Here is a 54,227-nt window from a genome sequence, read left to right as displayed (position 1 = left end):
CACCCGGAACAATGCGCAGGTTTTCGTTCGGCTTCTTCCTGCTCAGAAGCCGTTTTACCACCACTCAACACCACGAAAAAGAGTAAATCATGAACGTACTTTTTCTCTGTACCGGCAACTCCTGCCGTTCCGTGCTGGCCGAAGCCACGTTTAACCATCTGGCTCCAGCCGGATGGCGCGCCATGAGCGCAGGCAGTCACCCGGCGGGTTACGTACATCCCCGAGCACTGGCGTTGTTGGCGCGGGAAGGCATTTCAACAGAAGGCTATTTCAGCAAATCGTGGAACGATCTGCCGCAGACGCCGGATATTGTCGTGACAGTCTGTTCAAACGCTGCCGGAGAAACCTGTCCGGCCTGGCTCGGTAACGTGATGCGTACCCATTGGGGCGTTGACGATCCGGCTCATGCTACCGGTAGCGATGCCGAAATCGATGCGGCTTTTGTCACTGCTTACCAGACATTACGTGCGCGTATTGAAGCCTTTCTGGCGCTACCGCTGAATGAATTACTGCACGATCGCGCTCGTCTGAAAGTCGAACTGGATCGTATTGGCGAAATTTTTTAACGACCTATATTTCAATAGTTGATGGAGAGTCAAATGAAGACGATTCAGATTTTCGATCCCGCTTTATGTTGTTCTTCCGGCGTCTGTGGCCCGGAAACCGATCCGGCGCTGGTCGCATTCGCCGCTGATTTTGAGTGGGCCAGAACGCAGGGCGTCAATATTGAGCGTTTCAATCTGGCACAGCAACCATTGCTCTTCGCACAGAACGAAATCGTTAAAGGCTTTCTGGCCCGTTCCGGCAAAGAGGCGCTACCGCTGATTCTGGTGGATGGTGAAGTCGCACTGGCTGGTCGTTACCCTCGCAGAGAGGAACTGGCGCGCTGGATGGGGCTTACCGTCTATTCGAGTTTTACGCCAGCGACTTCCTCCTGTTGCGGTGGCGATAAGTGCTGCTGATGGACTGATTTCCCGCTTTATTTAATTTAAAGGAGTCTTTTTTATGCTGATGCTTCGGCAGGTGCCCCCCTTTTTGTTTTTTACCGGTAAAGGCGGTGTGGGTAAAACATCGCTGGCCTGCGCTACCGCGATTCATCTGACCGCTTCCGGCAAGCGCGTATTGCTGGTCAGCACCGATCCGGCGTCCAATGTCGCGCAGGTATTTGAACAGACCATCGGCCACCAGATAACCCCGATTGCAGCGGTTAACGGACTGTCCGCGCTGGAGGTCGATCCGTCCGCCGCCGCTGCGAAATACCGTGAGCGCATTGTCGGCCCGGTGCGTGGCATTCTGCCGGATGACATCGTGGCGGGTATCGAGGAGCACCTTTCCGGTGCCTGCACCACCGAAATTGCCGCCTTTGATGAATTCACCACGCTGTTGACCAATCAGCAACTGCGCGATGAGTACGACCATATTGTGTTCGACACCGCGCCGACCGGGCATACGCTGCGAATGCTGCAACTGCCCGGCGCATGGAGCGGCTATCTTGACAACAGCCAACACGGCGCGTCCTGTCTCGGACCGCTGGCCGGGCTGGAAAAACAGCGCAGCCAGTATCGCGCCGCCGTGGACGCACTGGCGAATGCAGAACTGACGCGCATGGTGCTGGTCGCCAGAGCGCAGACCGCAACGCTGAAGGAAGTATCGCGTACGTATGACGAACTGGCCGCCATCGGCCTGACGCAGCAGTATCTGGTCATTAACAGCCTGTTGCCTGAGCAGGAAACTGCGCACGATAAGCTGGCGCAGGCACTGTATCAGCGTGAACAACAGGCGCTGCAACATTTACCTGATAATCTGCGCATATTGCCCTGCGATCGCCTGCCGCTAAAACCGTTCAATATGGTGGGTCTGTCGGCATTACGTGGCCTGCTGGACGACAGCGCAACAGGCGCTCCGATGGAAACCGGAGATATCTCCCCCGTAGATCTCCCTTCATTGTCATCACTAATAGACGGATTCGCATCTCAGGGATATGGCCTGATCATGCTGATGGGCAAAGGCGGCGTGGGGAAAACCACGCTGGCTGCGGGGATTGCCGTTGAACTGGCCCGTCGCGGTCATCCGGTACATCTGTCCACATCCGATCCGGCGGCACACCTGACTAACACGCTGGACGGCTCATTCGACGGTCTGACCGTCAGCCGTATCGATCCGCAGGCCGAAACCGAGCGTTACCGGCAGCAGGTGATGGCTGAGCAGGGTAAAAACCTCGACGAACAGGGGCGCGCCGTTCTGGAAGAAGATCTGCGTTCTCCCTGCACGGAAGAAATTGCCGTGTTTCAGGCATTTTCCCGCATCATTCAGGAGGCAGGTAAACAGTTCGTCGTCATGGATACCGCACCAACCGGCCATACGCTGCTGCTGCTTGACGCTACTGGCGCTTATCATCGCGAGATTGCCCGACTGGCCGGTGAGCACGGTCAGCCCGTACTGACGCCCATGATGCGTCTACAGGACAGCGAACAGACAAAAGTTCTCATCGCCACGCTGGCGGAAACCACGCCGGTGCTGGAAGCCGCCCATTTGCAGGACGATCTGCGCCGCGCAGGGATTGAACCTTGGGGTTGGGTGATTAACAACAGCCTGATCAATACGCCGACTACATCGCCGCTGCTGCGCCAGCGCGCCGAACGTGAACGACCGCAGATTGATGCCGTCTGTACCCACCATGCCCGCCGCTGCGCGCTGGTGCCGCTACAGGCCGAAGAGCCTGTTGGTGTCGAACGTTTGCTACAACTGAGCACAACGGGAAAATAAACCCAAAGGAGTCTGCTATGTCCGCACAAACCCAGGCCGCTCCGGCCATGAACCTGTTTGAACGTTACCTGAGCGTCTGGGTTGCGCTCTGCATCGCCATCGGCATTTTGCTCGGACAGGTGGTGCCGGGCGTCTTTCGCGTTATCGGCGGTCTGGAGATCGCCCGCGTCAATTTGCCGGTCGGTTTACTTATCTGGGTAATGATTATTCCTATGCTGCTGCGCATTGATTTCGGGGCGCTGGGTCAGGTCAAAGCGCACTGGCGCGGGATCGGCGTAACGTTGTTTATCAACTGGCTGGTTAAACCCTTCTCAATGGCACTGCTTGGCTGGCTGTTTATCCGTTATTTATTCGCACCGTGGCTACCCGCCGATCAGCTTGAAAGCTACATCGCTGGGCTTATTCTGCTGGCCGCCGCGCCCTGTACGGCGATGGTGTTTGTCTGGAGCCGACTCACTAACGGCGACCCTTATTTCACGCTGTCGCAGGTAGCGCTGAACGATGCCATCATGATTTTCGCCTTTGCGCCGATTGTTGGGCTGCTACTCGGCCTGTCCTCCATTACCGTACCGTGGGCTACGTTGTTGACCTCTGTGGTACTGTACATCGTTGTGCCGGTTATTCTGGCCCAGCTCTGGCGTAAGGCTCTGCTACGCAAGGGGCAAGCGGCATTCGATAATGCGCTGACGAAAATCGGCCCGTGGTCAATGGCGGCATTACTGGCAACGCTGGTGTTACTGTTTGCGTTTCAGGGCGAAGCCATTCTGCAACAGCCGCTGGTCATTGCCCTGCTGGCGGTGCCGATTCTGATTCAGGTGCTGTTTAACTCGGCACTGGCCTATGGGTTGAATCGACTGGTGGGCGAAAAGCACAATATTGCCTGTCCATCCAGCCTGATCGGCGCATCGAACTTCTTTGAACTGGCTGTCGCAGCGGCAATCAGCCTGTTTGGTTTTCATTCCGGTGCGGCGCTGGCGACCGTGGTTGGGGTGCTCATTGAGGTGCCGGTGATGCTGCTGGTTGTGCGAGTGGTGAATCGTTCGAAAGGGTGGTATGAGAGAGCTTAGCGGAGATATTATCCCTCTCTAATTATCCGTTCGCGGCAAACATTCAGGCAGTTTCTCAAGGGGCAGGGCCGGGTAATGCTGTGTTTCAGGCGGCGTGAACTCACCATCCAGATTTTTCGCAGAGTTCGACCTGATTAACTGTTTTTTCACCGCATAAGGGCCAAAAGCCAGCTTCTTTTCTTTCCCGTCAATGCGGTACTTCATGTACCAGAGCTTTGAGCCGTTGGGTTTGATCAGCAGGTAGAGTCCTGAACTGTCGGTAATCTTGAAGGATTTATCGGTGGGTTTGATCTTGCGGATAGCGGTATCGGTTAATGCCATCGGCGGGGGCTTCATTTTCTCAACGAACCGTGAGGCCCCCGATTAAGTCCCCAAAAACCATGGATGTCAAAAAACCCGGCAAACCTTATCAGGTCAACCGGGTAAAGATAAGTTCTTGTTTTTTAAACGTCTCCGGACTCACCAGGATGTCCCGAAACTAAAATCTGGCTCCTCTGACTGGACTCGAACCAGTGACATACGGATTAACAGTCCGCCGTTCTACCGACTGAACTACAGAGGAATCGTGTGGGGTCGTATATTAGCGGCGGAAAAATTTTTGTCAAACCCCATTTAACCCCTTACAGATTCGATTGCGGGTTATCTCATCACTTTGTTGCATTTGTAGACATTTTTTCTGCAAAAAGCTTTGCAGCCTTACGATTTCTCGCTCATTATTGAAATGTGGTTTCAACTCTCTTCTTTAAGGTCCATTTTGAACGTCTCCACTGCCTTACGCCAGGTTGTCGTCCGTACGCCCTGGTATGCCAAACGCAAGAGTTACAAGGTGTTGTTCTGGCGTGAAATCACCCCACTTGCTATCCCCATTTTTCTGGAAAATACCTGTGTTTTGCTAATGGGCGTGCTCAGTACTTTTCTCGTCAGTTGGCTGGGCAAGGAAGCAATGGCGGGCGTGGGGCTTGCCGACAGTTTTAATATGGTAATTATGGCTTTTTTTGCGGCTATCGATCTTGGTACTACGGTGGTGGTCGCCTTTAGCTTGGGCAAGCGCGACAGGCGACGGGCAAGGGCGGCGGCGCGCCAGTCGCTGGTGATTATGACGCTATTTGCCGTTGTGCTGGCAGTGGTCATTCATTATTTCGGCAGTGAAATTATTAATATTGTCGCAGGCGAGGCGACGCCAGAAGTAAAGGGGCTGGCGTTAACGTACCTTGAACTGACGGTGCTGAGTTATCCGGCTGCGGCAATTGCGCTAATCGGTAGCGGCGCGCTGCGTGGGGCAGGGAATACGAAAATCCCGTTGATGATTAACGGCGGGATGAACATTCTCAATATTATCATCAGCAGCATCCTGATTTACGGGGCTTTCTCCTGGCAAGGGCTGGGTTTTGCCGGCGCGGGGCTGGGATTAACCATTTCGCGCTACATCGGCGCGGTAGCGATTATTTGGGTGCTGATGATTGGTTTTAATCCGGCGCTGCGCATTCCGCTGAAAAGCTATCTGAAGCCGCTGAATTTCGGCATTATCTGGGAAGTGATGGGTATCGGTATTCCGGCGAGCATTGAGTCAGTGCTGTTCAACGGTGGCAAGCTACTGACACAAATGTTTGTCGCCGGAATGGGCACTAACGTTATTGCGGGTAACTTTATTGCCTTTTCCGTGGCGGCGCTTATCAACCTGCCGGGTAACGCCCTTGGTTCGGCGTCGACTATTATCACTGGTAAGCGTCTTGGTACCGGGCAAATTGGTCAGGCAGAGCGTCAACTGCGCCATGTATTCTGGATGTCAACTATCGTACTTACGGCAATTGCCTGGGGGACAGCGCCGTTCGCGGGTCTGTTTGCCTCATTTTATACCCAGGAGCAGGACGTAAAAGAGGTAGTGAAAGTTCTGCTCTGGCTTAATGCCGCCTTTATGCCAATTTGGGCGGCCGCGTGGGTGTTGCCGTCGGGTTTTAAAGGCGCGCGCGATGTGCGATTTGCGATGTGGGTATCAATGCTGGGGATGTGGGGCTGTCGCGTTGTGGCAGGGTATACGCTTGGTATTGTGCTGGGTATGGGGGTTGTAGGGGTTTGGCTGGGGATGTTTCTTGACTGGGCCGTGCGCGGCGCGCTGTTTTACTGGCGTCTGGTAAGCGGGCGCTGGCTGTGGAGATACCCGCGCGTAAAGAGGGAGTAAGCGCTTTTTGCTGTGAAAATCATCAGGAAACGGTGAATTTTAACCGAAGTGTGGAATAAAACAGCAAACGAACTTTTTTTGTGAAAACAGGCTTTGACAAGCCAGGGGCACCTCGTTAATATTCGCCCCGTTCACACGATTCCTCTGTAGTTCAGTCGGTAGAACGGCGGACTGTTAATCCGTATGTCACTGGTTCGAGTCCAGTCAGAGGAGCCAAATTTTAGTTTCGGGACATCCTGGCGAGTCCGGAAACGTTTAAAAAACAAGAAATTATCTTTGCCCGGTTGACCTGAGAAGGTTTACCGGGTTTTTTGACATCCATAGTTTCTTGAGGACTTAATCGGAGGCTTCACGGTTCGTTGGAAAAATGGAGCCCCCGCCGATGGCATTAACCGATACCGCTATCCGCAAGATCAAACCCGTATCAGTATGCTGACATATAGATGTGTTCGGTTCAAACGGAGCGATCACACAAGCTTGCCAGGTGATGCCCCTGGTGGGAATCGCGACTGTCTCTTTCATCTGATTTCAGATATTTCCCGTGATCTTGATCCGTTCTTTCCCAAAAGATTGATTTCTTTCATTCGAAACAAGGCTGTATAATAAGTAAACCAAAATAGCAGCTATAGAGTTTCTAATGGATACAGTAGAAGAACTAAATGGAACATACTTCTATGCAGGAAAATCCAATCTGACTGCTGCCGAACTTCTGTTTATGATTTTTTGTGAGAATACCGCAAGCCAGTTTGGGATTGGTGTTGCAGATTTCGGGGCCGTTGTTGCTCTGGTATCAGGTCGCAATAATCTCTGGACAAGGGCGAAACCCGCTGGAGCGACTAAAGGCACATCATACGCGTCCAGGACTGCACGTGCAGTGTTTAAAAAGTCAAAATTTCCCTTTGGAATATCCCTTCCGACATGGTTAGGGCGGTTACACCCCGTGGACAGCCAGACGTGTTATGGTTCGTAACATTGCGCCGTTTGTTGGACGTTCCATTCCTTTGATCGGGGAAATTATCCTTGCCGCAGATGTGTCACAAATAACATATCGCACTATACGCGACTACAATACCATTGCTCGGGGCAATGATAAGTTATGGTAGACAATATTGAACAGCAAGTTTACGAGCTTGTACGGCCTTATGTTGGCACATATCTGTTCAACATTAAGCAAGTGGAATTAACACCAGAGATTGACCTTGATACTGATCTGAGCATTGATGAACTTGAAGCCGAAGATCTCATGAATAAATTCTTCGAGAAACTCAATGTCGAGCGAGGTAACTTCAGAATAGAAACCTATTTTCCTAATCACCCTTTTTCATGGCATCCGTTCAAGAAAACGGAGCCTGTACCCGTCCCAGATTTCACTATCAGCATGCTGATCGAGTCAGCAAAAGCCGGGAAATGGTTATATGACTAATTGTAATGAACTTAACAAATGGCTGTACCAGTACCCTTCTTTTTGAGCGATGATGGTGGCGCTAAGATAGTTCTCTTTTCTTTTTAAAGGGTTCATGTTTACTGCCGCCGCCCTTACGCTAACCCTTTTAGTTTCTTCCTTTGCTGTCATACTATCGAATGACGTGCCTCACCTGTGAACGCTAAGGAGAATAATATGGAAAATAAAGGCACAAACCTGACGCCCGAGCAGGCGCTGGATCGCCTGGAGGAGCTGTACGAGCAGTCGGTTAACGCGCTCCGTGAAGCCATCGCTGACTATGTTGATAACGGCACGCTGCCCGATCCCCATGCCAGGCTTAACGGACTGTTTGTTTATCCTTCGCTGTCTGTAAGCTGGGATGGCGCGACACCGAACCCGCCTAAAACACGCGCTTTTGGACGCTTTACTCATCCCGGCTGTTATACCACTACCGTTACGCGGCCTGCGCTATTTCGCGCTTATCTTCTGGAACAGCTTAACCTCGTTTATCATGATTATGGCGCGCATATTGCGGTGGAGGCCTCGCACCATGAGATCCCGTATCCTTACGTGATTGACGGCTCAGCTCTGACGCTGGATCGTTCTATGAGCGCCGGGCTAACGCGCCATTTTCCTACCACAGAACTGGCGCAGATTGGCGATGAGACGGCAGACGGTCTGTTCCACCCCGGCGAATTCTATCCGTTATCGCACTTCGACGCGCGTCGTGTTGACTTCTCGTTGGCCCGGTTACGGCACTATACCGGTACGCCGGTTGAACATTTTCAGCCCTTCGTTTTGTTTACCAACTACACCCGCTATGTCGATGAGTTTGTGCGCTGGGGATGCAGCCAAATTCTTGATCCTGACAGCCCCTATATCGCGCTTTCCTGTGCCGGCGGAATTTGGATCACGGCAGAAACGGAAGCGCCGGAAGAGGCTATTTCCGATCTGGCCTGGAAGAAGCATCAGATGCCCGCCTGGCACCTGGTAACGGCAGATGGGCAGGGGATTACGCTGGTAAATATTGGTGTCGGCCCTTCAAATGCTAAAACGATTTGCGACCATTTGGCCGTGTTGCGGCCTGACGTCTGGCTTATGATTGGGCACTGTGGAGGGTTACGAGAAAGTCAGGCGATTGGCGATTATGTGCTGGCCCATGCCTACTTACGCGATGATCATGTGCTGGATGCTGTTCTGCCGCCTGATATTCCTATTCCAAGCATTGCGGAAGTACAGCGTGCGCTGTACGACGCTACCAAAGCGGTTAGCGGAATGCCCGGCGAAGAGGTGAAACAGCGACTGCGCACGGGAACAGTCGTCACCACGGATGATCGTAACTGGGAGCTTCGTTATTCCGCATCGGCGCTGCGATTCAACCTTAGCCGCGCGGTTGCGATTGATATGGAGAGCGCGACGATTGCAGCCCAGGGCTATCGCTTTCGTGTGCCTTACGGCACGTTGCTTTGTGTTTCTGACAAACCTTTACACGGTGAAATTAAACTGCCCGGGCAGGCAAACCGGTTTTATGAGGGGGCTATTTCAGAACATTTGCAAATTGGTATTCGTGCTATTGATTTGCTACGCGCAGAAGGTGATCGTTTGCACTCACGTAAATTACGCACGTTTAATGAGCCACCGTTTCGCTAACGAAATGAGCTGTCGCCTGCTGTTGGACAGGAGCGGAAGAGGCGTATTTATATGATATGGAAAGTGGCTGAATGAAGCCTTAGCGGGAGGCGATTCCGCATCCCGCTAAGGCCTTATTGTGCCGCGAGCTTCATCACCATCGCCGGAGACCTGTCACCGATAATCGCCTCTACGTCAGGAAACGCGCCGGAAGGCGAAAACATTGCGCCACACTTCACGCTCCTTGAGCGCCTGACCCACAAGCCCGGATTGACAAGTAGATACAGATCGTGTGAATCGGTCAGTTTAAAGGGGTTATCAAAAGGCTTGATACTGCGGATTTTCGTGTCGGACAGGAATATAGGGTGGTCACGCCATTATCGAACTGAAATGGCCCCAAATCAGACCACCAATTTCGCCGGATACGCAGGAAAAACCAGACACACATCGGGAAAGATTTTCACGCTAACTTATTGGAACCTAACTGAATAGTGACTTATAAGTACGCCTGAAAACAGGAATTTGGCTCCTCTGACTGGACTCGAACCAGTGACATACGGATTAACAGTCCGCCGTTCTACCGACTGAACTACAGAGGAATCGTGTGAACGGGGCGCATAGTAACGATGTGTGTTCGGCTTGTCAAAGGGGGAAATAAGATTACGCGTTTGTTTGCTGACAAAAACAACAAAGCGTTGAAGTTTTGATCTAATCCCTGCTTTGCTCCGGCATGGCGCAACTTTGTCTGTAATTACACAAGTCAAATTTTCCTGAAGGATTTTTTCATCAGCCTGTTTTTTTGCGTTCGGGTCAATCCCCTGAGCCAGCTACCTTTTAGCCTCGTCACGGCATTATCTGGCATCGGCAAGCGATACAGCAGGGTAAACCCCAATGGAAAACACCTCCTGATTGCCATAATAGCGGTAGCCCAACTGCCAGTATTTCGAACCGATAGAGGCCAAACCCGTCAGTGAGCTTGACAGCCTTTTCCGCTGGTCTGGCATTTTTTACTTTAGTATCAGTCAGTGACATGACGGTTCCCTCCGCGTGCTGGTAAAACGTAAATCGAACCAGCTTTACCAGCAAAAGGGTATGGCTTCGAATGATTTTTAGTGAACGAGGGTGAACCTGAAAAAGGGGATAATCAGTTGATATAAATGCAGAAAGCAGACGTCAGTGAACGTCTGCTTCCCTAAATTTGGCTCCTCTGACTGGACTCGAACCAGTGACATACGGATTAACAGTCCGCCGTTCTACCGACTGAACTACAGAGGAATTGTTTCAACGAGGCGCATAATACTGGGCCCGCTATAAGGTGTCAACAGTAAAATTAACGCGCCAATTCAATTGGTTAATTAACCCACAAAGTGAGGAATTAATGTTCGGATTCCTCGCCGTAGTCGCCTTCGGCAGCGTTTACCCGTAAGCGCTGAGAAGGATCCTGGCGATAGAACTGGCAAAAACGCTGCCATAGCGCCGGGAAACGTGGAGCAAACAGTTCTGGCGCGCTGAAAAAATACTCTGACAACACGGCAAAACATTCTGCAGGGTCGGTGGCGGCATAGGCATCTATACTGGCAGCGCTTTCGCCAACAAGATCGATTTCATCCTGAATATTATTCATTGCCGCGTGGAGATCGTGTTCCCAGCCAGCCACATCGCGCAACGGGATGAAAGGGATGCCGCTGGCGCGATCGCCATTACGCATATCCAGTTTGTGCGCGACTTCATGAATAATGAGGTTGAAACCCGAAGCATCGAACGAGTCCTGGATATCCAGCCAGTTCAGAATGATGGGCCCTTGTTGCCAGCTTCGTCCCGACTGTACGACACGCTGGCTGTGCACCAGACCTATGTCATCTTCCCATTCATCATCTACCACAAAGGGCGCGGGATAAATGAGCACTTCATGAAAACCATCAAGCCACTCAATACCGAGCTCCAGGATCGGTAAGCAAAAAATTAACGCAATACGTGCACTTTTTAACGAGTCGAGCTCAAATCCCTGTAGCGCTACCAGTCTTTTCTGCTGCAAAAAACGTTCGGCTAGCGCAATAAGCCGAGCCTGTTCTTGCGCGGTGAGGTTTACCAGAAGAGGTATAGCCAGCGCATCATTCCACGGCCAGTCTTCGTTCTGGGTTATTTCTTGTGCTTTCCAGGGCCACTTAATCATCGTTTTGCTCGTAAACTCGTCACTTGAACAAAATTACCCGAATAGGGTCTGTTAAAATGCCAAATTACCTGGCATCATTGCAATATACGGAGAGATGCCGGAGCGGCTGAACGGACCGGTCTCGAAAACCGGAGTAGGGGCAACTCTACCGGGGGTTCAAATCCCCCTCTCTCCGCCACAATTCAAACACTTAGCTCATCTTCTTTCAGCGATCAGTCTCACACTTAGAATACACTTAGAATATTCTGTTAGAATATTACGTGAAAAACGTATCGCCATCTTATGCTTTTTCTGCCAGAAGAGGGGGCCAGGGATGGTGTTATTTTTACTTTTCGATCATAAGTCAACTCTTGGTTTTCTGCCCCGCTCTTTCGCTGTACCCCATCTGGATTAATATTGATGTCACTAGCGGCGATTTAACGCCGTCGTCCTCGGTAATCGTCGCACCCGGCCTGTTGCCCGAAATGTTCCCCTGTAGACATGGGCGCAGGGCGAAAGATTAATTGCTGTCAGGGAAACGCGCTGGCGCGTGGCGATAACTTACGCTGCGGGGCTGTCGACGCTGTACAGAAAATGTGGCCTCCAGACTGGCTTAAATATGCACACATGACAATACAACCGGAAAATTTACAAAACCCATAATTTGAACTGAGAGAGAAACTTACAAACGAAGCGACGAAGATTTAAACAGCCGTAGCGACTCCGGTATCTTGCGCGCATGTTTAAATAATACTACTGTATATAAAAACAGTATTCGAGGTATGGATTATGGAATTTTTCAGACCTACAGAGTTGCGCGAAATTATTCCTCTCCCATTTTTCAGTTACTTAGTGCCGTGTGGATTCCCCAGCCCCGCAGCGGACTACATTGAGCAGCGTATCGATCTTAATGAGTTGCTCGTTTCTCATCCCAGCTCAACATATTTTGTCAAAGCCACGGGTGATTCAATGATTGAAGCAGGCATCAGCGACGGCGACCTGCTGGTGGTGGATAGCTCACGGAACGCTGACCACGGTGACATTGTAATTGCGGCAATTGAAGGAGAGTTCACCGTAAAACGGTTGCAGTTGCGCCCGACAGTGCAGCTAATCCCCATGAACGGCGCCTATCGACCTATACCTGTCGGCAGTGAAGACACGCTCGACATATTCGGGGTGGTGACCTTTATCATTAAAGCGGTCAGTTGATTATGTTCGCGCTCTGCGATGTTAATAGCTTTTACGCCTCCTGCGAAACGGTCTTTCGTCCTGATTTATGTGGCCGACCGGTGGTGGTGTTATCAAACAATGATGGCTGCGTTATCGCGTGTAGCGCCGAGGCGAAACAGCTTGGTATCGCACCAGGTGAGCCATTCTTCAAACAGAAAGAACGCTTCCGGCGATCCGGTGTTGTTTGCTTCAGCAGTAATTACGAGCTTTACGCTGATATGTCGAACCGGGTAATGACCACACTCGAGGAGATGGCGCCGCGGGTAGAAATTTACAGCATTGATGAGGCTTTTTGTGATCTGACGGGAGTACAAAACTGCCGGGATCTGACAGATTTCGGGCACGAGATAAGAGCGACGGTCCTGAAGCGCACGCACCTGACTGTCGGTGTAGGCATTGCCCAGACGAAAACCCTTGCCAAGCTGGCTAATCATGCTGCGAAAAAGTGGCAGCGCCAGACCGGCGGGGTGGTTGACCTGTCGAACATCGATCGCCAGCGTCGGCTGCTGGCCCTGATACCCGTAGAGGATGTCTGGGGTGTCGGCAGGCGTATCAGTAAGAAGCTCAATGCCCTGGGCATCAAGACTGCTCTCGATCTCTCTGAACAAAGTACCTGGATCATCAGGAAACACTTCAATGTCGTGCTGGAGCGTACCGTGAGAGAGCTTCGCGGAGAGCCATGTCTGGAGCTTGAAGAGTTTGCGCCGGCAAAGCAGGAAATCGTTTGTAGCCGCTCTTTCGGCGAGCGGGTCACAGACTATGAGGAAATGCGCCAGGCTATTTACAGCTACGCTGCGCGCGCGGCAGAAAAACTCCGCGGCGAGCACCAGTACTGCCGTTTCATCTCAACATTCGTCAAAACATCCCCCTTTGCCCTGAACGAGCCCTACTACGGTAACAGCGCCGCGGTGACGCTTCTCACCCCCACGCAGGATTCACGCGACATTATCAATGCGGCTGTGAAATGCCTGGATAAAATCTGGCGCGACGGCCATCGCTACCAGAAAGCGGGGGTGATGCTGGGTGACTTCTTCAGTCAGGGCGTAGCGCAACTCAACCTTTTCGACGATAACGCGCCGCGCGCCGGTAGTGCGAAGTTGATGGAAGTACTGGACTATCTTAACGCAAAAGACGGGAAGGGGACACTGTACTTCGCCGGGCAGGGGATGTCGCAACAGTGGGCTATGAAGCGAGAAATGCTTTCGCCTCGGTACACCACAAGATACTCTGATCTACTGCGTGTTAAGTAACTTGTGCGATCAATGCATGAGATAGTTGCCAAATCATCCCCGTTCTCTAACCGGTTTTGGTCGCACGAGATCACAGGAACCTCTCACGATGATGCGCATGTATCCTGGTTTACGACATCAGGAAATGTGGCGCGTTTATTGCCAGGTAGGCGTTGGGAGACGTAACTTATTTACGCCAGGTTTCAGCCGTAGCGACGGGCATGGATAAAAAGAGTATGGCAATCAGCGTGATAATGCTAAAAAACAATTAATATTTTTTTAACAAAACTAAAGCTTGCTATGTGCAGTTAACCATGCGTTAATGGTTGTGCGGTTTGATACAAACTTATCTGAAGTAGTGATTGTAATATTTCTCATCATTTGTTCCTCTTGAGATCTCCTTTAGGTTTTTTTCTCTCTGATAATTTTCTTCAGGCCATTTTGCCCAAGGGCTCATTCAAAAGGTAACAATATTATGACGACGAAAATCACTGGTTTAGTAAAATGGTTTAACCCTGAAAAGGGCTTTGGTTTCATTACGCCTAAAGATGGCAGCAAAGATGTGTTTGTGCATTTTTCCGCCATTCAAAGTAATGAATTCCGCACTCTGAATGAAAATCAGGAAGTGGAGTTTTCAGTAGAGCAGGGACCAAAAGGTCCATCAGCGGTCAACGTTGTGGCGCTTTAAGGCAACTGATATTACTAATAAAATTCACTTCCGGTGTCCATGTTGCCATGGTTCACAATACAGAACATCGACATTCGATGTTACTGAGCAAAACCCATTTGGCGCGAAATGTATTTTTTGTAAGTCAACCATGATCACTTTTGATAATGTTGGATTATACATTCGCTCAGGGCAGGTTCCGCCAGATTTTAGAAAATAATTCATATTAGCTCCGTATCGGAGCTTTTTTATGCCCGATGATTATCATCTATAGACGCTGACATCCATCATCTATAGTGGCATTTACCTTTCCCCAAAGGTGTTATTTCTCTTGCAGACAGCGCCTGAAAAGAGCGACGTTGTCTTCATCTATCCGATGAAGCCAGGTCACCTGTCTTTGCGCCCTTATCCGTTATTTAATTCTTGCCCTATAATAACAAGCCCGCGCTAAGCACGGGCTTGAATAACATAAAGTGTCTTAGAACTGGTAGACCAGACCAACACCTACGATATCATCGGTTGCAATACCGTTGTTTGTGTAGAAGTCATCATCTTCGTCCAGCAGGTTGATTTTATAATCAACGTAGGTGGACATATTTTTGTTGAAGTAGTAAGTCATACCGACGTCAACATATTTAACCAGATCTTTGTCGGTGTAACGATAGTTACCATGGCTATCCATATCCTGGCCGCCTAAATCTTTGCCCTTAGACTGCAAGTAGGCGATGGACGGACGCAGACCGAAATCGAACTGATACTGTGCAACCACTTCAAAGTTCTGGGTTTTGTTAGCGATACCGCCGCCACCCAACTTACCGTCTGCAGAGTGATAGTCGCTGTCTCCATAAGAGGTCATATTGCGGGTTTCAGAGTACATGGCCGCCAGGTATACGTTATAGGCGTCATATTTGACACCTACGGTCCAGGCTTCGGCAGTTTCACCGCCGGCATCATTGTTGCCATAGTAACGATGACCATCACCATATCCATTACCTACTTGGGCATCGGTACGGTCAGAACTTGAATAAGCAGCCCCCAGGCTTAACCCGAAGTCAAAGTCATAAGAGGTAGAGAGGCCGAAACCGTCACCGTTTTCTTTATTTGTACCGCGGTTAGTTCCATTACCGGAGCCTTCCTGGCCAAATCCGTTATTGCCACTTTCGTTATTACCCTGGTATTGCAGCGCGAAGTTCCAGCCTTCCACCAGGCCGAAGAAGTCGGTGTTACGATAGGTGGCCAGGCCGTTAGCACGCTGAAGCATATATACATCTGTCTGGGTGTAAGAGTCGCCGCCGAATTCCGGCAGCACATCGGTCCAGGCTTCAACGTCGTAGATAACACCATAGTTACGGCCATAATCGAAAGAGCCGTACTCGCCGAATTTCAGACCGGCAAAGCCCAGACGAGTCCAGGACGTATCCCTGTTACCTTCAGTGCCACTCGCCTGCATGTTGTATTCCCACTGACCATAGCCGGTCAGCATATCGTTGATCTGCGTTTCGCCTTTAAAGCCAATACGGGCGTAGGACTGGTCGCCGTCGTCGCCTGCATTGTCAGAGAAGTAACGCAGACCATCAACTTTGCCGTACAGGTCGAGTTTGTTGCCATTTTTATTATAAACTTCAGCCGCATTTGCTGCGCCTGCCACTAATAACGCCGGGACAAGCAGTGCCAGAACTTTTCTGTTCATTATGTATTCCCTTATGATAATAATTTATATGAATATGTAGCCACTTCAACAAAACTACAAATTGATACTATTCTATGAAGTTCATGGAATTTAAAAAATAACATGTAACAAAGGTATTTAAAATATTTCAATTTGTTTCTATTTGGTTTTTTATAATACAGACTATATAAGTAACTAAGAATATATATTCTATAATTATCATTTTTTATCAATGGGTTATGTGTTTTGATTTGATGGTTGTTGGTGTGAATATAATTTGTTTTTTATATGTATTTGATGCTTTGATTATGAAAAAACATAAAAAAACCGGCATAAATGCCGGTAATGTGGGTAATGATAAAATAAATGATAAAAGGCTAATAACCGAATCATTCTGACACTTAATGCTAATAAAATAAAACGCTATCGCGGTGCGTAAAAATAAGTTGTTCTGGTTATGGGTTATTCTGCATCAGAGTGCGATTCAATCACCATTCCCTTATTTAACAGCAGGTTCAGCGCCAGGCGTAACATTAACTGGGAATAAACTATTTGTGGAATGAATAACCAAAACAGGTGGATAAGGTATTCTATGGTCGAAATGTGACTAATGTCACATTATAATGTAATTAATGTCATATGACTTACATCACAAAAGCGGAGTAAAGTTTGAGTACCAGGGAGGACAACGCCACCCGTAGCATGGGTGGCAAATTAGCGTTATGGGTTTTTTATACCTTTTGCGGCTACTTCATCTGGGCGATGGCGCGTTGCGTGTGGCTGATGTCCGCCATACAAACCGAGCCGGTTCTCGGCCCAATCAGCACTCCTGGCAGCGCAACGGAAAAATGGCTTAACGCGCTTTCGCTGGGCGTCGTCTGGCTTATTCTGGGGAGTATTGCCTGGTATACCCGGCCTCGCAAAAACAGGGCTTATCCCGCCGACACTAAGCCAGAAACGCGCAAGTAAGCAGGGATGTAAAGTGGTGGCGGATATGTCAGGATAGCGAACCCTGTGCTCAGGCATGTAATAAAAATGGTCTGCTATAAAGAGAGGGCGTATGGACTCAGGATACTGGCAATCGCAGTTTGAAGACTGGCTACGTCACCACCATCAGGAACAGGATGCCGCCCATGACATCTCCCATTTTCGTCGTGTTTGGGCAACCGCGCAAACGCTGGGGGAAAACAGTCCTGTCGACTGGCTGGTGGTGCTATCGGCATGTTATTTCCATGACATCGTCAGCCTGGCGAAAAATCATCCGCAGCGGCATCGTTCTTCCATTCTGGCGGCGGCAGAAACCCGGCGTATTTTTCTGCGGGATTTTCCTGACTTTCCGGCAGAAAAACTGGCGGGCATTTGTCATGCTATCGAAGCGCATAGTTTCAGCGCAAAAATTGCGCCCACCACGCCAGAGGCAAAAATCGTGCAGGATGCAGACAGGCTGGAGGCGTTGGGCGCCATTGGTCTGGCGCGGGTCTTCGCGGTCTCCGGCGCGCTGGGCGTCGCGCTGTTTGATGCCGACGATCCCTTTGCCGACAGACGGCCTCTTAACGATAAGCAATTCGCGCTCGACCATTTTCAAACCAAGCTGCTGAAACTGCCGCTGACGATGCAGACCGAACGGGGCAAGTACCTGGCGCAGCGTAATGCGGATTTTCTGGTGTCGTACATGGCGAAACTGAGCGCTGAGCTGAAAGGCGACTATGAAACACGGGATGAGGCGGTCATCCAGATGTTTGCTACGCATCAGTAACCCCTGTCGCTGAAACGTAAACCGCGTCATTTTATGTTAGTCTGTCGGCAATTATTTTTGGCCGGTTAAATGTATGCAGGAAAATATTTCAGTAACACACGCCCGGAACCTCATCGCCGACGACGCCGGAAGCGAGATCCAGGCGATGCTGAGTCAATTGCTGGAAATCTACGATGTTAAAACGCTGGTGGCGCACCTTAACGGCCTGGGCGAACAGCACTGGAGCCCGGCCATCTTAAAGCGCGTAATGATGAACGCGGCATGGCATCGTTTGAGCGACAATGAACTCACCTGTCTTAAAACAGGGTTGCCGACGCCGCCAGCGCATCATCCACATTACGCCTTTCGTTTTATCGATCTCTTCGCGGGCATCGGCGGCATTCGCCGCGGATTTGAAGCGATAGGCGGACAGTGCGTGTTTACCAGCGAATGGAATAAGCACGCGGTACGGACATATAAAGCGAACTATTTTTGCGATCCGCTGCAACATCGCTTTAATGAAGATATCCGCGATATCACGTTGAGCCACCGGGAAGGGGTCAGCGATGATGAGGCGGCGGAACACATTCGCCAGCATATTCCGCAACATGATGTCCTGCTGGCGGGCTTTCCCTGTCAGCCATTTTCTCTGGCGGGCGTTTCCAAGAAAAATGCGCTGGGCCGCGCCCACGGCTTTGCCTGCGAGACTCAGGGGACGTTATTTTTTGATGTCGTAAGAATTATCGACGCTCGCCGCCCCGCGCTGTTTGTGCTGGAAAACGTGAAAAACCTTAAAAGTCACGACCAGGGCAACACCTTTCGCATTATTATGCAAACGCTCGATGAACTGGGATATGACGTGGCGGATGCCGCTGACAATGGCCCGGATGATCCGAAAATTATCGACGGGCAGCACTTTCTTCCTCAGCATCGGGAACGTATTGTGTTAGTGGGATTCCGTCGCGATTTAAACCTGAAAACCGATTTTACGTTACGCAATATCGCCCGCTGTTATCCACCGCGCCGTCCGACGCTGGCAGAACTGCTGGAGCCCGTCGTCGAAGCCAAATATATCCTGACGCCGGTGCTGTGGAAATATTTATATCGCTACGCGAAAAAGCACCAGGCGCGGGGAAACGGTTTTGGCTATGGCATGGTTTATCCTGATAATCCGGGAAGTGTGGCGCGCACGTTATCTGCTCGCTACTACAAAGATGGCGCCGAAATTCTGATCGATCGTGGTTGGGATATGGCGAAAGGCGAAGTTAATTTCGACGATGCTGGCAACCAACAACATCGTCCCCGCCGACTCACGCCGAGAGAGTGCGCGCGTTTAATGGGATTTGAGGCGCCGCAAACGTACCAGTTCAGGATACCTGTCTCGGATACGCAGGCCTATCGCCAGTTTGGCAACTCCGTGGTGGTGCCGGTATTTGCCGCGGTAGCAAAGCTGCTGGAACCCAAAATTCACCAGGCGGTGACGCTGCGTCAGAGAGAGACGGTAGATGGCGGACGTTCACGATAAAGCCACGCGCAGTAAAAATATGCGCGCGATAGCGACCCGCGATACGGCTATTGAAAAACGTCTTGCCGGCCTGCTAAGCGCGCAGGGGATTACGTTTCATACTCAGGACGCGACATTACCGGGCAAGCCGGACTTTGTGGTGAATGACTATGATTGTGTGATTTTTACTCACGGCTGCTTTTGGCATCATCACCACTGTTATCTGTTCAAAGTACCGGCCACGCGAACGGCTTTCTGGCTGGAAAAAATCGGTAAGAACGTTGAGCGCGATGAGCGCGATATTCAGCGTTTACAGGCGCTTGGCTGGCGGGTACTGATCGTCTGGGAGTGCGCCTTGCGCGGGCGAGCGAAATTGAGCGACGCGGCGTTGGCGGAGCGCCTGGAAGAGTGGATCTGCGGCGGCGGCGCCAGCGCGCAGATCGACACCCAGGGGATTCATCTACTGGCGTGAATCTTCCGTTTTACACGGCGTGACCACCGCCTTGACAGGAAACAGGTACTTACCCAGAGTCACCAGCACTACGGCAAACACAATCACACCCAGCGCGGCCCATTCAACGGGCGATAACCTCTCGCCGCCCAGGCCAGTGCCAAGCAACACGGCGACAACCGGATTCACATAGGCGTAGCTGGTCGCCAGCGCCGGACTGACGTTGCGAATCAGGTACATATAGGCATTAATGGCGATAATAGAACCGAACAACGCCAGGTAGCCGACGGCCATAAACCCCGATAAGCCAGGCAGCGTGGCGAGCTTTTCGCCGGAAAGAAACGCCGCGCAAAGCAATACCACGCCCGCCGCCAACATTTCAATCGCGCCCGCCATCATGCCCACAGGGAGGGCGATGCGCGAGCCGTAAACGGAACCAAATGCCCAGCTCATCGAACCTATCAGGATCAAAATCGCGCCCCACGGATTGCCGCTTAAATTGCCGCCGCTGTTCAGCAGAATAATCCCGGCAAGTCCAATGGCAATCCCCACCCATTCTAATTTGCGCGTTTTAATACCAAAAAAGTAGCTAAAGCACAGCGTAAATAGCGGGACAGTGGCGACCACGACGGCAGCAATGCCCGATGGCACGTTTTGATGCTCCGCCACCGTCACCAGACCGTTACCCACCGCCAGCAGCAGTAGACCAATCAGCGCGGCGTTGATGGTCTGGCGTAGCGGCGGAAGTTTTTCGCCGCGCAGCAGCAAAAACGCCATGAGCAACATCCCCGCCGAGAGAAAACGTACGCCTGCCATCATCAGCGGCGGCCAGCTTTCAACGCCTATGCGGATAACAAAATAGGTAGACCCCCAAATGATGTACAAGGCAAAAAGCGCGCCAAAAAGAGGTAATAACTGCCGGAAACGCATAATCACTCACGGTGAAATAAAAAGGGTGAATATAGTAAACGTCAAAATTATTATGCTGGCGAGCATTATAATTGTCCTTTTGGAATAAAAAGGCGTTGACCCGCGCCGCCGGTTTCGGCATTGCGCGTTTTGCTACATACTTAACGTCTTAGAAGAAAAGACCGAGGAAATCATTTTGGCAGGAAGTAGCTTACTGACATTACTCGACGATATCGCCACGCTGCTGGACGATATTTCGGTAATGGGCAAATTGGCCGCGAAAAAAACCGCGGGCGTACTGGGGGACGACCTGTCGCTCAATGCGCAGCAAGTGACCGGCGTTCGCGCTAATCGCGAGCTGCCAGTGGTATGGAGCGTGGCGAAAGGATCATTAATCAACAAGGTTATTCTGGTGCCGTTGGCGCTGCTGATAAGCGCATTTATCCCGTGGGCCATTACGCCTTTATTAATGTTAGGCGGCGCGTTTCTCTGCTTTGAAGGGGTAGAAAAAGTCCTGCATACCTTTGAGGCGCGAAAACACAAAGAAGACCCGGCGGAGCGGCAAAAACGTCTTGAGGCGCTGGCTGCGCAAGATCCTTTGGCCTTTGAAAAAGATAAAGTAAAAGGGGCGGTCCGTACCGATTTCATTCTGTCCGCTGAAATTGTGGCCATTACCCTGGGGATTGTCGCGCAGGCGCCGCTGCTTAATCAGGTGTTGGTGCTGGCGGGGATTGCTTTGGTTGTGACTATTGGCGTGTATGGCCTGGTGGGTATTATTGTCAAACTGGATGATATGGGGTACTGGCTGGCGGAAAAGCGTAGCGTGTTGGCGCAGGGCGTCGGTAAAGGATTACTGATTATCGCGCCCTGGTTAATGAAAGCATTATCCATTGTCGGTACGCTGGCGATGTTTCTGGTCGGCGGCGGGATTGTCGTACACGGTATTGCGCCGCTACACCATACCATTGAACATTTTGCGCAGCAGCAGGGGGCTTTCATGGCGCATACGATCCCTGCGGGGCTGAATCTGGTGCTCGGCTTTATTATCGGCGCCATTGTGGTGGCGCTGGTGAAAGGTGTGGCGAAAATTCGCGGTGTTTCGCACTGATTTTCTACAATGAATTATGCAAAATTGCCCATCCTCGTCTAAGGTGAAAACGTTTCATCTGATACAGGAGGCAGGTATGGTCTTTTCTGTCAGTGAGGAAGTTACCGTGAAAGAGGGTGGGCCCCGGATGATCGTCACCGGTTATTCCAGCGGAATGGTAGAGTGTCGCTGGTATGATGGTTTTGGCGTAAAGCGGGAGGCATTCCATGAGAATGAGCTCGTGCCAGGCAAGGAAAGGCGCGTGCGGGACGAAGCCCGATGACAAAACGCCCGGTTAATGCCGGGCGTTTTGCTGTGGAGAAAAAGAGTCGTCGCGCTGCGACATGCTGCTACCTGGTTATGCCAGGATTGAGTGGTATCCCTTGATGAGGTCTGGCTACCGTAAGCCATCAGGGGGCGTTGTATCAATAACCAGGAGTTACCAGGGTGCCGCACGAAACACTGTTAGATAATCAAGGCTGGTTTAAAAAGCTGGCGCGGCGTTTTGGTCCCGGTCATGTCGTCAACACCTGTTTTCTGATCGTAATGCTGTTCTCGACGCTACTTACCTGGCGGGAAGTGATGATACTGAAAGACGCGTATGTCGCCAGTCAGCGCAATCATCTGGGGAGCGTCGCGAATGTCCTTGACCGCCAACTGCAATTCAACATGGACAGGTTGATCTTTTTACGCAACGGTATGCATGAAGCGCTGGTGGCGCCGCTGGCTTTTTCCGCATTGCAAAGCGCGGTGACGCAGTTTGAGCAACGACGCGTCAGACATTTCTGGCAACTGGAGCTGGATAAGCGGCGGACATTGCCGTTATATGGCGTTTCCGATCAATTTGTCGCCCGGACGACGCTTCTTTCGCGGGAGAGTCGTGACCTGGCAAATGAATTAACCGCCACGCTGGAGTTAGGGTATCTGGCGCGTCTGGCGCGCTCATCCGCCATGCTGACGCTGGAGACGATGTATGTTTCTCGCTCAGGGTTTTACCTCTCAACTCTCCCTACGGCGTACGGTAGCGATATTGTCTCCCGTTACTATCAGTACGTGACCCAGCCCTGGTTTATCGAGCAAAGCCAACGGCGTAACCCACAGCGCGGCGTGCGGTGGTTTACCTCCGCACAGCCCTATGTTGCTGACGAGCAGAAAAAAGTGACAGCCAGTCTACCGCTGGATCACGATAATTACTGGTATGGCGTACTGGCAATGGATATTCCCGTCGCGTCATTACAGCGGTTCCTGCGCGATGCGGCCGAAAAGGATATTGAAGGGGAATATCAGCTATACGATAACCATCTCCGTTTGTTGACGGACTCCGCGCCGGAACAACAAACCGCGAATACGTTAAATGACCGTGAGCGCGCCTTACTGGCGCGTGAAATAGAAAAAGATACCCTGGGCGGGCTGCGTTTAGGAACGCATTATGTAAGCTGGGAGCGGCTGGATCATTTTGATGGCGTCCTGCTGCGCGTGCATACATTACGTGAAGGCATACAAGGGAATTTTGGCAGTATTAGTATCGCGCTGACGTTGTTATGGGTGCTTTTTACGGCGATGCTGTTGATCTCCTGGGGCGTTATTCGACATATGGTCAAAAACATGTTTGTTCTGCAAAATTCGCTGCAATGGCAGGCATGGCACGATCCGCTGACCCGGCTATATAACCGTGGCGCGCTGTTTGAAAAAGCGTCCAGGCTGGCAAAGCGCTACCGGGAAGCCCGCCAGCCATTTTCTGTGATACAGCTGGATTTAGATTATTTTAAAAGCGTTAACGATCGCTTTGGTCATCAGGCAGGCGATCGCGTGTTGTCCCATGCCGCTGGGCTCATTGGCAGCACCATTCGAGCGCACGACATCGCCGGACGGGTAGGGGGCGAAGAGTTTTGTATCGTGCTGCCCGGCGCGACGAAAACGCAGGCGCTGCAGATTGCCGAACGCATACGCCAGCGCATTAATGACAAAGAAATTCTGGTGACGAAAAGCACGACGCTTCGTATCAGCGCGTCAATGGGGATCAGTAGCGCGGAGGAATACGGCGACTATGATTTTGAGCAGTTGCAGTCGCTGGCCGACAAACGGCTTTATTACGCCAAACAGTCCGGACGTAACCGTATTTGCGCCAGCGACGCGACTCAGGAGCGGGAAAAGAAATAGTCCATTCCTTCGCGCCAGCCATCCGGCCCTTCGTTCTGGCTACGGTAGACGCGCTGAGGATCGTCGTTACGCAAATGTACGCCCTCCCGGTTTAGCCCTTTAACGACAACCGCATAATCCATCACATCCAGTAAGGGCGCATCATTGGGGCCGTCTCCTAGCCCCAACGTCAGAGGGCGCGTGCGCCACTGCCGACGATATGCTTCTATCAGCCAGTTGGCAGCCTGATCTTTACCGGCGGAGGCGTCCAGCACATGCCAGAAACGGGCGCCATGGACAAATTGCAGTCCCAGGTCATTTAAATGGGCGACAAACTGCGCCATGCGTTCATCGCTATCGCGCCAGATCAGCGACACCGACGCTTCATGCAGACGGGTTAGGGCAGACTGTGCCCGGTTTAGGCCCGTCCATTCGCTTATCACCTGATCGTCAACGTCATCAAACGTGGTGAACTTAAACTGTTCCTTTTCACGCAATTTATGCAGGACGAGGCGGATTTCGTTGTGAGAAATACCGGCAATCAGACGGGGATAGTTGGGATGGTCTTCCCAATGAACGTCCAGTTGGATCACCGCGCCGTTTTCCGCAATCAGCGGCAGTCCCTGTAGATTTAACGTCGTCTGGAGCTGGAGCATTTCAGCCGCGGTTTTACTGCTACAGAGGATCACGGGCACGCCGCTTTCATGCAGGCGAGTAAGCCAGGGGGCCGCGGGCTGCCACTCAAAAGTGTGGCTGTTCAGCAATGTGCCGTCCAGATCGGTAAAAATCAGCAAGGGGTCATGGATTGAGAGCATTTTTTCCTCATTTTCCGTTGCAACGGCGGGCTTATTTCCAGGAAAAGTCCTAAAGCACACCCGAAAGAAGTCGAACGCTAACTGGAACCGATCCCGTCGCTTCCAGGCAGCACATGCGTTGTCACACTTTTGCTACCGAACTATTAGCGTGCTTAATCATTCATGTAAAAAATATTTACTTGTCATGCAAAAAAATTGCAGATAAGGTAAATCTCACATCAGATTTCCTGGTGTAACGAATTTTCAAGTGCTTCTTGCATAAGCAAGTTTGATCCCGACCCGTAGGGCCGGGATTTTTTTCGGCCATTTTTAACGGTTTACTTCTGTTACACTAAAATCATGAATATCCAGCTCGAATGCTTCAGCTAATTCATGCCATGTATGATATTCCCGTCCGTCTACGCTCACCCGCTCAGGATCTTCCTGGCTACGGTGAACCTCGCTTTCGCTGATTTCATTGATGGCCGCCAGTAGCGCATCTACATCGACGCTCACTTCGCGCTTGGCCGTATCACTGTACTCTTTTGCCGTTTTCATCTTCACTACCTCACGGGTTCCTGACAGCCTAAGTATAGACCGTTGAGAAAACCAGCAAACACGCCGGCAAGGCGCTGTCAGACGCAGAAAATTGTTCTACACTGGCACAAAGCGACAGGAGGAAAATGATGAAGGTGAATGATCGGGTAACCGTTAAAACGGACGGCGGTCCCCGCCGACCGGGCGTGGTACTGGCAGTGGAAGAATTTAGTGAAGGCACAATGTACCTGGTTTCGCTGGAGGATTACCCGCTCGGCATCTGGTTCTTCAATGAGTCAGGTCACCAGGATGGTATTTTTGTCGAGAAGGCGGAGCAGGACTAATTGAGCCGGACTGGAGGTACATTGCCAGTCCGGATGTCTCAGCGCATGTTAACAAAAATGCCGTTAGTGACGTTATCTGTCAGCCGTACTACATGATAGATCACTTGTTTATTATGCGTTTTTATCTTTCTTTTTATATTCCCCTTATGGGAGGATACTGTTTTTGCTTTAATATTCATTCTGTCAGAAATCTGAATGGTTCCCTGACCTTCCATCCACATTCGCAACATGCTGGATTCAGTTCGACTTAACGATAATGTTGGTAAATTTATGGTTCCTGAAATACCCGACTCTTTTTTCAGAATATCGCCAAGAAGGGTATCCAGCGAGTCAGGTTTAATCGATTTTGAGCTAATCAATAAGTTTTTTCTTACTAATAAATATTCATCAAAATGCACATTAGCAATTGCCATAAAAACAATAAATAACGTGTCAGGATGTTGATTAATGATTTGCTTTATTTGTTGACTGTCTGAAGGCGTATGAATGAAACAGTCCTCATTAATAAACACCACCGAAGGCTGATGCGCGCCACAAGCGATAGCGAGTTCGTCAACGGTTTCGATGTCGTTGATTTCCCTTTTTTTCACCCCTCTGCTGACCAGATACCCGCTTAACCCTAGCCGGGTGTAACTGCATAAATCCATAATAATCGTTGACATGGCATACCCTCACTCAATGCGTAACGATAATTCCCCTTACCTGAATAACTCACCATAATCAGACGGAACACGAATAGTCACCTTAGACAACGCTTACGCGGTTTTTCAGGCGAACTTACTATCCCGTAAAGTTACATATAATTTGCCAGGAATCATCTTAAAGTAAAGTGAATGTTGCGTTATGTGAGTGAAGTAAAAACAAATAAGGGGCAGCGGATATATCCTGGTGAATGTTTTTTAAAATTTATTTTCGGATAAACCTTAGTAAAACAGGATAAAAATTATGGGTTATTATTTATCGGCATCTCGCTAACAATATCAGCAAGCAAATTGAAAATTTCGCTGAATAAATGTTCGCAAAACGGCGCAATTAATGGCATTAGCGCGGCCATCAGCATAATGCCGACGGTGAGGGTAAGCGGGAAACCGATAACAAATATCGAGAGCTGCGGCGCCATGCGGTTTAATAGCCCCAGCGCCAGGTTGAGCGTAAGCAGGAGGGTAATGACCGGCAATGCCAGCATCAGTCCGTTTAAGAAAATGAGTCCTCCGGCCCTGGCGAGCGCCATAAATGCATTACTGTTCACCGGGTTACTACCGATGGGCAGAGTGTGGAAGGTATCGACCAGCAGCGAAATAAGCCACAAATGGCCATTAAAGGTGAGAAACAGTAGCATGGCGAGCATATCCATAATACGCGCCAGAACCGGCATATTCAGGTGGCTGCCCGGGTCGACGAAGGTGGCAAAGGAAAGCCCCATTTGCAGACCGATAAACTCACCTGCGGTACGCACCGCCGCAAAGGCGAATTGCATGGTAAATCCCAGCGCAATACCGATCAGAATTTGTTGCATCGCCAGCCATAAGGCGGCAATAGAAAAAAGCGGCGTATCGTTTGCCGGTAGCGACGGCGCGATAACAAGGGTAATCATTATTCCCAACCCCAGTTTTACCCGCTTGGGAATAGCGCGCTCGCTGAGAATTGGCGCCGTTGAAATCAGCGCCAGTACGCGCAGCAAAGGCCAGAAATAGAGATGCAGCCAGTATAGCCATTGCTCGCTTGTAACCTGTATCATCGTTCTGTTTATCCGATGATATAAGGTAAATTGCTGAACAGAGTGCGCACGTAATCCAGCAGCAGGTTGAGCATCCACGGGCCGGCAACGATAATTGCGATGAATACCGCGACGATTTTAGGGATAAACGACAGCGTCATTTCATTAATCTGAGTCGCGGCCTGCAAGATGCTGATAATGAGGCCGGTAATCAGCGCGACGAGTAACAGCGGCGCAGCCAGGGCGAGAGCGACTTTCATCGCCTCGGTGCCCATCATCATGACGGATTCAGGAGTCATTTTGCGCCTCTAACTGTAAAAGCTTTGGGCCAGCGACCCCACAAGCAATTGCCAACCATCGACCAGCACAAACAGCATCAGCTTAAACGGCAGGGCGATTGTCGCTGGCGGCACCATCATCATCCCTAACGCCATCAATACGCTGGCGATCACCAGGTCGATAATCAAAAAAGGGATAAAAATCGTAAAACCGATCTGAAATGCCGTCTTTAATTCGCTGGTGACATAAGCGGGCAGGAGGATACGCATCGGTACTGCTTCCGGTCCCTGTAACGGACCGCTATTGGCCAGACGGGCAAACAGCGCCAGATCGGCTTCGCGGGTTTGGCGCAGCATGAACGCGCGTAACGGTTGCGCGCCTTTATCCAGCGCTTCCTGCATAGAAATTTTCTGCTCGCTAAACGGCTGGTAAGCGTCCACGTAAATCTTGTCAATGACGGGCGACATAATAAAAAAGGTCAAAAACAACGCCAGTCCGAGTAACACCTGGTTTGGCGGTGCCGAGGGCGTGCCCAGTGCGTTACGCAACAGGCCAAAAACAATGATGATACGCGTGAAGCTCGTCATCATCAGTAAAATCGCCGGCAGAAACGTCAGCGAGGTGATGAAAACCAGCGTCTGGACGGATAATGACCAGCTTTGGCCTCCGCCCGCTAATGGTTGGCTGATAAGCCCCGGCAGTTGCGCAGCGGCGGTGGGACTAAAAAGCCACAGACCCGCCAGAGAAAGGAATAACAAACGGCGCATCAGGATCTCCCGGAACGCTTGAGTAAGCTCTTCATCATGTTCTGGAAATCCGCCGGTGGGGCAACGGGTGCTTCCGTGTCATTCTCCGCGGGCGGAAGGGTGTGCAGCAGGTTGATCTGCGAGGCGGTCACGCCAAGTACCAGACGCGCATTTTCGACCTCGACAATCACCACGCGTTCGCGCGGGCCAAGCGAGGCGCTGGCTGACACCTTGAGTCCCCGGACGCTATTTCCTTTTGGCGCGAATCCCATACGCTTAATCACCCAGGCCGCCGCCAGAATGAGCGCAATAATGCCAATTAATGCGCCGCTCACCTGCATGAGCGGCGATCCGGCTGGCGCGGTGGGCTGAGAAACCGTGGCCTCTGTCTTCATCATTAACGACTCAAACGACGCATACGCTCGGATGGCGTAATAATATCGGTGATACGTACGCCGTATTTATCCGCCACGACGACCACTTCACCCTGGGCAATCAGGTAGCCATTAATCAGGATATCCAGCGGCTCGCCCGCCAGCCCGTCCAGCGCGACGACCGACCCCTGCGTCAGACGCAACAGTTCTTTAATGGTCATTCGCGTGCGGCCCAGCTCTACGGTCAGTTTGACCGGGATATCCATAATCAGATCGATATCCTGCATAGCACCGCTGACATCGCCGCCGCCAAGCTGTTGGAAAACCGCGTCGGCGGCGCTTTTATTGGTGGTCGCTTTTTGCTCGTTTAACGCGTCAGCCCACAGATCATCCAATGCGCCAGTATTCTCATCGGACGGATTATTCATGTCACTCATTTGGGCTGTTCCTCATTCAGCGAATTCAAAATTGGGTTGATCAAATGTTCTACGCGTAGCGCATACTGTCCGTTTACGGTGCCATATTGGCTGGTGAGTACCGGAACGCCGTCCACATGAGCAATAATGCGGTCGGGTTTTTCAATCGGCAGTACATCGCCGGGTTTCAGCTTCAAAATCTGGGAAAGACGTAACGGAATATCGGCAAAATTGGCTACCAGCTCCAGTTCAGAGTGCTGAACCTGGCGCACCAGGTTATCACGCCAGTTCTGATCTTCATGGCGCGAGTTTTCCAGCGGCGGATTCACCAACAGCTCACGCAGCGGCTCGATCATGCTAAATGGCAGACAGATGTTAAATTCACCGGTCAGATTGCCGATCTCCACATGAAACGGCGTATTGACGACGATATCGTTCGGCGAGGTGGTGATATTGGTAAATTTCACCTGCATTTCGGAACGCACATACTCCACTTCCAGCGGATTAATGGCTTTCCATGCGTCGCTATAGCCTTCCAGCGCCAGTTTCAGCATACGGTTGATGACACGCTGTTCCGTATGGGTAAACTCGCGGCCCTCGACTTTGGTCGGAAAACGGCCGTCGCCGCCGAACAGGTTATCGACGGCAATAAACACCAGACTCGGCGAGAACACCACCAGCCCGGTGCCGCGTAGCGGCTTCAGGTGGATCAGGTTCAGGTTGGTCGGTACCGGCAGGTTACGCGCAAATTCGTGATACGGCTGAATACGTATGGCGCCCACGGTAATATCCGGGCTGCGGCGCAGCAGGTTAAATAATCCCATCCGGAACTGGCGTGCGAAACGCTCGTTAATAATCTCCAGCGCCTGCAAGCGTTCACGCACGACGCGACGCTGGGTATTGGGATCGTAAGGGCGAATATCGCTATCGCTTGCGATACCGGGAGTGGGTTCGTCTTTGGTGTCGCTGTCGCCGTTCAACAGCGCATCGATTTCAGCCTGAGAAAGAATACTATCGCCCATATCGTTACCGCAGAATAAAAGCTGTATAAAGCACGTCAGTGACGACCTGTTTTGGTTGTCCGGCAACGAGTGGCGCGGCCAGCGTCTCTTTAATGGCGGCAATCAGTTTTTGTTTGCCAGCTTCTGTTGAGAGCTCGGCGGCATTCTGACGGGAAAACAACAACAGCAGACGGCTGCGCACTTCCGGCAGATATTCATTTAATCGCGCGCGCGTCGCTTCGTCTTTCAGACGCAGGGTCACGCCGATATACAACACGCGATCCGCATCGCCCAGATTGACGGTAAACGTATCCAGCGCAAAAAATACCGGCGCGGGCGGCGGAGCCGGTTCCGCTTTAGCGTTCGTGGTCGGTTGCTGCTGCATACGCCAGTAGCTATAACCGGCGGTCGCGCAGGCGGTGAGGGTAATCAACACCAGCAAAGGTATCCAAATCGAGCGTTTGCTCTTTTTGTTAATCGCGGAGTCAGTCATCTGATACGGGCTTCCTGTTTCGGTACTGCTTATTGGCTGATTATCCCGTGTCCTGTCCACGACAAAGCGTGGAAAAGACGCGGATAATCATGCTACCTCTGGCGTTAGGCGAAGATATCCACTGCGCCATTGCCGCGCGCGGCGGCCTGAAGCGAGGCCGGCGCCGCTAACGCTATGTCATCTTCAGCGCCAAACGCGTCCGTGTGTTGGGCGCGGGAAGACTGTTGTTGCGACGAAGACTGCTGCTGTCCGGCAAAGCTTTCGCTACTGATACTGCTTTGTCCCAACTGAATGCCGCTTTCCGCCAACTGAGTGCGTAACATGGGCAGGGCGGCTTCCAGCGCGGCGCGGACATGGCTGTGCGGCGATACCATCTGGAGCTGCGCCTGATTGTCATCCAGCTTGAGCGAAATATGCACCTGACCTAACTCTTCCGGATGCAATCGAAGCTGCGCGCTTTGCTGTCCCTGACGCGTAAATAACATGACCTGCTGACTGAACGTTTGCTGCCATTCATGGCTGCCTAACGGCGCGCTGAGTACCGGGGCTGAGGCGACAGGTAGCGGTTGCGCCGTGGCGCTGCTGAGCGTCGGCATTGCCGCGCCATGCGTTACTGGCGCGGGCGGGCTATCCACCTCCACTTTCGCGCTGGTCGCGGCGGCAGCGACCACCAGCGGCGTCAGTGATGGCCCCGTGGCGCGATCGTCGCTGGCGCGCGCAAGCGACGCCTCGGTTTTCCCTTTTTCATGCTCGCTAAAAGAGAGCGTATGTGTCTCTTCCTGCGGCGCCGATGGCATGTCGCCGCGCAACAGTGACGGCAAGGCGATGTGATTTTCAGCCGGCGTCTCTCCGGCGACAGGCGTCGCGACAGGTTGTCCGGGCAGCATGGCGAATAAGGCGCTCAGACTGGCAAGATCCTCATCGCTCAGCGCGGGCGTTTTCTCATCATGCTGCGCCGTTTTACTCAATGCGGCCAGAGCGCTGGTTTTCAACGATGGCGTTAGCGTAGACAGTAGATGCTGCGCTTGTGTCAGATCGGTAAGCGTTTCATCCGTCGCATTCGCTTTTTGCGCCAGCAGGTCGGCAAGCTTCACCGCCTGGCCCGGCTCGCCATGTTGGGTCAGTAGCTCTTTCGATAACTTGCCGCCTGCCGCCTGTAAATCGGCCAGCGTGATGCGGGCGTCTTTGCCCTGTGCGCCGTCTGCGCCTAACGCGCCCGCCAGGAGCGCCAGAAAGTCCTCGGCTGAACCGGTGGTTTTTCCTGACGTCAGACCCGCGGTCATGTCGGTATCGGTGGTGATCAGTTGGGGCAGGGTGATCATTCGGGTTTCCTCATTGCTGCACGCTGAGCAAATTCATCCATCTTTTTCTGATCCATGCGGTTTTCAGCTAACAGCGCTGCCGCGGTTTGTCGGTCCTGTAAGGTTTGCCAGGCCTGAAGTCGCTGCTTTTTCTCACGCCAGCTCTTCAGCGCCAGGTCGACTTTTTGCGTCCACTGCGTAAGCTGGAGGCGATGCTGCTCTATCGCCTTTTCCAGTGTCTGAATAAACTGCTGATAGTTGATCCAGCGATTACTGGCGATGCCGTTGCCCATATCGGTGTTCAAATTACTGCGATACTCATTCTGATAATCGATCAGCATTTTGAGCTGTTCTTCCGCCTGTTGGCAGCCGCGACGCATTTCGCCCAGTAAACGCGCCGCGTCATCTACCTCTTTTTCGGCCAGATCTTTGAGTGTTTCCAGAGCGCCATGTTGTGCCATGATCGTCGCCCTCCTGCTTTATCACACCGTCGGGAAAATTAAATCGAGCGCCTGCAGAGAGTCTTCCCAGTCGGCCCGTTCAAAAATGCCTTGCTGTAAAAACGCTTCCAGTTGCGGCCATAAGGTAATGGCTTTATCGAGCATCGGATCGCTGCCTTTGGCATAAGCGCCGACGCTGACCAGATCGCGGTTACGCTGGAAACTGGAAAGCAACTGTTTAAATAGCCGTACCCGCGCATAGTGCTGCTCGGTAATGAGCGCGGTCATCGCCCGGCTGATTGACGCCTCGATATCAATGGCCGGATAGTGCCCGGCCTCCGCCAGACGGCGGGACAAGACAATGTGCCCGTCGAGGATTGCGCGTGCTGAGTCGGCAATGGGATCTTGTTGGTCGTCCCCCTCGGTCAACACGGTATAAAACGCGGTGATAGAGCCGCCGCCATGGATACCATTACCGGCACGCTCGACCAGCGCCGGTAGCTTTGCGAACACCGAGGGCGGATAACCTTTGGTGGCTGGCGGTTCGCCGATTGCCAGCGCAATTTCACGCTGCGCCATCGCATAGCGCGTCAGCGAATCCATAATCAGTAACACATGCTGTCCGCGATCGCGAAAGTCTTCGGCGATGCGGGTGGCATAGGCGGCGCCCTGCATTCGCAGCAGCGGCGAAACATCCGCCGGGGCGGCAATCACCACCGAACGCGCGCGACCGTCGGGGCCGAGAATATTTTCGATAAAATCTTTAACTTCGCGGCCACGTTCGCCGATAAGTCCCACGACAATCACGTCCGCCCGCGTGTAGCGCGCCATCATGCCAAGCAGAACCGACTTACCGACGCCGGAACCGGCAAAGAGTCCCATACGCTGGCCGCGCCCTACGGTTAACAACGCGTTGATAGCGCGTACGCCGGTATCCAACACATGTTCGATTGGCGTTCGCTGTAGCGGGTTAAACGGCGGCGTGATTAACGCGCCGGTTTCCAGCGTATCCGGCGCAGGCAGTCCGTCGAGCGGTTTACCGCCGCCATCCAGCACCCGACCAAGCAGAGCCGGGCCGAGCGGTAACTGTTTGCCGCTTTGCAGACCGTCGCCATGCCCGTTACGGGCGTAAACGCGGGCACCGGGCAGAATGCCTTCGACCTCTTCCAGCGGCATTAAAAACAGACGCTGGCCGTTAAAACCGACGACTTCCGATTCCACCTCTTTGGTTTCAGGGCCGTCCTGGCGCTCAATAATGCAGGTGGCGCCCAGCGGAAGCTGGAGACCGGTGGCCTCCAGTACCAGGCCCGTGGCGCGGGTTAAACGTCCATAACGACGCACCGCCGGCAATAACGCCATTTTTGCTTCAAAGTTGTCGAGCGCAGTAAGCCAGCGGGTCAGGCGCGTGGTCATCAGAGCACTCCCGGTGCCGCCAGGCGACACAACTCTTGCCAGCGAGTAGCGACGCTGGCGTCCAGATCGCCCTCATCGGCAGAGACTTTACATCCGCCGTGATGCAACGTTGGATCGCCGCGTAACCGCCATCCGTGAAGGCTGAGCGTGGCGCCCAGCATCTCTTCCACCCGCTGTAAGTCGTCCGGATGCACGCGCAACTGCGGCTTGCCGCTAAAGAGCGGCTCTTGCTGCAACAGTTGTTGGATCTGTTTAATCAGCGCCGAGTTGTCCACCGCCGGCGTTTGGCCGATGACCTGACGCGCAGCCTCCAGGGCCATTTGCATCAGCCGTGAGGCGATAACGCTATCGAGCGCGTCAAGCGTGTTCTGAAACTCGCTCACTAACTGCTGCATACGGGCATGAATCGGCGCCTGCTGCGTCTGCGCCTGAGCTTGTCCTTGCTCCAGCCCCTGCGCTAACCCTTCCTGGTATCCCTGCGCGTGTCCTTTTTGCCGTCCCTCCGCCAGCCCGGCGTTATAACCTTGTTCATGGGCCTGTATTTTTAACTGCGCCAGCTCCTGCTCCAGCTGCTGTTCGGCAGTGAGTTCGGGCTCCGGCGTATCGTCTGTCAAGGTCACGTTATCAGCCTCAACCGGCACAAACGTCTCCGGCGGCGGGGCGAGATCGTCGGGGGTCCAGACTTGCCACGGCAATTCATTAGACATAGGTATCCTCGCCGCTGCCAATCACCATTTCGCCGGTTTCCGCCAGACGACGCACAATAAGCAGAATCGCTTTCTGCTCGTTTTCCACCTGAGACAGACGAACCGGGCCACGGTTGGCAAGGTCGTCGCGCAGGATATCGGCGGCGCGCTGGGACATATTGCGCAGGAACTTCTCGCGTAATGGCGGTTCGGCGCCTTTCAGAGCGATCAGCAGCGATTCGGAATCCACTTCCTGCAACAGACGCTGGATACTGCGATCGTCCACATCCACCAGATTTTCGAACAGGAACATCTCGTCGATGATTTTCTGCGCCAGTTCACCGTCGAATTCGCGCACAGCGGTAATAACCGCTTCTTCCTGCTGCGTTTTCATCAGGTTGATAATTTCCGCCGCGGTTCTTACGCCGCCCATTTTGCTGCGTTTCAGGTTCTGACCGTCGAGCAGGCCATTCAGCACTTCGGTCAACTCCGCCAGTGCCGCCGGCTGTACGCCGCCAAATGTCGCGATACGCAGCATCACATCATGACGCAGACGTTCGTCAAACAGCGCCAGAATATCGGCGGCCTGACTGCGTTTGAGGTGGACCAGAATGGTGGCGATAATCTGCGGGTGTTCATCGCGAATCAGGTCGGCGGCGCTCTGCGGTTCCATAAAGTTGAGCGTTTCGATACCGCTGGTGGTATCGCGCGTTTCCAGAATATCTTCCAGCAGGCTGGAGGCGCGTTCTTCGCCCAGCGCTTTAACCAGTACGGAGCGCAAGTATTCGTTGGCGTTAATATTCAGCGCGGCGAACTGCTCCGCTTCTTGCTCAAACTCTGATAGTACGTCCGTCAGTTGTTTGTTGGAGATCTGACGCACGTTAGCCATCGCCGTACTTAGCGCCTGCACTTCGCGGGTGGAGAGGTGTTTAAACACCTCTGCCGCCCGGTCTTCGCCAATGGTCATCAACAAAATGACGCTTTTATCGGTACCGCTAAGATTACTCATGATCGTTACTCATCCACTGGCGAATGACCAGCGCCACCACGCGCGGATCGTTGTCTGACATTTCGCGAATACGCTGGCTCATCACCTCAGCGCCCAGACGCTGGTTAGCCCGGCGTTGCTGGAGCTGCTCGTCTTTGCTAAGGCGTACTTCCACGGCTTCTTCGGTTTCCTGACGAACCTGCGCCTGTTCCTGCGCCGCTTTCGTTTCTTCAACACGGCGCGTCAACTGCGGACGTACCGCTTTGCGCCACAGAATCCAGGCCACCACCAGCACCAGTAACCAGCGACCTGCCGCGAGCAACTGATCGATAAAGGACTGCTGTTGCCAGAAGGGCAGTTCGCCGCCAGTGTTATCCACTGCGCTAAACGGTGAATTCACCACGTTTAGCGTATCGCCGCGTTTATCGGAAAAACCCATCGCTTCACGGGTTAAATCCTCGATCTGTTTCATCTGATCGGCGGTCAATGGCAGCGGTTTGCCATCTGCCAGCGTTTTGTAATTCACCACGACAGCTACGGAGAGACGCTCAATATCGCCCACATTCATTTTGGTGTGACGAATGGTGCGGTCCACTTCGTAGTTACTGGTTTCATTACGCTGTGTATTGCGCGGGCCAGCGCTGTTACTGTTAGTACTGGTGCTGGTTTGTGGCGTATTCTGCGCGTTTTGTTGATTGGTCGGCGGCGTGGCGATCGGCGCCTCGTTAGGCGGCGCTGGTTGGTTCGACAGCGCGCCAGGCACGCCGCCGGGATAGCCCGCGCCTACCTGTTCGCTAATATTCAACTGACGTGAACGCAGGGTGGCCTTCGACGCATCGCCGTTCGGGCTGTAGTGCTCTTCCGTCTGTTCTTTATTGGCAAAATCCAACTGGGCGGTTACCTGAGCGTGAACATTACCGTTCCCGACGATAGGCGACAGAATGGCTTCGATACGGCGTTGGATGCGGCTTTCCACATCATTAGCAAATTTTAATTGCGCGTCATTAAGGTCGCGACCGCTGGTATTGGATTGCGTGAGCAGATGACCGGATTGATCGACCAGAGTGACGTTTCCTGGCGGCAAACCGGCGACAGCGCTGGAAACCAGATGTACCACGGCGCTAATTTGTCCTTCATCCAGCGCCCGTCCCGGTTCCAGTGTGACGGTGACGGAGGCGGAAGGGGATTTTTGTTCACGCACAAATAGCGACGGCTTTGGCATCGCCAGGTGAACACGGGCGCTTTTTACCGGACCCAGCGTCTCGATCGTCCGGGCCAGTTCACCTTCCAGCGCGCGCTGATAATTCACCTGCTCGCTGAACTGACTGATACCGAATTTTTCCTGATCAAGCAGTTCAAAGCCTACCGCGCCGCCTTTAGGCAGCCCCTGCTGCGCCAGACGCAGACGCAGTTCATGCACTTTGTCGGCGGGCACTTCAATCGCGCCGCTGCCATTGGCAAAGCGATAGGGGATATTCATCTGGGTCAACTGCGCGACGATCGCGCCGCCGTCCTGATCGGAAAGGTTGCTAAATAGCGTGCGGTAATCGGGCGTTTTGGCCCACAGCACCATCGCAACGACGATCGCCACGGTAGCGGAACCCGCCACAATTAACGGAATTCGGGGATTCGCGCGTAGGCGATTAAGCCACTCGAGAGGTTTAGGTTGGGTTGCAGTCGATGCAGTCGCACTCATCTCGCACCTCGTGACTGATCGTGGACGGCGTTTTTTGCAAAGTGGAACAAGACTCACTCCCGGGTCAGCAAACTCGAAAAATTGACGGTCTCATTATTTGTGGTTTCGAATTTTTCTATGCGCTAAAAACCGAGGTTTTTTATCGTTATTTAACGCCTTTATCTTATTGACAAACTGGTAATCTCTGCTGCGTAAAAAATCATCCAGGGGAATAGCATGGCAGCAATACAGGGGATTGAAGGGGTTATTAGCCAGTTACAGGCGACGGCGATGGCCGCGCGCGGGCAAGACACGCACTCGCAGTCGACGGTGAGTTTTGCCGGCCAGCTACATGCTGCGCTGGATCGTATTAGCGACAGACAAACGGCGGCGCGCGTTCAGGCAGAAAAATTCACTCTGGGTGAGCCGGGCATTGCGCTTAATGACGTAATGGCCGATATGCAAAAAGCGTCCGTCTCCATGCAAATGGGGATTCAGGTGCGCAACAAGCTGGTCGCCGCGTATCAGGAAGTCATGTCCATGCAGGTTTAAGCCAGAGCTGACAACACATCCGCAGCGAACTCCCGGGCGCTTACCTACGTCAGCGGCGGGGGACGCGACGCCCATGCAACCAGTGCGTGATTATGTGGGCTTGTTTTTGCGAGGCGCGCTCATTTTATTGATAAGCGGGTTGCACATTGTTGCAGGGACTTATTAAAAATAGGGTACGCCTGTTTACTGACGCCATTCATTCCTACTATTCGTTCTGACGCTATTGTCATTGAGTTTGCAATCCAGAATGTTCCTGCAATATATGCGCCGTTGCGATAATACACGGTAAATTCTTTATTAATGCCTGGAATATCTGTTTCATGGAGATCCAGTATATACCCATACGGGGACAGATTATCAGCGAGACAGCGGGCAATGGCGCTCGGATGTGCATTGACCACTGTGACGGGTGAGTAACGGGCAGCGGCAAGACAGACGACTCCAATAATGGAGATGAAAATAAATTTTATCATTTTTTTGGCTTCTGCTGTGCATAAATAAATCATCACCTGATAATGTCAGTGAGTAAAAATATAAATACCTGATAGTCTTTTATGACGTAGAGGGAAAATAATAATTGTTTTATGTTTTGCTTAAAATAACCCTGGATTTTTCATCGGCTCAGACAAAATTAAAACGGTATACGTTATATAATAGATTTATGCCACGGCGCACAAGACGACCTTGTCTGATTTCTTTTATGCGTTGTAGATTTTTGCCGGTTACGCCGTAAAAGGTCTCCCGCCGTAACGTACAGCGGGAGCATGCGTTTATTTTTGAATCAGATAACGAATTGTCGGGCCATCCTGCTGGATATCCAGCACTGTATAGCCGTGATTGCGCGCATCCAGCGGAATATTATTAATGGACTGCGGACAGTCGCTCACCACCTCCAGGATCTCACCTTTTTTTAACTGCGGCATCGCTTCCAGAGTGGCGACCGCCGGGTATGGACAAGGTTCGCCAACCATATCCAGACGGTAATCAGGGACGATATTTTTCATACAGATTCCTTAGCAGGCGTCAGACCCGCACGGCGGAAAAAACGTTTTTCCCAGCCGATAATTAACATCAGCGCGGTAAATAACAACAGGTAGGTGACCAGCAGACCGCCCAGCGGACCAAAGGTATTCAGCAGGTTAACTTTATCCCAACTGGTCGCCAGAGCGGGCGCGAAATCATCCCAGTAGTAAGCCAGGATGGTCGAACCGATGACATTGCCGAGGCCCACCCACCAGTAATGCACCTGGCCTTCTACGGCGCGGTACATCCAGCCGGTTTCGCAGCCGCCCGCCAGCACGATGCCAAAACCGAACAGCAGTCCGCCAATGACCGCATTCGGGCCAGCCCACATAATTTTAGGTGCAACGCCCAACTGCACGTAGCTGAAAATACCAATAGCGCTGACCGCCATGCCGAAAATAATCGCTTTCGCCATATGGGCGCGTCCGGAGATCCACAGATCGCGAAAGGCCGAAGTAAAGCAGATTTGCGCGCGCTCGATCAGCAGCCCAAACCCGACGCCGAACAGCATCGCCAGCCCCAGTTTCGGCTGATGCATTGCCGTTAATAACGCCCAGCCAATCATGCCGATAAAGACCAGCATACCGAGCCTGAAACGCCGTCTTGCCTGATCCGGTTTCTGCGTCAGTGGTGAAGCCGCGGAGACCTTCTGCATTTTCACCGGTATGCGAAATATCGGCAGCAACGTAAAGCGGGCGCCGAACCAGGAGCCGATAGCGGTCGCCAGCGCAAAGAACCACGCGTGTAGGGAGAACTGCGGGATCCCGGTAAAAAAGGCGGCCAGGTTACACCCCATCGCCAGACGCGCGCCGAAGCCAGCGATCATGCCTCCGACCACCGCCTGTACGATACGGATTCGGCTGCGCGGCATACGCAGTTTTACGTTGTTGGCCCACAGCGCCGCGGCGAAGCAGCCGCCGAACATGCCGAGGATCATCATGCCGTCGATACGCGTCAGCGGCGTACCTTCCAGATGAATCATCTTGTAGTAGCCCCACTGTTCGGCATGAACGCCAAAAAGCTGCAAAATTTGCCCGCCCCAGCGGGTAAATTCGCCCGTCACGGCCCAGAACGTGCCGGTGATGCCAAAATAGTAGGTAGAGAGAATACCGGCTGCGATCACCGCAGGGGCCGGCGCCCAGAATTTAATTAACCAGGTTTGCTTGAAGTGTTGCCATGACATGTGTTTAGCCTCTGAACTCAGAAGGTGTGAAACAAGAAGTGCGCATACTACACCGATCACAGAATTTGCCTACACCTAATAAGCGGTAATACCGACTGGATCAAATTGCGGTCAGCGCCTGGAAAGGCTGGCGGCGTCAGGGCTTTAATGCCACAATTCCTCTTTCTTCTGATGCAGGATGAATGATGAAAAAAGTAGCGATCGTTGGCGCATTGCTGGTTCTGGCCGGATGCGCCGAGGTGGAAAACTATAATGATGTGGTGAAAACGCCCGCGCCGGCCGGTCTGGAAGGGTACTGGCAGTCAAAAGGCCCGCAACGTAAGCTGGTGAGCCCTGAAGCTATCGCCAGCCTGGTAGTGACTAAAGAAGGCGATACGCTGGACTGCCGCCAGTGGCAGCGCGTTATTGCTCTGCCGGGTAAGCTGACCATGCTCTCCGATGACTTAACCAATGTTACGGTTAAGCGTGAGCTCTATGAAATTGAGCGCGACGGGAATACCCTGGAATATGATGGCATGACGCTGCAACGGGTCGCTCGTCCGACGCCGGAGTGTGCCGCCGCGTTAGAAAAAACGCCGCTGCCGACGCCGCTGCCGTAATTTCGCTTCCCGGCAGCGCTCTGCCGCCGGGAACGCTCATCACACGTCCTCAATGACCCACACGCTGACGCTGCCTGCGTTGCAGAAGAACGTCGCTTCGCCTTGATCATTAGTTACAACATGCTCACTGCGGTTTCCCAGAAAATCACGCCAGGTCTTGTTAGCGTAATTGTCGCCGAGCAGGAGGGTTTTTTCACCGTCGTCGCCATTGGAAAGTACAACCACACAGCCCGGATTCTCTTCAGTACCGCTGCGACTAAAGGCGATACAGTTAGGATGATCGAAAAAGAGAGTTTGTATACCGTGCGCAAAACGCTGACGAGCGAGGATCAGCCGATCCAGTTGGTTAATCACCGGCATGTCGACCCGACAGGTCTCGCCATTTTCGCCGCTATCCTCATAGCTGGCGCCGTATAAATCGGGATAAAACACCGACGGTACGCCGTTTTCACGAAGCAGGATCAGCGCATAGGCCAATGGTTTGAACCAGGGTTCTACCGGCGCTTCCAGCGCCTGTAACGGTTGTGTATCGTGGTTAGCGACCAGTGTCACCGCATGAAAAGGGTCGGCTTCTACCAGCGTGCCGGTGAATATGTGGCGCATGTCATACTCCGCGCCCTGGCGCGAGGCTTCGTGAAATTTCATCTGCAACGGCGCGTCGAACAGCATGGTTTTCCCGTCGACCTGATCGATGTACGTTTGCAGTTTATCTACTTCATGCGACCAGTATTCTGCGACAATAAACAGCGGTTTTGGCGCAACCGCCTGTACATGCTCAATCCATTCTTTATAAAACCAGGCGGGTATATGTTTTACCGCGTCCAGGCGAAAGCCGTCACAGTGGGTTTGTTCCATGACCCAACGAGCCCAATATTTAATCTCTTCCGTAACCGCGTGATTGCGAAAATCGATATTTTCCCCCATCAGATAGTCGAAATTACCCATCTCGTCATCAACCTGATCGTTCCAGCCATCGCCGGTATAGTCATTGACGATCTTAAAAATCCCGTCTTCGTCGGGATTCTCGATGTGATCAATGCCGCTGAAACAGTGATAGTCCCAAATAAAGTTGGAATACTGGCCCGCGCGGGCAGGGAAGGTGTAGCGCGTCCAGCCTTCGCATTCAATGATGTTGTCATCGATTTGCGTGCGGTCATCCTGATTCACGCGCTGAACGCGAATACGTTCTTTTTCGTCTGCGCCCATTTTGTGGTTCACGACGACGTCGAGCAGCACCGCAATATTATTTTTTTTGAGCGCGTCTATCGCCGTCAGTAACTGGCGTTTATCGCCGTACTTTGTCGCGATAGTTCCTTTTTGGTCAAATTCGCCGAGGTCAAACAGGTCGTAGGTATCATAGCCTACGGAATAGCCGCCGGAGGCGCCTTTACAGGCGGGCGGTAGCCAGACCATATTGATACCGATATCATTCAGCCCATCAGCACGTTCCGCCAGCTCAGACCAGAGTTTACCGCCGTCGGGATAATACCAGTGGAAGTACTGCAATAAAGTGGGGTTTTTCATCTTCCGTGCTCCAGAAGTCGTTTAGCCGACCTCTGGAGTATGGAAGAATTTTCATACGAGACGGGAAAATATTATGAGGCGCCAGGCGCGTCTGGCACGAGTAACATACCGGAAAGACGGCCATAAGCGTTGTTGAGTGATTTTTGGCGGGTGGATTGTCCGATCAAACTACTGAGTTCATCCAGTCGCTGTTGCAGCAGCCCTTTCAGGAGCTGCTCATTATCCAGCGTTTGTTTGATGTATCCGGCGACCATATCCTGAATACTTCGCGTAATGCCCGGTGGAGTTTGCTTTTCCATCACCGTTTCAATACTTTGCAGATAGGAGACCTCTTGTTGCAGTAAGAGATCCCATTCACCTCGCTGCGCAAGTTCAAGCAGCGATTGACTGAGCAGCGCAATACGCTGCCAACGGTTGATAAACTCCACGGTTGAGGTCATTAACGAGACTCCTGGAAAGATGCTTTCGGTGAAATCTGTTTCCAGGCTTCTGCAATATTGCTGAGTAACCCTTCCACTTCTTCGATGGCCTGAGCGTCGTTACGCAAATTAGCCTGCAGTAAACGGCGAATCATATAGTCGTATAGCTCGGAAAGATTCGTCGCAATCTCACCGCCTTTTTCCTGATCGAGGCCGGCTTTCAGCCCGTTATCGATAATATTGATGGCTTTGCTTAACGCTTCACCTTTCGCGACAACATCGCCTTGTTCTAAAAACAGGCGAGCGCGCACCAGAGCGCTATTCGCGCCATCAAACAACATTTCAATCAACTGATGCGGGCTGGCGCTCATCACGGCGCTTTCCACGCTGACTTGCGCATAAGCTTTGATACCGCTCGCGGTGTACATGGTAACCTCTGTTATCAGGACTTGTTCATAGCATTAAATTGCTGGGTCAAATAAGTACTGGTGTTATTCAGTTTACTCATCATGGTATCCAGTTGGGTAAACTGGGCCTTGTAACGGGCAACGGTGTCGTCAATGCTACTGCTGACGGTCAGATATTGCTTAGTCAGCTTTTTCAGCGTGGCGTTAATACTGTCCTGGGCGCTGTCAATAATGCCGTCATCGGCCAGATAACTTTTCACTTCGGTGGCAATTTTGGTGGTGATCCCCGTTTCTTTACCATCACCTACCAGCAGCTCACGTACAGAAGCGGTATTTTCATCCAGCGCTTTTTTAAGCTTGGTATCATCAATTTTTAGTTTTCCGGTGGTACCATCAGAAGTAATACCAATTTCATTCAGGGTCTTAAATGTACCTGTACTTGCACCATTAGCGAACTGAGCGCGGATTCCAGTTTGAATCGTTCGCACCACGGTATCTCCAAGTAGTGCACCGTTGTTTTTGTCCTGTTCTTCAGCCCCTGGATCAACCTCTGTATATTTTGTTAATGAACTAAAGGTATCAAGCAGCGAGTTGTAGGCATCAACCCAACCTTTGACGGCTTCGGTCGCCTTTTCATTATCTTTTGTGACAGTAATACGGGCGTCTTTTACTTCTTTGGTTAGTTCAAGCGTCACACCTTGTGGAGCGTCAGTGATTTTATTACTTGGTCGCTCAATATCAATGCCGTTAACGGTTAACAAAGCATTATCTGCAGCAACCAGTTGCTTCATTTTGCCCGTGCCAGTACTACTATCATAGGACAACAGATCGCTGAGTTTGCTATCGCCTTCCACAGAGATAGTCATTTGATTATCCGTGCCACTATCTGCGGTCAGTACAAGCTGATAATCGCCTTCTTTAACTTTAACGATACTGGCGGAAATACCACTGTCAGCATCATTAATGGCGTCACGGATGCCCTCTAAAGAGGTTTGATCTTTAGTGAGCTTGATTTCAAGTGGTTCTTTACGGCCTTTCTGTTCAATTTTTATGGTACGGCTGTCAGATGTGGTATCTCCCAGCACTTCTTTGGTGGATGTAATTTTGGTTGCTGTACTCAAAGATTGTGCTTGTGCTAACTGAGTTACGCTAACCACATAAGTTCCAGGTGCGGCCCCAGCTTCCGTCGAGACTTTCAGGTCTTCTGTACTGCTGGTGACATTCGTACTTTTAAACAGATCGGCTTTATTTAACGCCGTGTTTGCTGTTTGAAACTTCTCCAGTGCACTTTTTAAAGTACCGTATGCCGTTAGACGGGCCGTATTAGCGCTCTGCTGCTGTGTGATCGGCGTTAAGCGTCCTTTTTCAGCGTTGGTCAGTTTAGTCAGCAGTGAATCCAGAGGTAAGTTTGACCCTACACCTAATGATGAAATTGAAGCCATGCCATCTTCCTTTCGATTGCAAACAGTAGTTAAACGCGTTATCGGCAATCTGGAAGCAAAGTTTAATGATAATTTTGCAAAAATAATGCGTGGAATAATGATGCATAAAGCGGCTATTTCGCAGGCTAAGAAAAAGATCGGGGGAAGTGAAAAATTTTCTAAAGTTCGAAATTCAGGTGCCGATACAAGGGTTACGGTGAGAAACCGTGGGCAACAGCCCAATAACATCAAGTTGTAATTGATAAGGAAAAGATCATGGCACAAGTCATTAATACAAACAGCCTGTCGCTGTTGACCCAGAATAACCTGAACAAATCTCAGTCCTCACTGAGTTCCGCTATTGAGCGTCTGTCTTCCGGTCTGCGTATCAACAGCGCGAAAGACGATGCGGCAGGCCAGGCGATTGCTAACCGCTTCACTTCTAATATCAAAGGTCTGACTCAGGCTTCCCGTAACGCTAACGACGGCATTTCTATTGCGCAGACCACTGAAGGCGCGCTGAATGAAATCAACAACAACCTGCAGCGTGTGCGTGAGTTGTCTGTTCAGGCCACTAACGGGACTAACTCTGATTCCGATCTGAAATCTATCCAGGATGAAATTCAGCAACGTCTGGAAGAAATCGATCGCGTTTCTAATCAGACTCAATTTAACGGTGTTAAAGTCCTGTCTCAGGACAACCAGATGAAAATCCAGGTTGGTGCTAACGATGGTGAAACCATTACCATCGATCTGCAAAAAATTGATGTGAAAAGCCTTGGCCTTGATGGGTTCAATGTTAATGGGCCAAAAGAAGCGACAGTGGGTGATCTGAAATCCAGCTTCAAGAATGTTACGGGTTATGACACCTATGCAGCGGGTGCCAATAAATATCGTGTAGATATTAATTCAGGTGCTGTAGTAACTGATGATGCAGCACCGGATAAAGTATATGTAAATGCAGCAAATGGTCAGTTGACAACTGACGATGCGGAAAATAACACTGCGGTTAACCTATTCAAGACGACTAAATCTGCTGCTGGTACCGATGAAGCCAAAGCGATAGCTGGTGCCATTAAGGGTGGTAAGGAAGGAGATACCTTTGATTATAAAGGCGTGACTTTTACTATTGATACAAAAACTGGTGATGACGGTAATGGTAAGGTTTCTACTACCATCAATGGTGAAAAAGTTACGTTAACTGTCGCTGATATTGCCACTGGCGCGACGGATGTTAATGCTGCTACCTTACAATCAAGCAAAAATGTTTATACATCTGTAGTGAACGGTCAGTTTACTTTTGATGATAAAACCAAAAACGAGAGTGCGAAACTTTCTGATTTGGAAGCAAACAATGCTGTTAAGGGCGAAAGTAAAATTACAGTAAATGGGGCTGAATATACTGCTAACGCCGCGGGTGATAAGGTCACCTTAGCTGGCAAAACCATGTTTATTGATAAAACAGCTTCTGGCGTTAGTACATTAATCAATGAAGACGCTGCCGCAGCCAAGAAAAGTACCGCTAACCCACTGGCTTCAATTGATTCTGCATTGTCAAAAGTGGACGCAGTTCGTTCTTCTCTGGGGGCAATTCAAAACCGTTTTGATTCAGCCATTACCAACCTTGGCAATACGGTAACCAATCTGAACTCCGCGCGTAGCCGTATCGAAGATGCTGACTATGCAACGGAAGTTTCTAATATGTCTAAAGCGCAGATTCTGCAGCAGGCTGGTACTTCCGTTCTGGCGCAGGCTAACCAGGTTCCGCAAAACGTCCTCTCTTTACTGCGTTAATCCGGCGATTGATTCACCGACACGTGGTACACAATCAAGGCAGCGAAAGCTGCCTTTTTTAATTCCGGAGCCTGTGTAATGAAAGAAATCACCGTCACTGAACCTGCCTTTGTCACCCGCTTTTCCTGTTCTGGCTCGGCCTGCCGCGATCACTGTTGTAAGGGCTGGAAAATCACGCTGGATAAGACGACGGTCAAAAAGTACCTTACCAGCAAGGATGTAACCATCAGAGAGATTGCCAAAAATAGTATTATTCTTTTAAAGAAAGACCCAAATAACTGGGGGGAGATTAAATTACCATCTGGGACAGGAAGCTGCCCTTATCTGGATGACGATCGTCTGTGCAAGGTACAAAAAACACTGGGGGCTAAAGCATTAAGTTATACCTGCACTACGTTTCCGCGGGTGTTCCATACTTATAAAAACGAGGTACGACATTCTCTAAGCCTTGCTTGCCCGGAAGTGACTGCGCATATTTTAAACGATGCTGATGCGGTAACACTCAATGAAAAGGCGATCATTCAGCAGAAGTACAATACCGCGCCGCTATTCTCCCCACAGCAAAAACTACTTAACTTGTTTTGCCTGAGTTTGATTAACCATGCTGCCAGCAATCCGGATGCGGCATTATACGCGTTGATCAAGTTTGTAATGTACGTGCAGAAGTTTCCCCGGATTGATGACGCTGCATTAGGGGAGATTGAGCAAGTGTATGGCACGTTAGTTTCCCAGTTGCAGTCCGGTTCGTTAACTCAGGAACTCGCTAATATTACGCCGGATAAGAAATTCAAAACATCCCTGGTATTGTTGATGCAGGATTATTTCAGGGCTCTCCCACCGAGCAGAGGAAGCTATGTCCTCGATCACTACATCCAGTGTCTTCTGCGGGTGCTGACGGCGGAAGAGGGCGTTTCAATGGAGCAGAAGGTGAGCGATATTGAGTCCTCATTAGCGCGCTGTTTACAGGCGGATGAGCAGCAGAAGAACTGGGCCTTCAGAAATTTAATTCTCTATAAAATTTGGGAAAATAATTTCCCCAACCAGCCGAATGTCGACCCGTTACGCGCGCTGTATATTATCGTGGCGGAATATGCCTTTATTAAGCTATTAACGGCAGCCAGCGTGTATGAGCGCGGGCGTCTTGAGTGGGATGACGTTACTAATATTGTGTATAGTTTTCACTCCCGCAGCCAGCATAACAGCGAGGTGGCGGCGAATTTTCATCGCCATATAGAAACGGTGCGTACTGGCGACGATCTGTCGATGATTCATCTTCTGACATAGTTTTGTTCGGGGTGGGCTTTTGCGCATCCCGTTTATCCTATCTGGCTGATTTTATTCTGCTCTTTGAGCCGCTAAAAAGGCGCTACAGGTTACATAAGTGAAATAACCCTTCTTTTATAGCCTTATTCCTTCGATAGAACCTTCTGTAGAAACGGATAATCATGCCGATAACTCATTTAACGCAGGGCTGTTTATCGTGAATTCACTGTATACCGCTGAAGGTGTAATGGATAAACACTCGCTGTGGCAGCGTTATGTACCGCTGGTGCGTCACGAAGCATTGCGCCTGCAGGTGCGATTGCCGGCGAGCGTGGAACTGGACGATCTGCTACAAGCGGGCGGCATCGGGTTATTAAATGCGGTCGACCGATATGACGCTTTGCAAGGAACGGCATTTACCACTTACGCAGTGCAGCGTATTCGTGGGGCGATGCTGGATGAATTACGCAGCCGCGATTGGGTGCCGCGTAGCGTCCGGCGTAATGCCCGCGAAGTGGCGCAGGCGATGGGACAACTGGAGCAGGAACTGGGGCGTAATGCGACGGAAACCGAAGTGGCGGAACGTCTTGGCATCCCTGTTGCGGAGTATCGTCAGATGTTGCTCGATACCAACAACAGCCAACTTTTCTCTTACGATGAGTGGCGGGAAGAGCATGGCGATAGCATCGAACTGGTGACTGAAGAACATCAACAGGAAAACCCGTTACATCAACTGCTGGAGGGCGACCTGCGACAGCGGGTAATGGATGCGATTGAATCGCTGCCGGAACGCGAGCAACTGGTGTTAACGCTGTATTACCAGGAAGAGCTCAATCTCAAAGAGATTGGCGCAGTACTGGAAGTCGGCGAATCGCGGGTCAGCCAGTTGCATAGTCAGGCCATCAAACGATTACGCACCAAACTGGGTAAGTTATAGGTCGCGCATGGTCGCACCCGAAAAGTGCCGCACAACGTATAGACTACCAGGAGTTCTCATGACGGTGCAGCAACCTAAAAGGCGGCCCTTGAGCCGCTATCTTAAAGACTTTAAACACAGCCAGACGCATTGCGCGCATTGTCACAAATTGCTCGACCGCATTACGCTGGTTCGCCGTGGCAAGATCGTTAATAAAATCGCTATTTCACAGCTGGATATGCTACTTGACGACGCTGCCTGGCAGCGGGAGCAGAAGGAGTGGGTGGCGCTGTGTCGCTTTTGCGGCGATTTGCACTGCAAAAAGCAGAGTGATTTTTTCGATATTATCGGTTTCAAGCAGTATTTGTTTGAACAAACCGAGATGAGCCATGGCACGGTGCGGGAATATGTTGTGCGTTTACGACGTCTTGGCAACTACCTCAGCGAGCAAAACATTTCCCACGATCTGCTGCAGGACGGTTTTCTCGATGAAAGCCTGGCGCCATGGTTGCCGGAAACCAGCACCAATAATTACCGTATCGCACTACGTAAATACCAGCAATATAAAGCGCATCAGCAGATTGCGCCCAGACAGAAATCCCCCTTTACCGCCAGTTCTGATATATATTAAAAAAGCATAAGATGTAGCAGAGTCGTGTTGGTGAAACGTGGCAAACCTTCTACATTAGGCTGAGTCCCCCAAAGGTTCGCGAGACGTGACGATGCGCCATGGCGGGACACAGTCTATGGTCATTAACGGCAATATTCGGGGTTACTATGAAATTAGCACTGCTGGGACGTCAGGCACTGATGGGAGTAATGGCTGTAGCGCTGGTGGCGGGAATGAGCGCGAAGAGCTTTGCCGATGAGGGTTTGCTGAACAAAGTTAAAGAACGCGGCACGCTGCTGGTAGGGCTGGAAGGTACCTATCCGCCGTTTAGTTTTCAGGGCGAAGACGGCAAATTAACCGGTTTTGAAGTCGATTTCGCCGAGGCGTTGGCAAAACACCTGGGCGTTAAAGCGTCGTTGAAGCCGACCAAATGGGACGGAATACTGGCGTCGCTGGACGCTAAACGCATTGATGTGGTGATAAACCAGGTCACGATTTCAGACGTCCGCAAGAAAAAGTATGATTTCTCTACGCCTTACACTGTCTCCGGCGTTCAGGCGCTGGTGAAAAAAGGCAATGAAGGCACGATCAAAACGGCGGCCGATCTGCAGGGCAAAAAAGTTGGCGTTGGGCTGGGGACTAACTATGAAGAGTGGCTACGTCAACATGTTCAGGGTGTGGATATCCGTACTTATGACGATGATCCTACAAAATACCAGGATCTGCGCGTAGGCCGTATTGACGCGATTTTAGTCGATCGTCTGGCGGCGCTGGATCTGGTGAAAAAAACCAAAGGTACGCTGGCCGTCACCGGTGATGCGTTTTCGCGTCAGGAGTCCGGCGTTGCGTTACGTAAAGGCAACGAAGACTTGCTGAAGGCGGTAGATAACGCCATTGCGGAAATGCAAAAAGATGGCACCTTAAAAGCGCTCTCTGAAAAATGGTTTGGCGCTGACGTGACCCAATAATGCTCTACGTTGCCCGGCAGGCAGAGCGCCGCCGGGCAATATCAACCTCATACTATGTTAGCAAACGGAGGCGCGTGAATCGGCGCCTTTTTTATTTCCGTTAGATCAACGTGCATAATAAAAAGAACACACCACAACGTTACCGGAGGCTCAATGCCACTACATCACTTAACGCGCTTCCCTCGCCTGGAGCTTATCGGCGCGCCGACCCCGCTCGAATACCTGCCGCGATTGTCTGATTATCTTGGCCGTGAGATTTACATTAAGCGCGATGACGTTACGCCCATTGCAATGGGCGGCAATAAATTGCGCAAGCTGGAGTTTCTGGTGGCCGACGCGCTGCGAGAAGGGGCGGATACGCTGATAACCGCAGGGGCGATTCAGTCGAACCATGTCCGTCAGACGGCGGCGGTCGCGGCCAAATTGGGGCTGCATTGCGTCGCTTTGCTGGAAAATCCAATCGGTACCACCGCGGAAAATTACCTGACGAATGGTAATCGCCTGTTACTGGATTTATTTAATACACAAATTGAGATGTGCGATGCGCTAACCGATCCGGATGCGCAGTTGCAAACGCTGGCGACGCGCATTGAAGCGCAAGGGTTCAGGCCCTATGTGATTCCGGTCGGCGGCTCCAGCGCGCTGGGCGCAATGGGATACGTAGAGAGCGCCCTGGAAATCGCCCAGCAGTGTGAAGAAGTTGTCGGGCTCTCTTCGGTAGTGGTGGCCTCCGGCAGCGCCGGAACGCACGCCGGGTTAGCTGTCGGGCTGGAACATCTGATGCCGGATGTCGAACTGATTGGCGTGACCGTTTCACGTTCTGTCGCCGAGCAGAAACCCAAAGTGATTGCCTTGCAGCAGGCTATTGCCGGTCAGCTGGCGCTGACGGCGACGGCGGATATTCATTTATGGGATGACTATTTTGCCCCGGGTTACGGCGTGCCAAATGACGCGGGGATGGAGGCGGTGAAACTGCTGGCGAGCCTGGAGGGGGTGCTGCTGGATCCGGTATATACCGGCAAAGCGATGGCGGGTCTGATAGACGGCATCAGCCAGAAACGCTTTAACGATGATGGGCCGATTCTCTTTATTCACACCGGTGGGGCGCCTGCGCTGTTTGCCTACCATCCTCATGTATAACCTCCAGGTAATCAACGCGAATGCAAGAAAGTATCCAACTGGTTATTGAATCGCTGCCGTATTTGCTTAAAGGCGCCGTCTTTACCCTGCAACTGAGTATTGGCGGTATGTTTTTTGGTCTGCTGCTGGGATTTGTGCTGGCGCTGATGCGGATGTCTCCGCTATGGCCGGTTCGCTGGCTGGCGCGCTTTTATATCTCGATTTTTCGCGGTACGCCGCTTATCGCCCAGTTATTTATGATCTATTACGGCCTGCCGCAATTTGGGATTGAGCTGGACCCTATCCCGGCGGCGATGATTGGTTTATCGCTCAATACCGCGGCTTACACGTCCGAGACGCTGCGCGCGGCAATCTCGGCTATCGACAAGGGACAATGGGAAGCGGCGGCGAGCATTGGCATGACGCCGTGGCAAACGCTACGTCGCGCTATTTTGCCGCAGGCGGCTCGCGTCGCGCTTCCGCCGTTGAGCAACAGTTTTATCAGCCTGGTGAAAGATACGTCGCTCGCCGCGACGATTCAGGTGCCGGAGTTGTTCCGCCAGGCGCAGTTAATTACCTCGCGAACGCTGGAGGTGTTTACCATGTATCTGGCCGCGTCGTTAATCTACTGGGTAATGGCGACCGTCTTATCGGCACTGCAAAACTATTTTGAAAACCAGCTTAACCGCCAGGAGAGAGAGCCAAAATGAGTGCGATCGAAGTCACTAACCTGGTCAAAAAATTTCATGGTCAAACGGTGCTGCACGGTATCGACCTTGAGGTGAAGCCCGGAGAAGTCGTCGCCATTATCGGCCCGAGCGGCTCAGGGAAAACAACGTTATTACGCTGCATTAACCTGCTGGAGCAACCGGAAGCGGGCACCATTAAAGTGGGCGATATTATCATCGATACCGCCCGCCCATTCAGCCAGCAAAAAGGGTTGATTCGCCAGCTACGCCAGCATGTCGGCTTTGTCTTTCAGAGTTTTAATCTGTTCCCGCATCGTACCGTGCTGGAAAATATCATTGAAGGTCCGGTGATTGTAAAGGGAGAGCCGAAAGCCGAGGCGACGGCGTTGGCGCGGGAACTGTTAGCCAAAGTCGGGTTGGCCGGTAAAGAGACCCGTTATCCGCGCCGCCTGTCGGGCGGGCAACAGCAGCGCGTGGCGATTGCGCGTGCGCTGGCGATGCGCCCGGAAGTGATTCTGTTTGATGAGCCGACGTCGGCGCTTGATCCTGAATTAGTTGGCGAGGTGCTTAATACGATTCGCCAGCTGGCGCAGGAAAAGCGCACGATGGTGATCGTCACTCACGAAATGGGCTTTGCGCGTGACGTGGCTGACCGGGCAATATTTATGGATCAGGGGCAAATCGTCGAGCAGGGGCCGGCGAAAACCTTGTTCGCCGATCCTCAGCATCCGCGTACCCGCCAGTTCCTTGAGAAATTTTTAGTGAAATAATACCTTTTCAACGCTCGCCCGAATTAGCCGCGCCTCGGGCGAGCGCAATGAATAATTATGAAGTCATTCTGCCAGATTATTAACCTCGCTCTCAGGCGGAAGCCAAAAAACTGTAATGCCGCTCAAGTATTCTACGATTCGTCCGATATTTCTTATATATAAACACTATTTATGTGTTAATTTAAGTCATTCATAATAATGATTATCAATATCAAAGGCGTGACCATAAAATATGCAGGAAAATGATTTCTTCACCTGGCGACGCGCAATGTTGTTACGCTTTCAGGAGATGGCGGCAGCAGAGGATGTTTATACTGAATTGCAATATCAGACACAGCGGCTGGAATTTGATTATTATGCCCTGTGTGTTCGTCATCCCGTTCCCTTTACCAGGCCTAAAATATCGCTTCGTACCACTTATCCTCCGGCGTGGGTAACGCATTATCAGTCCGAAAACTATTTTGCGATCGATCCGGTATTAAAGCCGGAAAATTTCAGGCAGGGTCATTTACATTGGGATGACATGCTATTTCATGAAGCGCAGGCGATGTGGGATGCCGCCCAGCGTTTCGGATTACGCAGAGGCGTAACCCAGTGTGTGATGTTGCCGAACCGGGCGCTGGGCTTTTTATCTTTCTCCCGAAGCAGTTTACGCTGCTCCTCGTTTACCTACGATGAAGTGGAGCTGAGGTTGCAACTGCTGGCGCGGGAGAGTCTTTCGGCGCTGACAAGATTTGAAGACGACATGGTGATGGCGCCTGAGATGCGTTTCAGTAAACGTGAGAAAGAGATTCTGAAGTGGACGGCGGAAGGGAAGACCTCATCAGAGATCGCCATTATTCTGTCGATTTCTGAAAATACCGTTAACTTCCATCAGAAAAACATGCAGAAGAAATTCAATGCGCCAAATAAAACACAGATTGCCTGCTACGCTGCGGCGACAGGTCTGATATGACGTGCTGACGATGCTTCGCGCCAGACGCGAAACCGGCTGAAAGCGATGCTAACAGCCGGTTTTTTACTACTGGCGGTAAGCTTGTTTAATTTGCTTAACCGTACTGGAAAATACCGCCGCTTGTGCTTCATCATCCATCTGCGCGATCTGTTTTTCCATTTTAAGAATCACGCGCCCTGCATCGGCCTGGCCCATCGCCTGCAGCATCAGCGTTAACATGGCTTTCAGGCAGTTGACTTCAGTAGCCAGTTCTTGATTATTCTCAGCGGTGGAAAAATCAGGCGTACTCATTTATTTTCCTCGTTATGTTTCAGTGAAAATGTGCGTTAGCAGATGTTAAGGCGGCGGAGTATACCATAAGCTACGCTAAAAATAGCAGTGGTTGTTTTTTGATCAAAAAGAGGAAGGTTTACCCACAAAATAAACGTTGCCGCGTGATGCATATATTTTCTTCATTCTTTGTTTATTACGCGTATTTCACTCGTTAATTATTGTTACAAAGTTGATTCTCTAATTAGTGTTTAGACAGCGGAACGTGAAATTTTTGTCACCATTATGAAATATCAGCCCGGGACTGCGCCGCCAGAAGGGGCTACAACGTTGGCAGTTGCCACATGACGTACAACATAATTTCCAAAAACGAGAGCAAAATCGAATACCCGGTGTTTTTTTACGTTTCAAAGTTGAGATAAAACCAGCTAATATAAGGACGATTAACTATCAGTAGCGTTATCCCTATTCTGGAGATATTCCTTTGATCAACGTTCTTCTTGTTGATGACCACGAACTGGTGCGCGCAGGGATACGACGCATTCTTGAAGATATAAAGGGCATTAAAGTTGTCGGTGAAGCGTGCTGCGGAGAGGATGCGGTAAAATGGTGCCGTACTAACGCCGTTGACGTCGTGCTGATGGATATGAACATGCCCGGTATTGGCGGCCTTGAGGCGACGCGTAAAATTGCCCGATCGACAGC

62 protein-coding genes, 5 tRNA genes and 3 pseudogenes (2 of these 70 cut by a window edge) are annotated in these 54,227 nt (G+C 51.5%); 36 read left to right on the top strand and 34 right to left on the bottom strand.

The features are described 5' to 3' along the window. The 5 genes in view from NA624_RS16960 to arsB are tightly spaced (at most 43 nt apart) and all read left to right on the top strand, a layout consistent with a single transcriptional unit that may run on beyond the window. Positions 1-93 carry the 3' end of an ArsR/SmtB family transcription factor gene (locus tag NA624_RS16960; protein ID WP_001041817.1) on the top strand. The gene continues 282 nt to the left of window position 1, outside the view, so 93 of the gene's 375 nt are visible here — the last part of the coding sequence; its start codon lies beyond the left edge, outside the window; the stop codon is at positions 91-93. Further along, entirely contained in the window at positions 90-566 is a 477-nt protein-coding gene (locus NA624_RS16955) for an arsenate reductase ArsC (RefSeq protein WP_001101540.1), read from the top strand. Before NA624_RS16960 ends, NA624_RS16955 begins: the two co-directional genes overlap by 4 nt. A 33-nt stretch (positions 567-599) precedes the next feature. After that, entirely contained in the window at positions 600-962 is a 363-nt protein-coding gene (gene arsD / locus NA624_RS16950; protein ID WP_000849418.1) for an arsenite efflux transporter metallochaperone ArsD, read from the top strand. Between the two features lie 43 nt (positions 963-1,005). Beyond that, positions 1,006-2,766: an arsenical pump-driving ATPase gene (gene arsA / locus NA624_RS16945; protein WP_439040278.1), complete on the top strand. Its 1,761-nt coding sequence runs from the start codon at positions 1,006-1,008 to the stop codon at positions 2,764-2,766. A gap of 17 nt (positions 2,767-2,783) precedes the next feature. Further along, on the top strand, positions 2,784-3,833 hold the full coding sequence (gene arsB, locus NA624_RS16940) for an ACR3 family arsenite efflux transporter (RefSeq protein ID WP_001276043.1): 1,050 nt from the start codon (positions 2,784-2,786) through the stop codon (positions 3,831-3,833). Positions 3,834-3,851: 18 nt separating this feature from the next. On the opposite strand, the gene NA624_RS16935 is transcribed toward arsB, so the two are convergent. Both NA624_RS16935 and NA624_RS16930 read right to left on the bottom strand, forming a co-directional pair. Further along, positions 3,852-4,154, bottom strand: a complete 303-nt coding sequence (locus tag NA624_RS16935; RefSeq protein ID WP_001219028.1) for an Arm DNA-binding domain-containing protein — start codon at positions 4,152-4,154, stop codon at positions 3,852-3,854. A gap of 165 nt (positions 4,155-4,319) precedes the next feature. Further along, positions 4,320-4,395, bottom strand: a tRNA-Asn gene (locus tag NA624_RS16930). A gap of 159 nt (positions 4,396-4,554) precedes the next feature. Here NA624_RS16930 and NA624_RS16925 point away from each other — a divergent pair. The 4 genes and pseudogenes from NA624_RS16925 (at position 4,555) to NA624_RS16910 (ending at position 7,435) form a co-directional block, all read left to right on the top strand. Beyond that, positions 4,555-6,012 carry an EmmdR/YeeO family multidrug/toxin efflux MATE transporter gene (locus NA624_RS16925; protein ID WP_001542574.1) on the top strand — a complete coding sequence of 486 codons (1,458 nt, stop codon included), beginning with the start codon at positions 4,555-4,557 and terminating at the stop codon, positions 6,010-6,012. A gap of 140 nt (positions 6,013-6,152) precedes the next feature. After that, positions 6,153-6,228, top strand: a tRNA-Asn gene (locus NA624_RS16920). A gap of 421 nt (positions 6,229-6,649) precedes the next feature. After that, positions 6,650-7,115, top strand: a pseudogene (locus NA624_RS16915) (STM2901 family protein). Next, positions 7,109-7,435 (top strand): DUF1493 family protein, encoded by a 327-nt coding sequence (locus NA624_RS16910; protein ID WP_000228161.1) that lies wholly within the window; start codon positions 7,109-7,111, stop codon positions 7,433-7,435. The pseudogene NA624_RS16915 and the gene NA624_RS16910 overlap by 7 nt, the downstream one beginning before the upstream one ends. Here NA624_RS16910 and NA624_RS16905 read toward each other — a convergent pair. Then, positions 7,424-7,585: a hypothetical protein gene (locus NA624_RS16905; RefSeq protein ID WP_001531298.1), complete on the bottom strand. Its 162-nt coding sequence runs from the start codon at positions 7,583-7,585 to the stop codon at positions 7,424-7,426. The genes NA624_RS16910 and NA624_RS16905 overlap by 12 nt on opposite strands. A gap of 45 nt (positions 7,586-7,630) precedes the next feature. Between NA624_RS16905 and NA624_RS16900 the strand changes: the two genes are divergently transcribed. After that, positions 7,631-9,085 carry an AMP nucleosidase gene (locus tag NA624_RS16900; protein ID WP_000428191.1) on the top strand — a complete coding sequence of 485 codons (1,455 nt, stop codon included), beginning with the start codon at positions 7,631-7,633 and terminating at the stop codon, positions 9,083-9,085. 502 nt (positions 9,086-9,587) lie between these two features. Here the strand turns inward: NA624_RS16900 and NA624_RS16895 are convergent. From NA624_RS16895 to mtfA, 4 genes and pseudogenes are all read right to left on the bottom strand, one after another. After that, positions 9,588-9,663, bottom strand: a tRNA-Asn gene (locus NA624_RS16895). Positions 9,664-9,831: 168 nt separating this feature from the next. After that, positions 9,832-10,096: pseudogene (locus NA624_RS16890) on the bottom strand (Arm DNA-binding domain-containing protein); the annotation flags it as partial. 167 nt (positions 10,097-10,263) lie between these two features. Then, positions 10,264-10,339, bottom strand: a tRNA-Asn gene (locus NA624_RS16885). Positions 10,340-10,439: 100 nt separating this feature from the next. Next, complete coding sequence (gene mtfA, locus NA624_RS16880; RefSeq protein ID WP_000598927.1) at positions 10,440-11,237, bottom strand: DgsA anti-repressor MtfA; 798 nt, start codon at positions 11,235-11,237, stop codon at positions 10,440-10,442. 88 nt (positions 11,238-11,325) lie between these two features. On the opposite strand from mtfA, the gene NA624_RS16875 reads away from it, so the two are divergent. The 5 genes from NA624_RS16875 (at position 11,326) to ymcF (ending at position 14,562) form a co-directional block, all read left to right on the top strand. Continuing rightward, positions 11,326-11,415: transfer RNA gene (locus NA624_RS16875), tRNA-Ser, on the top strand. A gap of 590 nt (positions 11,416-12,005) precedes the next feature. After that, on the top strand, positions 12,006-12,425 hold the full coding sequence (locus NA624_RS16870; protein ID WP_000394197.1) for a translesion error-prone DNA polymerase V autoproteolytic subunit: 420 nt from the start codon (positions 12,006-12,008) through the stop codon (positions 12,423-12,425). Positions 12,426-12,427: 2 nt separating this feature from the next. Beyond that, positions 12,428-13,696: a Y-family DNA polymerase gene (locus NA624_RS16865; protein WP_000457652.1), complete on the top strand. Its 1,269-nt coding sequence runs from the start codon at positions 12,428-12,430 to the stop codon at positions 13,694-13,696. Positions 13,697-14,150: 454 nt separating this feature from the next. Then, complete coding sequence (cspE, locus tag NA624_RS16860; protein ID WP_000208509.1) at positions 14,151-14,363, top strand: transcription antiterminator/RNA stability regulator CspE; 213 nt, start codon at positions 14,151-14,153, stop codon at positions 14,361-14,363. 10 nt (positions 14,364-14,373) lie between these two features. After that, positions 14,374-14,562 carry a cold shock small protein YmcF gene (ymcF, locus tag NA624_RS16855; RefSeq protein ID WP_024131109.1) on the top strand — a complete coding sequence of 63 codons (189 nt, stop codon included), beginning with the start codon at positions 14,374-14,376 and terminating at the stop codon, positions 14,560-14,562. Between the two features lie 258 nt (positions 14,563-14,820). Here ymcF and ompC read toward each other — a convergent pair whose 3' ends face one another. Further along, a complete protein-coding gene (gene ompC, locus NA624_RS16850) occupies positions 14,821-16,032 on the bottom strand; it encodes a porin OmpC (protein WP_001080686.1) in 1,212 nt (403 codons plus the stop codon). A 648-nt stretch (positions 16,033-16,680) separates the two neighbouring features. Between ompC and drpB the strand changes: the two genes are divergently transcribed. From drpB to NA624_RS16830, 4 genes are all read left to right on the top strand, one after another. Then, entirely contained in the window at positions 16,681-16,980 is a 300-nt protein-coding gene (drpB, locus tag NA624_RS16845) for a cell division protein DrpB (RefSeq protein WP_000107430.1), read from the top strand. Between the two features lie 91 nt (positions 16,981-17,071). Beyond that, a complete protein-coding gene (locus NA624_RS16840; RefSeq protein WP_000377052.1) occupies positions 17,072-17,767 on the top strand; it encodes a phosphohydrolase in 696 nt (231 codons plus the stop codon). A gap of 73 nt (positions 17,768-17,840) precedes the next feature. Next, positions 17,841-19,271: a DNA cytosine methyltransferase gene (locus NA624_RS16835; protein WP_001157316.1), complete on the top strand. Its 1,431-nt coding sequence runs from the start codon at positions 17,841-17,843 to the stop codon at positions 19,269-19,271. Beyond that, positions 19,252-19,722, top strand: a complete 471-nt coding sequence (locus NA624_RS16830; protein WP_000785978.1) for a very short patch repair endonuclease — start codon at positions 19,252-19,254, stop codon at positions 19,720-19,722. Before NA624_RS16835 ends, NA624_RS16830 begins: the two co-directional genes overlap by 20 nt. On the opposite strand, the gene yedA is transcribed toward NA624_RS16830, so the two are convergent. Then, complete coding sequence (gene yedA, locus NA624_RS16825; protein ID WP_001212264.1) at positions 19,711-20,631, bottom strand: drug/metabolite exporter YedA; 921 nt, start codon at positions 20,629-20,631, stop codon at positions 19,711-19,713. The genes NA624_RS16830 and yedA overlap by 12 nt on opposite strands. A 169-nt stretch (positions 20,632-20,800) precedes the next feature. On the opposite strand from yedA, the gene NA624_RS16820 reads away from it, so the two are divergent. From NA624_RS16820 to dgcQ, 3 genes are all read left to right on the top strand, one after another. After that, positions 20,801-21,718, top strand: coding sequence for a DUF808 domain-containing protein (locus NA624_RS16820; protein ID WP_086006807.1), 918 nt, complete (start codon positions 20,801-20,803; stop codon positions 21,716-21,718). A gap of 76 nt (positions 21,719-21,794) precedes the next feature. Further along, complete coding sequence (locus tag NA624_RS16815; RefSeq protein WP_000232161.1) at positions 21,795-21,980, top strand: YodC family protein; 186 nt, start codon at positions 21,795-21,797, stop codon at positions 21,978-21,980. A gap of 164 nt (positions 21,981-22,144) precedes the next feature. Continuing rightward, a complete protein-coding gene (gene dgcQ, locus NA624_RS16810; protein ID WP_001119830.1) occupies positions 22,145-23,857 on the top strand; it encodes a cellulose biosynthesis regulator diguanylate cyclase DgcQ in 1,713 nt (570 codons plus the stop codon). Here dgcQ and NA624_RS16805 read toward each other — a convergent pair. Together NA624_RS16805 and yodD are read right to left on the bottom strand one after the other, a co-directional pair. Next, positions 23,836-24,651, bottom strand: coding sequence for a mannosyl-3-phosphoglycerate phosphatase-related protein (locus tag NA624_RS16805; RefSeq protein WP_000948788.1), 816 nt, complete (start codon positions 24,649-24,651; stop codon positions 23,836-23,838). The genes dgcQ and NA624_RS16805 overlap by 22 nt on opposite strands. A 309-nt stretch (positions 24,652-24,960) precedes the next feature. Then, positions 24,961-25,188 (bottom strand): YodD family peroxide/acid resistance protein, encoded by a 228-nt coding sequence (gene yodD, locus NA624_RS16800; protein ID WP_000844798.1) that lies wholly within the window; start codon positions 25,186-25,188, stop codon positions 24,961-24,963. 128 nt (positions 25,189-25,316) lie between these two features. On the opposite strand from yodD, the gene dsrB reads away from it, so the two are divergent. Then, entirely contained in the window at positions 25,317-25,511 is a 195-nt protein-coding gene (gene dsrB / locus NA624_RS16795) for a protein DsrB (protein WP_000867218.1), read from the top strand. 38 nt (positions 25,512-25,549) lie between these two features. Here the strand turns inward: dsrB and rcsA are convergent, their stop codons facing one another. The 14 genes from rcsA to fliF all read right to left on the bottom strand — a co-directional run bounded on the left by rcsA (position 25,550) and on the right by fliF (position 37,061). After that, positions 25,550-26,173, bottom strand: a complete 624-nt coding sequence (gene rcsA / locus NA624_RS16790) for a transcriptional regulator RcsA (protein ID WP_000103974.1) — start codon at positions 26,171-26,173, stop codon at positions 25,550-25,552. A gap of 281 nt (positions 26,174-26,454) precedes the next feature. Next, positions 26,455-27,249, bottom strand: a complete 795-nt coding sequence (gene fliR / locus NA624_RS16785; RefSeq protein WP_000616953.1) for a flagellar biosynthetic protein FliR — start codon at positions 27,247-27,249, stop codon at positions 26,455-26,457. Between the two features lie 8 nt (positions 27,250-27,257). Next, complete coding sequence (gene fliQ / locus NA624_RS16780) at positions 27,258-27,527, bottom strand: flagellar biosynthesis protein FliQ (protein ID WP_000187355.1); 270 nt, start codon at positions 27,525-27,527, stop codon at positions 27,258-27,260. Positions 27,528-27,536: 9 nt separating this feature from the next. After that, positions 27,537-28,274, bottom strand: coding sequence for a flagellar type III secretion system pore protein FliP (gene fliP, locus NA624_RS16775; RefSeq protein WP_001253413.1), 738 nt, complete (start codon positions 28,272-28,274; stop codon positions 27,537-27,539). Further along, the gene (fliO, locus tag NA624_RS16770; protein ID WP_000978276.1) at positions 28,274-28,651 is read right to left on the bottom strand and encodes a flagellar biosynthetic protein FliO; all 378 of its coding nucleotides are present in this window, start codon (positions 28,649-28,651) and stop codon (positions 28,274-28,276) included. The genes fliP and fliO overlap by 1 nt, the downstream gene beginning before the upstream one ends. Beyond that, positions 28,651-29,064: a flagellar motor switch protein FliN gene (gene fliN / locus NA624_RS16765; RefSeq protein WP_001282111.1), complete on the bottom strand. Its 414-nt coding sequence runs from the start codon at positions 29,062-29,064 to the stop codon at positions 28,651-28,653. The genes fliO and fliN overlap by 1 nt, the downstream gene beginning before the upstream one ends. Next, positions 29,061-30,065: a flagellar motor switch protein FliM gene (fliM, locus tag NA624_RS16760; RefSeq protein ID WP_000502811.1), complete on the bottom strand. Its 1,005-nt coding sequence runs from the start codon at positions 30,063-30,065 to the stop codon at positions 29,061-29,063. The genes fliN and fliM overlap by 4 nt, the downstream gene beginning before the upstream one ends. 4 nt (positions 30,066-30,069) lie before the next feature. After that, a complete protein-coding gene (gene fliL, locus NA624_RS16755) occupies positions 30,070-30,537 on the bottom strand; it encodes a flagellar basal body-associated protein FliL (RefSeq protein ID WP_000132174.1) in 468 nt (155 codons plus the stop codon). A 104-nt stretch (positions 30,538-30,641) separates the two neighbouring features. Continuing rightward, positions 30,642-31,859 carry a flagellar hook length control protein FliK gene (gene fliK, locus NA624_RS16750; protein ID WP_000631672.1) on the bottom strand — a complete coding sequence of 406 codons (1,218 nt, stop codon included), beginning with the start codon at positions 31,857-31,859 and terminating at the stop codon, positions 30,642-30,644. Continuing rightward, positions 31,856-32,299 carry a flagellar export protein FliJ gene (gene fliJ / locus NA624_RS16745; protein ID WP_000046981.1) on the bottom strand — a complete coding sequence of 148 codons (444 nt, stop codon included), beginning with the start codon at positions 32,297-32,299 and terminating at the stop codon, positions 31,856-31,858. Before fliJ ends, fliK begins: the two co-directional genes overlap by 4 nt. 21 nt (positions 32,300-32,320) lie before the next feature. Beyond that, on the bottom strand, positions 32,321-33,691 hold the full coding sequence (gene fliI / locus NA624_RS16740) for a flagellar protein export ATPase FliI (protein ID WP_000213257.1): 1,371 nt from the start codon (positions 33,689-33,691) through the stop codon (positions 32,321-32,323). Beyond that, positions 33,691-34,398, bottom strand: a complete 708-nt coding sequence (gene fliH, locus NA624_RS16735; RefSeq protein ID WP_000064158.1) for a flagellar assembly protein FliH — start codon at positions 34,396-34,398, stop codon at positions 33,691-33,693. Before fliH ends, fliI begins: the two co-directional genes overlap by 1 nt. Further along, complete coding sequence (gene fliG, locus NA624_RS16730; protein WP_000067735.1) at positions 34,391-35,386, bottom strand: flagellar motor switch protein FliG; 996 nt, start codon at positions 35,384-35,386, stop codon at positions 34,391-34,393. The genes fliH and fliG overlap by 8 nt, the downstream gene beginning before the upstream one ends. Beyond that, on the bottom strand, positions 35,379-37,061 hold the full coding sequence (gene fliF, locus NA624_RS16725; protein WP_001276840.1) for a flagellar basal-body MS-ring/collar protein FliF: 1,683 nt from the start codon (positions 37,059-37,061) through the stop codon (positions 35,379-35,381). The genes fliG and fliF overlap by 8 nt, the downstream gene beginning before the upstream one ends. Before the next feature lie 216 nt (positions 37,062-37,277). On the opposite strand from fliF, the gene fliE reads away from it, so the two are divergent. Beyond that, entirely contained in the window at positions 37,278-37,592 is a 315-nt protein-coding gene (fliE, locus tag NA624_RS16720; protein ID WP_000719037.1) for a flagellar hook-basal body complex protein FliE, read from the top strand. A gap of 119 nt (positions 37,593-37,711) precedes the next feature. Here the strand turns inward: fliE and NA624_RS16715 are convergent, their stop codons facing one another. The 3 genes from NA624_RS16715 to yedE form a co-directional block, all read right to left on the bottom strand. After that, positions 37,712-38,098, bottom strand: a complete 387-nt coding sequence (locus NA624_RS16715) for a hypothetical protein (protein ID WP_000639595.1) — start codon at positions 38,096-38,098, stop codon at positions 37,712-37,714. A gap of 264 nt (positions 38,099-38,362) precedes the next feature. Beyond that, positions 38,363-38,596, bottom strand: a complete 234-nt coding sequence (yedF, locus tag NA624_RS16710; protein ID WP_000790504.1) for a sulfurtransferase-like selenium metabolism protein YedF — start codon at positions 38,594-38,596, stop codon at positions 38,363-38,365. Further along, a complete protein-coding gene (gene yedE, locus NA624_RS16705; protein ID WP_323754798.1) occupies positions 38,593-39,855 on the bottom strand; it encodes a selenium metabolism membrane protein YedE/FdhT in 1,263 nt (420 codons plus the stop codon). The genes yedF and yedE overlap by 4 nt, the downstream gene beginning before the upstream one ends. A 128-nt stretch (positions 39,856-39,983) precedes the next feature. On the opposite strand from yedE, the gene yedD reads away from it, so the two are divergent. Next, positions 39,984-40,397 carry a lipoprotein YedD gene (gene yedD, locus NA624_RS16700; RefSeq protein WP_000754694.1) on the top strand — a complete coding sequence of 138 codons (414 nt, stop codon included), beginning with the start codon at positions 39,984-39,986 and terminating at the stop codon, positions 40,395-40,397. 39 nt (positions 40,398-40,436) lie between these two features. Here the strand turns inward: yedD and amyA are convergent, their stop codons facing one another. The 4 genes from amyA to fliD all read right to left on the bottom strand — a co-directional run bounded on the left by amyA (position 40,437) and on the right by fliD (position 44,189). Continuing rightward, positions 40,437-41,921, bottom strand: a complete 1,485-nt coding sequence (gene amyA, locus NA624_RS16695; protein WP_000795489.1) for an alpha-amylase — start codon at positions 41,919-41,921, stop codon at positions 40,437-40,439. Positions 41,922-41,992: 71 nt separating this feature from the next. Next, entirely contained in the window at positions 41,993-42,361 is a 369-nt protein-coding gene (fliT, locus tag NA624_RS16690) for a flagella biosynthesis regulatory protein FliT (protein WP_000204899.1), read from the bottom strand. Continuing rightward, positions 42,361-42,768, bottom strand: a complete 408-nt coding sequence (gene fliS, locus NA624_RS16685; RefSeq protein WP_000287764.1) for a flagellar export chaperone FliS — start codon at positions 42,766-42,768, stop codon at positions 42,361-42,363. The genes fliT and fliS overlap by 1 nt, the downstream gene beginning before the upstream one ends. 14 nt (positions 42,769-42,782) lie before the next feature. After that, positions 42,783-44,189: a flagellar filament capping protein FliD gene (gene fliD / locus NA624_RS16680; RefSeq protein ID WP_000146816.1), complete on the bottom strand. Its 1,407-nt coding sequence runs from the start codon at positions 44,187-44,189 to the stop codon at positions 42,783-42,785. Between fliD and NA624_RS16675 the strand changes: the two genes are divergently transcribed. From NA624_RS16675 to sdiA, 10 genes are all read left to right on the top strand, one after another. Then, on the top strand, positions 44,188-44,427 hold the full coding sequence (locus NA624_RS16675; RefSeq protein WP_001141165.1) for a hypothetical protein: 240 nt from the start codon (positions 44,188-44,190) through the stop codon (positions 44,425-44,427). The genes fliD and NA624_RS16675 overlap by 2 nt on opposite strands. 17 nt (positions 44,428-44,444) lie before the next feature. Next, on the top strand, positions 44,445-45,962 hold the full coding sequence (locus NA624_RS16670; protein WP_000079838.1) for a flagellin N-terminal helical domain-containing protein: 1,518 nt from the start codon (positions 44,445-44,447) through the stop codon (positions 45,960-45,962). 78 nt (positions 45,963-46,040) lie between these two features. Further along, positions 46,041-47,246, top strand: a complete 1,206-nt coding sequence (gene fliB, locus NA624_RS16665; protein ID WP_000659244.1) for a flagellin lysine-N-methylase — start codon at positions 46,041-46,043, stop codon at positions 47,244-47,246. 196 nt (positions 47,247-47,442) lie between these two features. After that, a complete protein-coding gene (locus tag NA624_RS16660) occupies positions 47,443-48,162 on the top strand; it encodes an RNA polymerase sigma factor FliA (protein ID WP_001087453.1) in 720 nt (239 codons plus the stop codon). 58 nt (positions 48,163-48,220) lie between these two features. Then, positions 48,221-48,772 carry a flagella biosynthesis regulatory protein FliZ gene (fliZ, locus tag NA624_RS16655; RefSeq protein ID WP_000218080.1) on the top strand — a complete coding sequence of 184 codons (552 nt, stop codon included), beginning with the start codon at positions 48,221-48,223 and terminating at the stop codon, positions 48,770-48,772. A gap of 146 nt (positions 48,773-48,918) precedes the next feature. Beyond that, positions 48,919-49,719 carry a cystine ABC transporter substrate-binding protein gene (tcyJ, locus tag NA624_RS16650; RefSeq protein ID WP_000761634.1) on the top strand — a complete coding sequence of 267 codons (801 nt, stop codon included), beginning with the start codon at positions 48,919-48,921 and terminating at the stop codon, positions 49,717-49,719. Between the two features lie 153 nt (positions 49,720-49,872). Further along, a complete protein-coding gene (gene dcyD / locus NA624_RS16645; protein WP_001128188.1) occupies positions 49,873-50,859 on the top strand; it encodes a D-cysteine desulfhydrase in 987 nt (328 codons plus the stop codon). 20 nt (positions 50,860-50,879) lie between these two features. Continuing rightward, on the top strand, positions 50,880-51,548 hold the full coding sequence (gene tcyL, locus NA624_RS16640; protein ID WP_001158238.1) for a cystine ABC transporter permease: 669 nt from the start codon (positions 50,880-50,882) through the stop codon (positions 51,546-51,548). Further along, positions 51,545-52,297 carry an L-cystine ABC transporter ATP-binding protein TcyN gene (gene tcyN, locus NA624_RS16635; protein ID WP_001273033.1) on the top strand — a complete coding sequence of 251 codons (753 nt, stop codon included), beginning with the start codon at positions 51,545-51,547 and terminating at the stop codon, positions 52,295-52,297. The genes tcyL and tcyN overlap by 4 nt, the downstream gene beginning before the upstream one ends. Positions 52,298-52,529: 232 nt before the next feature. Then, the gene (sdiA, locus tag NA624_RS16630; RefSeq protein ID WP_001157165.1) at positions 52,530-53,252 is read left to right on the top strand and encodes a transcriptional regulator SdiA; all 723 of its coding nucleotides are present in this window, start codon (positions 52,530-52,532) and stop codon (positions 53,250-53,252) included. 66 nt (positions 53,253-53,318) lie between these two features. Here the strand turns inward: sdiA and NA624_RS16625 are convergent, their stop codons facing one another. Together NA624_RS16625 and NA624_RS16620 are read right to left on the bottom strand one after the other, a co-directional pair. Beyond that, a complete protein-coding gene (locus NA624_RS16625; protein WP_000106483.1) occupies positions 53,319-53,543 on the bottom strand; it encodes a DUF2594 family protein in 225 nt (74 codons plus the stop codon). Between the two features lie 38 nt (positions 53,544-53,581). Beyond that, positions 53,582-53,695: pseudogene (locus NA624_RS16620) on the bottom strand (hypothetical protein); the annotation flags it as partial. Between the two features lie 311 nt (positions 53,696-54,006). On the opposite strand from NA624_RS16620, the gene uvrY reads away from it, so the two are divergent. Further along, positions 54,007-54,227: the start of a UvrY/SirA/GacA family response regulator transcription factor gene (uvrY, locus tag NA624_RS16615; protein ID WP_000611323.1), read on the top strand. It continues 436 nt past the right edge of the window; only the first 221 of its 657 coding nucleotides appear in the window; it begins with the start codon at positions 54,007-54,009; its stop codon lies beyond the right edge, outside the window.

This window comes from Salmonella sp. NW38, from assembly GCF_051807745.1.
Classification (GTDB): Bacteria; Pseudomonadota; Gammaproteobacteria; order Enterobacterales; family Enterobacteriaceae; genus Salmonella; species Salmonella enterica.
Note: the sequence above shows the minus strand (reverse complement) of the source record. Positions and strands in the feature narration are given on the sequence as shown.

What these genes read in the sequence shown, in the direction of transcription:
- NA624_RS16955 (WP_001101540.1), top strand. Translation starts at nt 90, where the DNA reads ATGAACGTACTTTTTCTCTGTACCGGCAACTCCTGCCGTTCCGTGCTG.
- arsD (WP_000849418.1), top strand. Translation starts at nt 600, where the DNA reads ATGAAGACGATTCAGATTTTCGATCCCGCTTTATGTTGTTCTTCCGGC.
- arsA (WP_439040278.1), top strand. Translation starts at nt 1,006, where the DNA reads ATGCTGATGCTTCGGCAGGTGCCCCCCTTTTTGTTTTTTACCGGTAAA.
- arsB (WP_001276043.1), top strand. Translation starts at nt 2,784, where the DNA reads ATGTCCGCACAAACCCAGGCCGCTCCGGCCATGAACCTGTTTGAACGT.
- NA624_RS16935 (WP_001219028.1), bottom strand. Translation starts at nt 4,154, where the DNA reads ATGGCATTAACCGATACCGCTATCCGCAAGATCAAACCCACCGATAAA.
- NA624_RS16925 (WP_001542574.1), top strand. Translation starts at nt 4,555, where the DNA reads ATGTGGTTTCAACTCTCTTCTTTAAGGTCCATTTTGAACGTCTCCACT.
- NA624_RS16910 (WP_000228161.1), top strand. Translation starts at nt 7,109, where the DNA reads ATGGTAGACAATATTGAACAGCAAGTTTACGAGCTTGTACGGCCTTAT.
- NA624_RS16905 (WP_001531298.1), bottom strand. Translation starts at nt 7,585, where the DNA reads ATGACAGCAAAGGAAGAAACTAAAAGGGTTAGCGTAAGGGCGGCGGCA.
- NA624_RS16900 (WP_000428191.1), top strand. Translation starts at nt 7,631, where the DNA reads ATGGAAAATAAAGGCACAAACCTGACGCCCGAGCAGGCGCTGGATCGC.
- mtfA (WP_000598927.1), bottom strand. Translation starts at nt 11,237, where the DNA reads ATGATTAAGTGGCCCTGGAAAGCACAAGAAATAACCCAGAACGAAGAC.
- NA624_RS16870 (WP_000394197.1), top strand. Translation starts at nt 12,006, where the DNA reads ATGGAATTTTTCAGACCTACAGAGTTGCGCGAAATTATTCCTCTCCCA.
- NA624_RS16865 (WP_000457652.1), top strand. Translation starts at nt 12,428, where the DNA reads ATGTTCGCGCTCTGCGATGTTAATAGCTTTTACGCCTCCTGCGAAACG.
- cspE (WP_000208509.1), top strand. Translation starts at nt 14,151, where the DNA reads ATGACGACGAAAATCACTGGTTTAGTAAAATGGTTTAACCCTGAAAAG.
- ompC (WP_001080686.1), bottom strand. Translation starts at nt 16,032, where the DNA reads ATGAACAGAAAAGTTCTGGCACTGCTTGTCCCGGCGTTATTAGTGGCA.
- NA624_RS16840 (WP_000377052.1), top strand. Translation starts at nt 17,072, where the DNA reads ATGGACTCAGGATACTGGCAATCGCAGTTTGAAGACTGGCTACGTCAC.
- NA624_RS16835 (WP_001157316.1), top strand. Translation starts at nt 17,841, where the DNA reads ATGCAGGAAAATATTTCAGTAACACACGCCCGGAACCTCATCGCCGAC.
- NA624_RS16830 (WP_000785978.1), top strand. Translation starts at nt 19,252, where the DNA reads ATGGCGGACGTTCACGATAAAGCCACGCGCAGTAAAAATATGCGCGCG.
- yedA (WP_001212264.1), bottom strand. Translation starts at nt 20,631, where the DNA reads ATGCGTTTCCGGCAGTTATTACCTCTTTTTGGCGCGCTTTTTGCCTTG.
- NA624_RS16815 (WP_000232161.1), top strand. Translation starts at nt 21,795, where the DNA reads ATGGTCTTTTCTGTCAGTGAGGAAGTTACCGTGAAAGAGGGTGGGCCC.
- NA624_RS16805 (WP_000948788.1), bottom strand. Translation starts at nt 24,651, where the DNA reads ATGCTCTCAATCCATGACCCCTTGCTGATTTTTACCGATCTGGACGGC.
- yodD (WP_000844798.1), bottom strand. Translation starts at nt 25,188, where the DNA reads ATGAAAACGGCAAAAGAGTACAGTGATACGGCCAAGCGCGAAGTGAGC.
- dsrB (WP_000867218.1), top strand. Translation starts at nt 25,317, where the DNA reads ATGAAGGTGAATGATCGGGTAACCGTTAAAACGGACGGCGGTCCCCGC.
- rcsA (WP_000103974.1), bottom strand. Translation starts at nt 26,173, where the DNA reads ATGTCAACGATTATTATGGATTTATGCAGTTACACCCGGCTAGGGTTA.
- fliR (WP_000616953.1), bottom strand. Translation starts at nt 27,249, where the DNA reads ATGATACAGGTTACAAGCGAGCAATGGCTATACTGGCTGCATCTCTAT.
- fliQ (WP_000187355.1), bottom strand. Translation starts at nt 27,527, where the DNA reads ATGACTCCTGAATCCGTCATGATGATGGGCACCGAGGCGATGAAAGTC.
- fliP (WP_001253413.1), bottom strand. Translation starts at nt 28,274, where the DNA reads ATGCGCCGTTTGTTATTCCTTTCTCTGGCGGGTCTGTGGCTTTTTAGT.
- fliO (WP_000978276.1), bottom strand. Translation starts at nt 28,651, where the DNA reads ATGATGAAGACAGAGGCCACGGTTTCTCAGCCCACCGCGCCAGCCGGA.
- fliN (WP_001282111.1), bottom strand. Translation starts at nt 29,064, where the DNA reads ATGAGTGACATGAATAATCCGTCCGATGAGAATACTGGCGCATTGGAT.
- fliM (WP_000502811.1), bottom strand. Translation starts at nt 30,065, where the DNA reads ATGGGCGATAGTATTCTTTCTCAGGCTGAAATCGATGCGCTGTTGAAC.
- fliL (WP_000132174.1), bottom strand. Translation starts at nt 30,537, where the DNA reads ATGACTGACTCCGCGATTAACAAAAAGAGCAAACGCTCGATTTGGATA.
- fliK (WP_000631672.1), bottom strand. Translation starts at nt 31,859, where the DNA reads ATGATCACCCTGCCCCAACTGATCACCACCGATACCGACATGACCGCG.
- fliJ (WP_000046981.1), bottom strand. Translation starts at nt 32,299, where the DNA reads ATGGCACAACATGGCGCTCTGGAAACACTCAAAGATCTGGCCGAAAAA.
- fliI (WP_000213257.1), bottom strand. Translation starts at nt 33,691, where the DNA reads ATGACCACGCGCCTGACCCGCTGGCTTACTGCGCTCGACAACTTTGAA.
- fliH (WP_000064158.1), bottom strand. Translation starts at nt 34,398, where the DNA reads ATGTCTAATGAATTGCCGTGGCAAGTCTGGACCCCCGACGATCTCGCC.
- fliG (WP_000067735.1), bottom strand. Translation starts at nt 35,386, where the DNA reads ATGAGTAATCTTAGCGGTACCGATAAAAGCGTCATTTTGTTGATGACC.
- fliF (WP_001276840.1), bottom strand. Translation starts at nt 37,061, where the DNA reads ATGAGTGCGACTGCATCGACTGCAACCCAACCTAAACCTCTCGAGTGG.
- fliE (WP_000719037.1), top strand. Translation starts at nt 37,278, where the DNA reads ATGGCAGCAATACAGGGGATTGAAGGGGTTATTAGCCAGTTACAGGCG.
- NA624_RS16715 (WP_000639595.1), bottom strand. Translation starts at nt 38,098, where the DNA reads ATGATTTATTTATGCACAGCAGAAGCCAAAAAAATGATAAAATTTATT.
- yedF (WP_000790504.1), bottom strand. Translation starts at nt 38,596, where the DNA reads ATGAAAAATATCGTCCCTGATTACCGTCTGGATATGGTTGGCGAACCT.
- yedD (WP_000754694.1), top strand. Translation starts at nt 39,984, where the DNA reads ATGAAAAAAGTAGCGATCGTTGGCGCATTGCTGGTTCTGGCCGGATGC.
- amyA (WP_000795489.1), bottom strand. Translation starts at nt 41,921, where the DNA reads ATGAAAAACCCCACTTTATTGCAGTACTTCCACTGGTATTATCCCGAC.
- fliT (WP_000204899.1), bottom strand. Translation starts at nt 42,361, where the DNA reads ATGACCTCAACCGTGGAGTTTATCAACCGTTGGCAGCGTATTGCGCTG.
- fliS (WP_000287764.1), bottom strand. Translation starts at nt 42,768, where the DNA reads ATGTACACCGCGAGCGGTATCAAAGCTTATGCGCAAGTCAGCGTGGAA.
- NA624_RS16675 (WP_001141165.1), top strand. Translation starts at nt 44,188, where the DNA reads ATGCCATCTTCCTTTCGATTGCAAACAGTAGTTAAACGCGTTATCGGC.
- fliD (WP_000146816.1), bottom strand. Translation starts at nt 44,189, where the DNA reads ATGGCTTCAATTTCATCATTAGGTGTAGGGTCAAACTTACCTCTGGAT.
- NA624_RS16670 (WP_000079838.1), top strand. Translation starts at nt 44,445, where the DNA reads ATGGCACAAGTCATTAATACAAACAGCCTGTCGCTGTTGACCCAGAAT.
- fliB (WP_000659244.1), top strand. Translation starts at nt 46,041, where the DNA reads ATGAAAGAAATCACCGTCACTGAACCTGCCTTTGTCACCCGCTTTTCC.
- fliZ (WP_000218080.1), top strand. Translation starts at nt 48,221, where the DNA reads ATGACGGTGCAGCAACCTAAAAGGCGGCCCTTGAGCCGCTATCTTAAA.
- tcyJ (WP_000761634.1), top strand. Translation starts at nt 48,919, where the DNA reads ATGAAATTAGCACTGCTGGGACGTCAGGCACTGATGGGAGTAATGGCT.
- dcyD (WP_001128188.1), top strand. Translation starts at nt 49,873, where the DNA reads ATGCCACTACATCACTTAACGCGCTTCCCTCGCCTGGAGCTTATCGGC.
- tcyL (WP_001158238.1), top strand. Translation starts at nt 50,880, where the DNA reads ATGCAAGAAAGTATCCAACTGGTTATTGAATCGCTGCCGTATTTGCTT.
- tcyN (WP_001273033.1), top strand. Translation starts at nt 51,545, where the DNA reads ATGAGTGCGATCGAAGTCACTAACCTGGTCAAAAAATTTCATGGTCAA.
- sdiA (WP_001157165.1), top strand. Translation starts at nt 52,530, where the DNA reads ATGCAGGAAAATGATTTCTTCACCTGGCGACGCGCAATGTTGTTACGC.
- NA624_RS16625 (WP_000106483.1), bottom strand. Translation starts at nt 53,543, where the DNA reads ATGAGTACGCCTGATTTTTCCACCGCTGAGAATAATCAAGAACTGGCT.